Origin of the sequence: Pseudomonas sp. G(2018) (genome assembly GCF_005502415.1) — a bacterium.
Taxonomy (GTDB): domain Bacteria; phylum Pseudomonadota; class Gammaproteobacteria; order Pseudomonadales; family Pseudomonadaceae; genus Aquipseudomonas.
Genome location: NZ_SCOO01000045.1, coordinates 1 through 42,893 on the forward strand (window position 1 = coordinate 1; position 42,893 = coordinate 42,893).

Here is a 42,893-nt window from a genome sequence, read left to right on the forward strand (position 1 = left end):
GGATGGAGCAGTCTGGTAGCTCGTCGGGCTCATAACCCGAAGGTCGTCGGTTCAAATCCGGCTCCCGCAACCAAACATCAAAAAAGGCTACTCGAAAGAGTGGCCTTTTTTGTGCGCGTTTGTTTTTCAACCCGCCTGCCCTCTTCCCTGTTGCACGAATGAGAATTCGTTCAGATTCCGAAACTTAAAACCACGCCTGCGACCGTTTGCCGCGTTTTTACGTTTATTTGACCAGGTTCAGGATTAACGGTTGACACCCAGGCGTATCTCTATAGAATGCCGCCACACAGACGCGGGATGGAGCAGTCTGGTAGCTCGTCGGGCTCATAACCCGAAGGTCGTCGGTTCAAATCCGGCTCCCGCAACCAAACATCAAAAAAGGCTACTCGAAAGAGTGGCCTTTTTTGTATCTGTTGAAAAAGTCCTTTCGCAACAATGATCTGTCACTGTGTGGTGAGCCGTTGGGGGTCACCAATGCGCCGAGTCCGGGCTATGCTCATTCGCAGACCCAGCCCTCTCCGACTGAGGAGGCGCCGTCGCGAACACTCAGCGGCAGGCGTTACAATTTGTGATTATTTTTTTCTGCAGGGATTGGTAACTTGGCTGGATACCCCCATCCTGTCGCGCACAATCCAAGAGGTGATTGATGCGCGCCAACTCGTCTGACTCACAAGACTCCGTCACAGCAACACAACCGATCAAGGCTGAGCGGCTGCGTTTGCTTGAACGCGTCAGCAAATACCGTCAGCCCATCGGCTTGGCGGTCACACTGCTGTTGTTTGCGATCGCGCTGATTGCCTGTCGACATTTGCTGAGCGAACTCGATCTGGACGCGCTGCACGATTCGATTCTCGAGGTGCCCAAACCGGCCTTACTCGGCGCGGTGGGTGCCACCGTGGCAGGTTTCATCATTTTGCTGGGTTACGAATGGTCGGCCAGTCGTTACGCCGGCGTGAACCTGGCTCCGCGAACCCTGGCCCTGGGCGGCTTCACCGCTTTCGCCATCGGTAATGCCATCGGCCTTTCAATGCTCTCGGGCGGTTCGGTTCGCTACCGTCTCTATGCACGTCACGGTCTGGGGGCCACCGAAGTCGCCCACATGACGTTGTTCGCCAGCCTATCCCTCGGCTGTGCCCTGCCGCCGCTCGCCGCACTGGCGACCTTCAGCAACCTGCCCGACGCCTCTGTCGCTCTGGGGCTTTCCGAGTCCTTGCTGGGCACCATCGCTGCGGTAGTACTGGTGTTGTTTGCCGTGCTGGCGATCGGCATTTACCGTCAACGTCTGCCGGAACAACCTTATGCCGACAATCTGTTGGTAAAGGTCGGCCGCCGCACCTTGCGCCTGCCGGGCCGGCGCCTGACCTTCCTGCAACTGGTGATTACCGCCCTCGACGTGGCCGCCGCCGCCACCGTGCTTTACCTGTTGTTGCCGGAAGCACCGCCCTTCGGTGCATTCCTGCTGGTGTATCTGCTGGCGCTGGCCGCCGGCGTGCTCAGCCATGTGCCGGGTGGTGTCGGGGTATTTGAAGCGATTCTACTGGCCGCGTTCTCCGACAAGCTCGGCGCCGCACCGCTGGCCGCCGCCCTGTTGCTCTATCGCCTGATCTATGTCGTCCTGCCGATGCTGGTGGCTTGCCTGCTGCTGCTGATCAACGAGGGTCAGCGGCTGTTCCAGACACGCCAGACCTTGCGTGCCGCGTCGGGTCTGGCCGCACCTATACTCGCGGTACTGGTGTTCCTGTCCGGCGTGGTGCTGCTGTTCTCCGGAGCCACCCCGGAAATCGACACCCGCCTGGAACATATCGGTTTCCTGATCCCCCATCGCCTGGTCGATGCCTCGCACTTGGGTGCCAGCCTGATCGGCGTGCTGTGCCTGCTGTTGGCCCAAGGCTTGCGCCGCAGGTTGTCGGCGGCTTGGATGCTGACCACTATTCTGTTGCTGGTCGGTGCCCTGCTCTCCTTGCTCAAGGGTTTCGACTGGGAAGAAGCCAGCCTGATGGTCCTGACCGCCAGCCTGCTCGGGGTTTTCCGCCGGTCGTTCTATCGCCCCAGCCGCCTGACCGAGCTGCCGTTTTCGCCGCTGTACCTGGTGGCCAGCCTGTGTGTACTGGGTGCGTCGATGTGGCTGCTGTTGTTCGCCTACCAGGACGTTCCCTACAGCCATCAGCTCTGGTGGCAGTTCACCCTCGACGCCGATGCGCCCCGTGGCTTGCGTTCGCTGCTGGGTGCCGCGGTGCTGCTGTTGGTGGTGTCCCTGACCTGGTTGCTGCGCACGGCGCGTCCGGTGATCCACCTGCCGACACCCGAAGAACTGGAGCGTGCGAGCAAGATCCTCATGGCCTCAGCCCAACCGGATGGCGGCCTGGCCCTGACCGGTGACAAGGCGCTGCTGTTTCATCCCAACGACGAGGCGTTCCTGATGTACGCCCGTCGTGGCCGCAGCCTCGTGGCGCTGTATGACCCGATCGGTCCGGGCCAGCAACGAGCAGAAATGATCTGGCAATTCCGTGACCTGTGCGACATCCACCATGCCCGCCCCGTGTTTTATCAAGTTCGCGCGGAGAACCTGCCGTATTACATGGACATCGGCCTGACCGCGATCAAGCTCGGTGAAGAAGCGCGGGTCGATCTCAAGCGTTTTGATCTCGAAGCCAAGGGCAAAGAGATGAAGGATCTGCGCTACACCTGGAACCGCGGCACCCGCGATGGCCTGTCACTGGAGATCTTCGAGCCGGGCCAGGCGCCGATGGATGAGCTCAAGGTCATTTCCGACGCCTGGCTGACCGGCAAGAACGTGCGCGAGAAAGGCTTCTCCCTCGGCCGCTTCAGTGATGACTACCTCAAGCATTTCCGCATTGCGGTGATCCGTTTCGAAGGGCGCCCGGTGGCGTTCGCCAACCTGCTCGAGACCTACGGCCATGACCTGGCCAGTCTCGACCTGATGCGCGCGCACCCGGACGCTCCCAAGCTGACCATGGAGTTCATGATGGTCGGCCTGATCCAACACTATAAGAGTCACGGATACGCGCGCTTCAGCCTGGGCATGGTGCCGTTGTCGGGGTTGCAACCCCGTCGCGGCGCACCATTGACCCAGCGCCTGGGCTCGATGGTATTCCGCCGTGGTGAGCAGCTCTACAACTTCCAAGGCTTGCGCCGCTTCAAAGACAAATTCCAGCCTGACTGGGAACCCCGTTATATGGCCGTGCCCGCCGGACTCGATCCGCTGGTAGCCCTGGCCGACACTGCCGCCCTGATCGCGGGCGGCTTGACTGGATTGGTGAAACGCTGATGATTCAACGCTCCTTGCGCTATGTACTGGGCACGCTGGTTGTGCTGGCCCTGATTCTCGGTGGTAGCTACTGGTATCTGAAACGCCCGGCTCCGGAACCGACCCTCGAACAACTGACGCCTGCCGACGGTGCTGCAATGACCCGCGTCATCCCTGGCAGCACCCCGCGCGCCCAGGTGCTGGTGGCGGTCAACGAAGACCAGAAACTCAGCGACAAACAACTGCTGACCCTCAGTCGCAGCGGTTCGGCACAGATCGTTCAGGTGATCCTGCCCAAGGACTGCCTGCTGCAAAGCCGGGCGCTGCAAGCGGGCCTCAGAGAACTCAAGGGCCCGGCGACCCTGGTCAGCGGTATCGGCCCCGGCGCCGTTCTGGCCTGGCGCTGGTTGTCCGAGCAGAAAGACGACAAGTCTCAGGCTGTCTCGGTGGATCTGGCCCTGGAAAAACCCGGCTGCACGCACTTGCTGCCGAAAAGCGCCGCCCACGGCCACTGGCTGGTGGCGTGGAACGACAACCCGGATGACACTAGCGCCGGTTTCGTGCGCGACCAACCCAATGCCGAAACCAGCATCAGCGACTACGACATCAACCTGCCGCAAGTGCTGAACAACGAACTGCGCAAAATCCTCGTCGGCGGCGACAAAGCCGCGGGTGGCCTGCAGATTCCGGTGGTCGAAGTCCCAGCGGGCCAGGCAAAAGACACCGTGACCCTGTTCCTGTCCGGTGATGGCGGCTGGCGTGACCTGGACCGCGATGTCGCGGGCGAAATGGCCAAGATCGGCTATCCGGTGGTCGGCATCGACACCTTGCGCTACTACTGGCAGCACAAGAGCCCCGAGCAAAGCGCACTGGACATCACCGAACTGATGCAGCACTACCGGCAGAAATGGGGCACCAAGCGCTTCATCCTGACGGGTTACTCATTCGGCGCCGACGTTCTGCCGGCCATCTACAACCGCCTGCCCGAGTCCGAGCAGCAACGCGTCGACGCCATCATCCTGCTGGCCTTCGCCCGCACCGGCAGCTTCGAAATCGAAGTCGAAGGCTGGCTCGGCAATGCCGGCAAGGAAGCCGCCACCGGCCCGGAAATGGCCAAGCTGCCACCCGCCAAGGTGGTGTGCATCTTCGGCGAAGAAGAAATCGACGAAAGTGGCTGCACCGACAAGACCGCCGTGGGAGAAACCATCAAATTGCCTGGCGGACACCATTTCGACGAAAACTACCCGAAACTGGCCCAGCGGTTGGTGGATGTGATCGAGAAGCGTCAGACCAAGGTGGCTGAAGAGTGATTTGAGTCACTGACGCAAAAAAGCCCCCACAGCCATTGGTTGCGGGGGCTTTTGATGACGCAGGACTACATCTCCACCTGCGTCCCCAGCTCAATCACCCGATTCAGCGGCAGATTGAAGAAGCGCAGGTTGCCGTTGGCGTTCTGCAACATGAAGGCGAACAGCGCCTCGCGCCAGCGGGACATACCTTCGAGTTTGGAGGCGATGACCGTTTCGCGGCTGAGGAAGTACGTGGTGCGCATCGGGCTGAAATCCAGTTCATCGAGGTGACAAAGTTTCAGCGCCTGCGGCACATCCGGCTCATCGGTGAAGCCAAAATGCAGAATCACCCGGAAGAAACCCTCGCCGTGGGATTCGACCTCGAAGCGCCGGTTCGGCGGCACCCGCGGGATGTCTTCGTATACCACCGTCAGCAGCACCACTTGCTCATGCAGCACCTGGTTGTGCAACAAGTTGTGCAGCAGCGCGTGAGGCACAGCGTCCGGTCGCGCGGTAAGGAACACCGCCGTGCCCTGCACGCGATGCGGCGGTTGCACGGCAATACTGCTGATGAAAATCGGCAGTGGCAGCCCACCCTCGTCAATCCTTTCCACCAGCAACTGCTTGCCACGTTTCCAGGTGGTCATCAGCACGAACAAGGCGAAACCGGCAATCACCGGAAATGCCCCGCCCTGGATGATTTTCGGCACGTTGGCGGCAAAGTACAGACCATCGACCAACAGGAAGCCGAGCAACAACGGCACCGCGAAAACAGGCGGCCACTTCCACAACAGCAGGATCACGGCCGACACCAGAATGGTGGTCATCAGCATCGTGCCCGTCACCGCTACGCCATAGGCCGAAGCCAGGGCACCGGAGGATTCGAAACCGATCACAAGCAGAATCACGCCGACCATCAGTGCCCAGTTCACCGCACCGATGTAGATCTGGCCTTGCTCGGCGCTGGAGGTGTGCTGGATGTGCATGCGTGGAATGTAACCGAGCTGGATGGCCTGTCGGGTCAGGGAGAACGCACCGGAAATCACCGCCTGGGAGGCAATCACCGTGGCCAGGGTGGACAAGCCGACCAGCGGAATCAACGCCCAGCTGGGCGCCAACAGATAGAACGGGTTGCGCGCAGCCTCAGGATCGCCAAGCAGCAGCGCGCCCTGGCCGAAGTAGTTCAGCACCAGCGCCGGCAGCACCAGGATGAACCAGGCACGGGCGATCGGCTTGCGGCCGAAGTGGCCCATGTCGGCGTACAGCGCTTCGGCACCGGTCAATGCCAGGACCACCGCACCAAGGATCGCCACGCCCATGCCCGGGTGCACGATGAAGAAGCGCACGCCCCATACCGGATTCACCGCTTGCAACACTTCCGGGTGCTGGAGGATGCCATGGACACCCAGCGCTCCCAGCACCACGAACCAGGTGACCATGATGGGGCCAAACAGAATGCCGATGCGCGCGGTGCCGTGGCGCTGAATCAGAAATAGCGCGACCAGCACCACCGAAGACAGCGGCACGACCCAGTGGTCGATACCCTCGAATGCCAGCCCCAGGCCTTCAATGGCCGACAGCACGGAAATCGCCGGGGTGATCATGCTGTCGCCATAGAACAGTGCCGCGCCGATCAGCCCGCAGACCACCAGCAGGCTACGCAACTTGGCGTGCCCCGCCGCCGCCCGCCGCGCCAGCGCGGTCAAGGCCATGATCCCGCCTTCGCCCTGGTTGTCGGCGCGCAGCACAAACATCATGTACTTGATTGAAACGACCCAGATCAGCGACCAGAAGATCAGCGCCAGAATCCCCAACACGCCGTCATGATTGACCGGCACGCCATAGTCGCCGGAGAACACTTCTTTGAGGGTGTACAGCGGGCTCGTGCCGATGTCGCCATAAACCACCCCGACCGCCGCGACCAGCATGCCGATCGGCTTCGCCGCCGAATGCCCGGCGCCCGCCGCGTGACTACTTGCCTGACCCATCCAACACTCCTGATTCCCAGACCGGCTTCTTCGAACGAAGCACTATGCTTTGTAGTGCAGCATGCGCCGCTTTACTTGTTGTTACAGACGTTTTCTTGACTGTAAAAAATCGGTAAAGCTCAACGGCGCGAAGCATAGCGCAGCACTCGTCGCATTTCCCTCCATAAAGCTGGTCAAGAGCGCCCGCCATCGCTAGAATTGCGCACTTTTTGATCAGAGGCACGCCAAGTGTCCGTTTGTCGCCTTGCCGTTGTCGGCTGGAGGCGTCACAAATACCGAGGTTAGACATGTCCACCACTCCTGCGCCGGCCAATCCAAAGGTTGGCTTCGTATCCCTGGGTTGCCCGAAAGCATTGGTCGACTCCGAGCGCATCCTTACCCAGCTGCGCATGGAAGGCTATGACGTCGTGTCCACTTATCAGGACGCCGATGTCGTGGTGGTCAACACCTGCGGCTTCATCGACTCGGCCAAGGCGGAATCCCTGGAAGTGATCGGCGAGGCCATCAAGGAAAACGGCAAGGTCATCGTGACCGGCTGCATGGGCGTCGAAGAAGGCAATATCCGTAACGTGCATCCGAGCGTGCTGGCCGTCACCGGCCCGCAACAGTACGAGCAAGTGGTCAATGCCGTGCACGAAGTGGTGCCACCGAAGCAGGATCACAACCCGCTGATCGACCTGGTGCCGCCGCAAGGGATCAAACTGACCCCGCGTCACTACGCCTACCTGAAGATTTCCGAAGGCTGCAACCACAGCTGCAGCTTCTGCATCATCCCGTCGATGCGCGGCAAATTGGTCAGCCGTCCGGTGGGTGATGTACTCGACGAGGCCCAGCGCCTGGTCAAATCCGGCGTCAAGGAGCTGCTGGTGATCTCCCAGGACACCAGCGCCTACGGCGTAGACGTGAAATACCGCACCGGTTTCTGGAACGGCGCACCGGTGAAAACCCGCATGACCGAACTCTGCGAAGCCCTGAGTACCCTGGGCGTCTGGGTTCGCCTGCACTACGTTTACCCGTATCCGCACGTCGACGAGCTGATCCCGCTGATGGCCGCCGGCAAGATCCTGCCGTACCTGGACATCCCGTTCCAGCACGCCAGCCCGAAAGTGCTGAAGTCGATGAAACGCCCGGCGTTCGAAGACAAGACCCTGGCGCGCATCAAGAACTGGCGCGAAATCTGCCCGGACCTGATCATCCGTTCGACCTTCATCGTCGGCTTCCCCGGCGAAACCGAAGAGGACTTCCAGTACCTGCTGAACTGGTTGACCGAAGCCCAGCTCGACCGCGTCGGCTGCTTCCAGTACTCACCGGTCGAAGGCGCTCCTGCCAACGATCTGGATCTGGACGTGGTGCCGGATGACGTCAAGCAAGACCGTTGGGAGCGCTTCATGGCGCACCAGCAGGCCATCAGCTCGGCGCGCCTGCAAATGCGCATCGGCCGGGAAATCGAAGTACTGGTCGATGAAGTCGACGAGCAAGGCGCGGTCGGCCGCTGCTTCTTCGATGCCCCGGAAATCGACGGCAACGTGTTCATCGATAACGGCAGCAACCTCAAGCCGGGCGACAAAGTCTGGTGCAAGGTGACCGACGCCGACGAATACGACCTCTGGGCCGAACAGATCTAGTGGGAGCGAGCCAGCTCGCGAAAACGGCAGCACATTCGACATCAATGTTGACTGGTCCGACGCTATCGCGAGCTGGCTCTCTCCCCCATGAGTTGCCCTGAATTCAAAGCCCCGCTCTTTTTTACGAGATGCGGGGCTTTTTTACGGCTATCGTTTTGTGTGGAATGGATTCTTCTCTCTAACAACACAAGGGGCAGCCGGGCATGCGCCAACATTCGGTTATCCACACACCGAAACTGAGTGACTACGAGGAACTGACACAGGTCTGGGAAGCATCGGTGCGCGCCACCCATGACTTTCTGCCGGACAGCTACATCGAACTGCTTAAGAATCTGGTGCTGACCCGCTACCTCGATGCGGTGATGCTGATCTGCACCAAAGATTCGCATCAGCGCATCACCGGCTTCGCCGGCGTCGCGGCGGGCAAGATCGAAATGCTCTTCATCGACCCGGCGCATCGCGGCCAGGGCCTGGGCAAGCAGTTGTTGCGCTATGCAATGGAACACTTGAATGCCGATGAACTGGACGTCAACGAACAGAATCCGCAAGCCTTGGGCTTTTATTTCAAGCAGGGGTTCGAGGTGATCGGCCGCTCGGAAGTCGATGGCATGGGGCAACCGTATCCGTTGTTGCATATGCGTTTTCGCCAGGCGCATCAGCTGTCGCGCAATGGCTGACACACCACGAAGTAAATGTGGGAGCTGGCTTGCTCGCGAAAGCGGTGTGTCAGTCAGCATGAATGTTGAATGTTAATGCGCTTTCGCGAGCAAGTCGAATCGTCGCACCGCCGCTCCCACAATAAGCCCCTGTGGCAAAATGGTTCCGGGCTTAACCGGCGCCAGGCAGGTACAATGCCCACCCCTTTTTTGTTACGGCCCTGTCATGACTGACCCGATTCGACTTTCCAAACGCCTCATCGAACTCGTCGGTTGCTCCCGTCGGGAGGCTGAGTTGTTCATCGAGGGTGGCTGGGTCACCGTCGACGGCGAAGTCATCGACGAGCCGCAGTTCAAGGTCGGCACCCAGAAAGTCGAACTCGACAAGGACGCCAAGGCGACCGCACCGGAACCGGTGACCATCCTGCTCAACGTGCCCGCCGGCATGGACGCGGACAGCGCCATGGCAACCCTCACCGCCGAGACCTTGAGCGAAGAACACCGCTACGGCAAACGCCCGCTCAAGGGCCACTTCCAGCGCCTGACCGCCAGCACCGACCTGCAAGCCAATGCCAGTGGTTTGCTGGTGTTCACCCAAGACTGGAAGATCCTGCGCAAGCTCACGGCCGATGCGAGCAAGATCGAGCAGGAATACGTGGTCGAGGTCGAAGGCGACATGGCCGAGCACGGCCTGAACCGTTTGCAGCACGGCCTGACCTACAAGGGCAAGGAACTGCCGCCGGTCAAAGCCAGCTGGCAGAACGAAAACCGCCTGCGCTTTGCCATGAAAAATCCGCAACCGGGCGTGATCGCCCTGTTCTGCCAGGCTGTCGGCCTGAAGGTCGTGGCCATCCGCCGCATTCGCATCGGCGGCGTGTCCATCGGCAAAGTGCCTCTGGGGCAATGGCGCTACCTGTCCGGCAAAGAGAAGTTCTAAGGCTTTTCACGCCGCCACACATTCCGGCGTCGCGCCTGGTCGCGACGCCCACAGCTGAATATCAGGACTGCACACATGATTCATAACGACGTATTGCGCAGCGTGCGCTACATGCTCGACATCAGCGACAAGAAAGTCATCGAGATCATCAAGCTCGGCGGCATGGACGTTGGCCTGCAAGACCTGGTGACGTACCTCGACAAGAAAGAAGAAGACGAGGAAGGTTTCGTACGCTGCCCGGACGAAGTCATGGCGCACTTCCTCGACGGCCTGGTGATCTTCAAGCGTGGCAAGGACGAAAGCCGTCCACCACAGCCGATCGAAGTGCCGGTGACCAACAACATCATCCTGAAAAAACTGCGCGTGGCCTTCGAACTGAAGGAAGACGACATGCATGCGATCCTCAAGGCCGCCGAGTTCCCGGTGTCCAAGCCTGAGCTGAGTGCCCTGTTCCGCAAGTTCGGCCACACCAACTATCGCCCGTGCGGCGACCAGTTGCTGCGCAACTTCCTCAAGGGGCTTACTCTTCGAGTAAGAGCGTAAAGCAGTTGCAAGCTACAAGCCGCAAGCAGACCGTGTCCCGCTTGTAGCTTGTAGCTTGTAGCTTGTAGCTTGCAGCTGGGCCGAATGGCCCCCCATTCCGCGCAAAAATAGTGGCTCCGCTTCCGGCGACTGACGACTAGGGTGTAAAGACCCTCAGCCCTCAGGATTCGCCATGCATCCCTACTTTTCCCTGCAAGGCCGCACCGCCCTGGTGACCGGCGGCACCCGCGGTATCGGCAAAATGATCGCCAAGGCCTATGTCGAGGCGGGCGCCACCGTGTACGTCTGCGCCCGCGATGCCGAAGCCTGCCAGCAAACGGCTGACGAACTCCGTGCATTCGGACGTTGCCATGGTGTGGCGGCCAATCTGGCCACCGAAGAAGGTGTACTGCAATTGGCCACCCGCCTGGGCGAACAGCTCACCCATCTCGACATTCTGGTCAATAACGCCGGGACCACCTGGGGCGCGCCATTGGAGAGCTATCCGATCAAGGGCTGGGAAAAGGTCATGCAGCTCAATGTGACGTCGGTATTCAACTGTATCCAGCAATTCCTGCCGCTACTGCGCAAGGCCGGTTCACCGGCGAATCCGGCGCGGGTCATCAACATCGGGTCAGTGGCGGGCATTTCATCCTTCGGTGAACAAGCCTATGCCTACGGACCGAGCAAAGCGGCCCTGCATCAACTATCGCGGATTCTGGCGCGAGAACTGGTGACCCAGCACATCAACGTCAACGTGATCGCGCCGGGGCGTTTTCCGAGCAAGATGACGCAACACATCGGCAATGATGAACAGGCCTTGGCAGAAGATACGGCGTTGATACCGATGAAGCGCTGGGGGCGGGAAGAAGAGATGGCAGCGCTGGCGATCAGTCTGGCGAGTACGGCCGGGGCTTATATGACCGGCAATATCATTCCGCTGGATGGTGGGTTCAGTCTCTAGATCGGCGGCGCGGCCTTCGCGGGCAAGCCACGCTCCCACAGGGTTCTCGAGCGCACACAAAATTTGTGTCCAACGTAAAACCTGTGGGAGCGTGGCTTGCCCGCGATGACGGACTGACAGGCAACACCGATCTCGCGGCCGCTCGGGTTATCATGCCGCCCTAATCCCGCCTCGACCGCAAACCATGACCTACAGCGTCTCCCCTATCGGCTTTGTGCACTCCTGTTTCAAGGAGAAGTTCGCCATCCCGCGCCAACCGCAACTGGCCCCGGCCGCGCGCGGTGTTCTGGAACTGGTGCCGCCATTCGATCAGGGCGATGCGGTGCAAGGCCTGGAACAGGTGAGCCATGTCTGGCTGCTGTTCCTGTTTCATCAGGCGCTGGAAGAAAAGCCACGACTGAAAGTCCGCCCGCCTCGCCTCGGCGGTAATAAATCCATGGGCGTATTCGCCACCCGCGCCACCCACCGCCCCAACGGCATTGGCCAGTCGGTGGTCAAACTGGACAAAGTTGAAGCCAATCGCTTGTGGATTTCCGGCATCGACCTACTGGATGGCACGCCGATTCTCGACATCAAGCCCTACGTGCCTTACGCCGATATCATCGATACCGCCTCCAACAGCATCGCCAGCGCCGCGCCACACCTGATTCCCGTGCAGTGGACGGACAGCGCCCTGGAACAGGCTCACAGGCACGCACAACGCCTTGCAGAGCCGCTGATTGAGTTGATTGAGCAATGTTTGGCGCAGGATCCACGCCCGGCGTACCAGACGCCCGCGCCGGAACGGGAATATGGCGCGCAATTCTGGGATCTGGATGTACGCTGGCATTATCCGACACCGGAGATGATCCGGGTGCTCGAAGTCATTCCCGCAAAGGTTTGAACGCCATAAACGACTGTGGGAGCGAGCCTGCTCGCGAAAGGGGTGTGTCAGTCAACATCAAGGCTGACCGGTACATCCTATTCGCGAGCAGGCTCGCTCCCACAGGTAAGGCAAAGCAGTTGAGCGGTGTTCTTACTTCTCGACGAACGCACGCTCGATCAGGTAATCACCCGGCTCGCGCATCCGCGGCGAGACTTTCAGGCCGAAGCTGTTCAGCACTTCGCTGGTCTCGTCGAGCATGCTCGGGCTGCCGCACAGCATGGCGCGGTCGTCCTGCGGGTTGATCGGTGGCAGACCGATGTCGCTGAACAGCTTGCCGCTGCGCATCAGGTCGGTCAGGCGACCTTCGTTCTCGAACGGCTCACGGGTCACGGTCGGGTAGTAGATCAACTTGTCACGCAAGGCTTCGCCGAAGAATTCGTTCTGCGGCAGGTGCTCGGTGATGAACTCGCGGTAGGCGACTTCGTTGACGTAACGCACGCCGTGGCACAGGATCACTTTTTCGAAACGCTCATAGGTTTCCGGATCCTGGATGACGCTCATGAACGGTGCCAGACCGGTACCGGTGCTGAGCAGGTACAAATGTTTGCCAGGCTTCAAGTCGTCCAGCACCAGCGTGCCGGTAGGCTTCTTGCTGATGATGATCTCGTCGCCTTCCTTCAGATGCTGCAACTGGGAAGTCAGCGGACCATCAGGCACTTTGATGCTGAAGAACTCGAGATGCTCTTCCCAGTTCGGGCTGGCAATCGAGTAAGCGCGCATAAGCGGGCGGCCATTGGGTTGTTGCAGGCCGATCATCACGAACTGACCGTTCTCGAAGCGCAGGCCCGGATCTCGGGTGCACTTGAAGCTGAACAGAGTGTCGTTCCAGTGATGAACACTGAGGACACGCTCGTGGTTCATGTTGCTCATGTACGGGGACTCCTGGAGATTGTCGGCGCATGCTCCGCACGCTGTGAGCGGCGCGCAATTGCATCGCATTCTAATAGCAGAGTCAATATCTGTTAAATGGATTATTAAGATAAGGGTTATCGGTTATATCGATATGCGATTTACTCTCCGTCAACTTCAAGTATTTGTCGCCGTCGCCCAGCAGGAAAGCGTGTCCCGTGCCGCGGGCCTGCTCAACCTGTCGCAATCGGCGGCGAGCACCTCGATCACCGAACTGGAGCGCCAGTCCAGCTGCCAGCTGTTCGACCGCGCCGGCAAACGGCTGAGCCTCAACGCCCTCGGCAAACAGTTGCTGCCGCAAGCGGTGGCGATGCTCGACCAGGCCAAGGAAATCGAAGACTTGCTCAACGGCAAGTCCGGCTTCGGCTCATTGGCAGTGGGCGCGACCCTGACCATCGGCAATTACCTGGCCACCCTGTTGATCGGCGGTTTCATGCAGCGCCACCCGGAAAGCCAAGTGAAGCTCCATGTACAGAACACCGCCAATATTGTGCAACAGGTTGCCCACTACGAAATTGACCTGGGTCTGATCGAAGGCGATTGCAGCCACCCGGACATCGAAGTGCAGAGCTGGGTCGAAGATGAACTGGTGGTGTTTTGCGCGCCGCAGCATCCGCTGGCGCAACGCGGCACCGCGACCATGGACGAACTGAGCCATGAAGCCTGGATTCTGCGCGAACAAGGCTCGGGGACACGGCTGACATTCGATCAGGCCATGCGTCATCACCATCGCGCGCTGAACATTCGCCTGGAGCTGGAGCACACCGAAGCGATCAAGCGCGCGGTGGAGTCCGGTCTGGGGATTGGCTGTATCTCGCGGCTGGCGCTGCGGGACGCGTTCCGTCGCGGCAGCCTGGTGCCGGTAGAGACACCGGATCTGGACCTGGCCCGCCAGTTCTACTTCATCTGGCACAAGCAAAAGTACCAGACGTCGGCGATGCGCGAATTCCTCGACCTGTGCCGCGCTTTCACCGCCGGGGTTCAGCGCAGCGACGAGATCGTGCTACCGACGATCGCTTAAAGAAGAATCACGGCCCACACCAGCGCGATCATGGTCAACGCCACCAGTTGCGCGGCGCTGCCCATGTCCTTGGCGTTCTTCGACAGCGGGTGCCGCTCAAGGGAAATGCGGTCGATCGCCGCTTCCACTGCCGAGTTGAGCAATTCGACAATCAAGGCCAGCAGGCAGACTGCAATCAGCAGCGCCTGCTCGACGCGACTGACGTTCAGGAAGAACGACAGGGGAATCAGGATGACGTTGAGCAAAACCAGCTGCCGGAAAGCCGCTTCGCCGGTGAAAGCTGCGCGCAGGCCATCGAAGGAATAGCCCGAGGCATTGAGGATGCGTTTCAGGCCGGTCTGGCCTTTGAAAGGGGACATAGAGTAGGCAACTGACCAAAAATGGAGTGGGAAAGCTAGATTAACCAAAGTCAAAAAAGCGTGAAGATGCCAACCCTTAGTGGCTTGAAATTGACTCAAGTTGTTGCAGGAGCAACGCAGCCTGGGTTCGGGTTCGCACGTTCAGTTTACGGAAAATCGCCGTCACGTGGGCCTTGATGGTCGCTTCAGAAACGCCCAGCTCATAAGCAATCTGCTTGTTCAGCAAACCTTCGCAGACCATGGTCAACACCCGGAACTGCTGCGGTGTCAGACTGGCAAGGCCTTCACTGGCCGCTTTAGCCTCATCGGAAACGCTGACCGCTTCGAACGCTTGCGGTGGCCAGTACACGTCACCCTCGAGTACGGCACGCACGGCTTTCTGGATCACGCCAAGGTCGCTGGACTTGGGAATAAAGCCACTGGCACCGAACTCACGGGACTTGACCATCACCGAGGCTTCTTCCTGGGCCGAAACCATCACGACCGGAATCTGCGGGCATTGACCACGCAACAGCACCAGTCCGGAAAAACCGTACGCCCCCGGCATATTCAGATCCAGTAGCACCAGATCCCAGTCGGCCTTTTCAGTCAGGCGGGTTTCCAGTTCGGCAATACTTGCCACTTCCACCAAACGGACATCCGGGCCTAGCCCGAGGGTCAACGCTTGATGCAAGGCGGAGCGAAAAAGCGGGTGGTCATCGGCTATCAGGATTTCGTATGTGGCCATTTTTCAAATGATCCTGTTTTTTATGGGGTACCCGACGCATTCGGATAGCGCCAAAACAACTCGAGGCACAGCCAGGCAGCTGCACCAACAGGGCACGTTCAACGCCAATCACGTAAAAAAGCGGCGTATCAAACTTCGGCCGCGCCCTAATCGGCGCCAAGCATGCCCAGCGAAGTCGGGGTGGTCAAGCTGGATGGCCAGTACAGTCTTTTGCAGTATGGGCGACAATCAGCCCATGACAGGCGCGGTGTTCTGCACAAATGGCAGCAACTCGGCATGTGCCGGTGTTTCCACGTTCATTTCAAGCTGCCGCTTGGCATCGAGGTAATGCTGGCTGAATACATCGAAATAAGCGTCCAGCGCCGACGCCGCCTGCGTATCGCCCGCCAGATCAAGGCACAACGCCGCGACCTCAGCGGTACACAGATGTTCGCTGCGGGTAGATCGACGCAATTGATAGCGCGAGAGTTTTTCGGGCAACAGGCTAAGGATCGGCAACCCATCGAAATAAGGACTTTTGCGGAAAATCTTCCGGGCTTCGGTCCAGGTCGCGTCCAACAGAATGAACAGCGGTCGCCTGGCGCTATCCACCGCTACACTGTGGGTCACGCGTTCGGGCTCGACATACTCACCCGGAAACACCAGATAAGGCTGCCATTGCGGATCGGACAACAGCGCCAGCAACTGCTGATCGACGTCGGTCCGTGACCAGATGAACGCGTGGTTATCGCGCACCACGTCAGCGATCAGCCAGCCGGTGTTGCTGGGTTTGAACACTTCCTTGCTGGTCATGATCAGGCACACCCCCGAGCGGGTATCGACCCGTGGGCGCCAGGCGCACAGGCAATGGCTCTCGATCACACGGCAGGCTCGGCAACGGGTTGCGCGCCAGCCTCGGGCCTGAATCGGCTTGATGCCTTCATCTTCGCGCTGATCGCGCAGGCGGGCGACGGCGTTGGGGGCATAGTTCATCGCGGGCAACACCGGCAGACAGAGGAACTCGACACAAATAGCACTCGGGGGCAATAAAGACCGGCAGTTTACCAGAGCCACCGGCGCAAGCCTGTACCGTCCAGACGGGCTCCCCTATAATTCGCCGCCACTGAACGCACAGTCACGTGGCTGGTCGAACCACCAGTCACTGAACCAGGAGAGTTTCATGCTGCGCCTTATCGTTCCCACCGCTGCCATTCTGCTGGCGTCGTCCTTCAACGCTCAGGCTGCATCCTTGAGTGAGCAGAATCTGAACAGAGAGCTGCGCAACGTCGCCGCACAAAGCAGCGTCGGCACGCCACGGGCGATCAACGAAGACATTCTTGACCAGGGCTACACCGTCGAAGGCAATACGCTGATCAACCACTTGAGCGTGCAAAGCAGCCATGCCAACAAGATGCGGGCTGATCCGAAGGCAGTGTACTTCCAGCTTGGCGCCTCCGTGTGCAGAAACGAGGGTTACCGCAAGCTGATGAAGAAGGGTGCGATCATGCGTTACGACTTCACCGAGGTGAAGACCAATCGCGCGGTTGGCTCGGCAAGCTTCCAGGAATCGGATTGCCCGAAAGCCGCACCGGTGAAGAAGTAGTAACTATTTGGACTTGGCGCGCCGCTGTTCATCCTCGGCGCGCAGATCTGCCAACAATGCCTGTAAGTAACGCGAACGCCGCTCCGCCCCCTCCAGTCGTCGGCAGCACTCTTCCTCGAGACTCAAATGATTAGTCTCGGCCGATGACTTCAGTAATCGATACAGTTGCGTATCGATCTCTATTTCCAGAATGACTCTGGCCATCAATCCCGCCTCCTTGCACCTCGCTCTTGTTGAGCGATAAATCCTTCTACCGCCAGTACCGTGCGCCCTGCCGTTGACGCGAAGTTGTCGTGTGTCACCTGTAACTTAGTAAATCAGAGTGTAGGACATGCAGTTCGCCGTCAGACGAGCGGTGAAAGCACTTTGCAAATCGTCAATAAGCGGTTGCCAGGAAAGATTTTGCGGCGCAATGATCAAAGCAGCGCAAATCACCACAAGGGTCTAGATTTCAGGGTATCCACATTCACTTGTTCAGGGCAGGAAAGGGGCCGCCCGTTACATATTGCGTTGTGCGAACGTTTCTTTCATCCAAGGGAAAAACAGAGCCTGTATGGATGACCCGATGACCATTCGGGTCAAGTGGATCGCCCAGGCATGGGCTTGGGCAGACAGCGACACAGGAGTGTCGTGGCCTCGACGCTTGTTTTGTCGAGGCCGAGGGTTCTGTGCAGAAGGAGAAGTTGAATGCCTTACCAACCGAATGACCTCCTGAGCCGTCATTTCGAAGAAAGCGGCCACGACCTCATCAGCAAGGTCGAAGAGCAACTCAACCTGGTTTCACCCAACAGCCCGAATATCCCGATTTACCGCGACATGATCCTGACCGTGCTGCGCATGGCCCAGGAAGACCACAACCGCTGGAATGCCAAGATCACCTTGCAAGCCCTGCGTGAACTGGAACACGCGTTCCGTGTGCTGGAGCAGTTCAAGGGCCGACGCAAAGTCACGGTGTTCGGCTCAGCCCGCACCCCGATAGAACACCCGCTGTACGCAATGGCCCGGGAGCTGGGCGCCGCGCTGGCACGCTCGGACATGATGGTGATCACCGGTGCCGGTGGCGGCATCATGGCTGCGGCTCACGAAGGTGCCGGCCTGGCACACAGCCTGGGCTTCAACATCACTCTGCCCTTCGAACAACACGCCAATCCCACCGTCAACGGCACAACCAACCTGCTGCCGTTCCACTTTTTCTTCACCCGCAAGCTGTTCTTCGTCAAGGAGGCCGACGCACTGGTGCTGTGCCCTGGCGGTTTCGGCACTCTGGATGAAGCGCTGGAAGTGCTGACACTGATCCAGACCGGTAAAAGCCCGCTGGTACCGGTGGTGTTGCTGGACTCACCGGGCGGCAAGTTCTGGCAAGGGGCACTGGACTTCATTCGCGAACAACTGGAGGAAAATCGCTACATTTTGCCCACGGACATGAAACTGGTGAAACTGGTCTACAGTGCCGAGGACGCTGTAGAACACATCAACAAGTTCTACAGCAACTTCCATTCCAGTCGCTGGCTCAAGCATCAGTTCCTGATCCGCATGAACCACAAACTGAGTGACCGGGCACTCGAACACATGCAAGAGTCGTTTGCGGATCTGTGCCTGAGTGATCATTTCCACCAGCATGCCTACAGCGGCGAAGAACACGACGAAGCGCAGTTCAGCCATCTGGCTCGATTGGCCTTCGCCTTCAACGCCCGTGACCATGGCCGGTTGCGAGAGTTGGTGGACTACATCAACCTGCCGGAAAACTGGGCGCAATCCCAGCCTCAGGCACAACAGCGCACATGGGAGTCTTCCAAGGTTACGTGAGGCACAAAAAAAACGGCCCGCTATCGAAATAGCGAGCCGTTTCAGTTAATCGTCCATTCCTCGGCCACTGAACAAGCGGCTGATCATTTCCATGGAATACCCCCGATAGGCCAGGAATCTGCCTTGTTTGGCACGTTCCCGCGCGTCTATCGGTAAGTGCCCGGAGAACTTGCGTCGCCAGGTGTCTTCCAGTTGTTCCTGCCAGTTAATACCGCACTCACGCAAGGCAAGTTCGATATCGCCACGTTGCAGGCCGCGCTGGCTCAACTCTTCACGAATGCGCAAAGGGCCATAGCCGGAACGGGCACGGTAGGAAACGAAGCTTTCGAGGTAACGGGATTCGGAGAGCAAGCCCTCTTCCGCCAATCGGTCGAGTGCTGTTTCGATCATTTCAGGGAGCGCGCCGCGCTGACGCAATTTACGCGTCAGCTCGACTCGACCGTGCTCGCGCCGCGCGAGCAGGTCCATGGCGGTTCGCCGCACCGCGACGAGTGTATCGAGTACGGCGGTCGTCATTGGAGCAATCAGATGTCAGCGTCAGCCAGATCGTCTTCGGTCTCTTTGACTGCAGAAGCCTTGGAGTCCGCGATCACTGCCGGAGACAGCAACTTGTCACGCAGTTGCTTCTCGAGCGTTGCTGCGATTTCCGGGTTATCCGCCAGGAACTTGGCCGAGTTGGCCTTGCCCTGACCGATCTTGGTGCCGTTGTAGGCATACCAGGCACCGGATTTTTCAACGAAGCCGTGTAGAACGCCCAGGTCGATCATCTCGCCATTGAGGTAGATGCCCTTGCCGTAAAGAATCTGGAACTCGGCCTGACGGAACGGCGAAGCCACTTTGTTCTTCACAACCTTGACGCGGGTTTCGCTACCAACGACTTCATCACCTTCTTTCACCGCGCCAGTACGGCGGATGTCCAGACGAACCGATGCGTAGAACTTCAGCGCGTTACCACCGGTGGTGGTTTCCGGGCTGCCGAACATCACACCGATCTTCATACGGATCTGGTTGATGAAGATCACCAGGCAGTTGGCGTTCTTGATGTTGCCGGTGATTTTACGCAGCGCTTGGGACATCAGTCGGGCTTGCAGGCCCACGTGCATGTCACCCATTTCGCCTTCGATTTCAGCCTTTGGCACCAGCGCCGCCACGGAGTCGACGATGATCACGTCAACCGCGTTGGAACGCACCAGCATGTCGGTGATTTCCAGGGCCTGTTCGCCGGTGTCCGGCTGAGAAACCAGCAGGTCGTCGACGTTGACACCCAGCTTGCCGGCGTACTCAGGATCGAGGGCGTGTTCGGCATCGACGAATGCGCAGGTCGCGCCGGCTTTTTGAGCCTGGGCGATCACGGACAATGTCAGTGTGGTTTTACCGGAAGATTCAGGACCATAGATTTCAACAATACGGCCTTTTGGCAGACCGCCAATGCCCAGTGCGATGTCCAGACCCAGAGAGCCAGTGGAGATGGCCGGGATCGCCTGACGGTCCTGATCGCCCATACGCATTACGGCACCCTTGCCGAATTGACGTTCGATCTGACCCAGGGCCGCAGCCAAGGCTTTCTTCTTGTTGTCGTCCATTAAAGTCCTCACGTAATCAATAAGGCCTGACGGCCAACACCTGTATAAGTAGCCAGTATTATTCCACAGCGCTTGAGGATCGCCTACCCCTGATTTGAGATTTCTGCCGCGGTATGGCGCAGCAGCCCCTCTAGCGCGGCCTTCACCGTTTGTCGGCGGACTTCGTCGCGGTCACCGGGAAAGTGCTGTAACTCGCTGAACACCCGCTCACCCACGCCCCAGGCCAGCCATACCGTGCCTACGGGTTTGCTCGGCGAGCCACCGTCCGGCCCGGCCACGCCACTGACCGCCACGGAAAAAAATGCACGACTTTTTTCCTGGGCGCCCCTGGCCATCGCCTCGACCACTTCGCGACTGACCGCCCCCACCGTGGTAAACAATTCCACCGGGACACCCAATTGCAGGTTCTTCTGCAGATTGGAGTAAGTCACATAACCTGCCTCGAACCACGCCGAGCTGCCGGGGATACGGGTAATGGCTTCGGCGATCCCGCCACCGGTACAAGACTCGGCCGTGGAGACATGGGCGTTGAGCATCTGTAATTGCCTGCCAAGGTCAGCGGCCAGCTGGGTGATTACTTTCACGGGCATCTCCTGTTGGGGCGGAATGACACCTACCGTACACGAGCGCATCGCGCTTGCAAGTTACAGGGTCGAACAAGATGTTAGCGGATGATCGTCCTGACATAGGCCTGACAGGCCTGCAAGGCAATCAATCCACGGTCGCCGTCATGGGTGATGGCGACAATTCGTTGAGCATGCGCCGGGTCAAGTCGGGCGCGTACGGTGCCATGATCCATGCCGCCGGCGCTGGAGGTATCTGACACTGCACCTGCACCGGCATCGAGGAGGACTGACAGCCGCACATCAGCAGTGGCAAGACGATCGCGCAGGCGATCCTGATCACGTTGAACATCGCTCAGCACTCGGTAATGGGTTTGTTCGCTGGCCGAAAGCCGCTGCTCGAGGGCCAGGCGCCTGTCCTGTTCGGCTTGTTGCCGCATCGCTGCGACCAGGGTCAGTTGATTCAGCGTTTCACCGTGCAATCTCGCCTGCTCTGCCAGTTGCTGGCCATAACGCCAATCCTGAATGCGCTAGGCCAGGCCACCGGCCAAAATGACCAGTAACACAACTGCACCGATAATTCGGTAAGGCGTCGCAATCAAACCGAAGGCTGACATAACACCGCCCTCGCCCTCGCCCAGAGTTGCAAGCGGTCCTGCAGCCCGTTCAGTCCACCATTGATGCGACGGGTGATGCTGTTGAACTCGCCACGATCGGCCAGTTCATTGAGGCCGTTTTGCTCCCAGAACCAGGCTGCGGATTCAGCGCCCCACTGCGGTTGTTCCAGCAGTTCTGGCTGGGCAAGCAGACGTTCGTCGCCGAACAGCCCGAGGCTGCATTGACGATAGTTATTGCGCCCCGTGATTTGGATCAGGCCACGACCGCGATAGCGTTGCCCGTCGCCGTCGGGTTCCGGCGTGTTGCCCAGGCGCCCGGCGAGCGCCCCGGTGTCGTATTTGCTCAAGTATTGATCGCTGCCCAGTTCACGTACGTAGTGCAACTGCCCCGACTCATGGCCGACCTGCGCGAGAAAGGCGGCAATACGCGTGGGCGTATTGATGTTGTGGTGAGCCATGGCGTCGTCGAGGACGGAAATGAAAACGCCCGCTTGGGGGCGGGCGTTGGGGAAAATCTTGAGTAGCTGTTGCTCAGTGAGAGGCATCGCTCGGTCCGGTGAGTAAAGGTTGAGATTCACAAGTTGGGGATTGTTCGGCAAACACCTGCGCAATATTTCTTGCGGCTGACAAACCCGGCTGAGTACGAGGTTACCGTCACGACGCGCGAGCGTGGCCCGTGCAATTGTTGCGTCGTGTTATGTCACCGAACCCAGGCAAGTTGCCGCGATTTTGCAGCGATAGCTGTCTTTTCGATCGCCACTGGCTGTGACCTTGTCGATTGACCAGCGCCCACGCATGAAGTCGGGCCAGGTATCGTCCAGCACCACGATCCCTTCGGCTGAAAGACCGGGATTGCCTGGACAATCAATGTTCACCTTGAGTGCTTCGCGCATCATCCGGCGCACTTCGCCTTCACAGGTTGCCAAGGCCTCCTGCGCATTCTGGCAGCGACGACGCAGGGTCTTGAACGGTGCGATGCCGCTTTCGACACTGCGTTCCTTGCCTGCCGCCGCGTCCCACCAACTGATTTTGCAACCCTGATACTTCGCCCGGGCGGTTTCATCGAGGGTAGCGGCGATGAAGGCGTGGTCATCCGGGTGATTGTTCGTCGTCACCGACAGTTGAATGTTCGGCAGGACCTTGCCCGACAGCGATTTGGCCTGACCACGCCGCGCCAGCACATACAGCTCGTTGATCGGCTTGGCCACCGCGTCGTGAATCCAGGCCAGACGCGTCAGAAAGCCCATGTCGGTTTCGTTGGACTGATCGATGTGTTCAATCTTGATCATGGCCAGATCGGGCGCGACACGAGGAGAGAATCCATGGCGGGACGTCAGCAGACGAAACAACGCGCCGAGGGTCGTCGGGCCGTGGCTGACGGATCGACGTAACTTGAAACCCGTTTCGTCCGCCACACTGAACGGTGCTGCGGTGGCCACCAGTGTCAACGTCAGGGGAAACAGTTTGGGCGTGCGGCGGCTGATCACGAACTGGCCTCTATCCACCAGCCCCGACTCCAGATAACCAACCCGCAAGCCGATTTTTCCACCCAGATCCGGCAGCCCCTCCAATCCGTGCAGATCGATCGTCAGCGTCAACTGATCGGACTCGATCCCCGCCGCATCGATGTGCTGCCAACTGAGTAATCGTTCATTGAGCAGGGCCGCATTGGCCCCATATATTTCCACTGCCGGGGTAAATCCCAGAGCCATAGAGCCTCCTCAGTCCCAGGCCGATATCGGTCGGGTCGCAATGGGTCGGGAATCGATTTCCGGCAGGACCATCCAGACGCCTGCGGGCAATATGACTGCGTGTTCGGCCAGCGTCGGATTGAGGCGCCAAAAGGCTTCTTCTACTGCATCGTCACTTCGACCCAGCTGCCGAAACAGCAGCAGGTTCACCGAATCGCCGGCAACACTTCTGACTCTACGCATGGGTGAACTCCGCCAACTCGATCGTCCAATCAATCACCATCGCCGTGCCGTCATCGATAACCAGGCTCTGGTTCTCCGTTAAGTTGTTGATGCGCCACAAGCCCCAGTTACGACCAATGCCGTCGACCAGCGGCAAAGGCTCGCGCAATGCCTGCAAGGCGCGCAACTCATCCAGGCGATCCATCGCCTGATTGATGTGTGGGGTTCAGACGTTGTCTGTTGAGTGATTGATGGAAGGCAGGCATTCCAAAAAGCCCGACTCGCATCAGGCTTTTCAGTAATGCGGTCCTTCGCCTTCGCCCAAACGCGAGAAGTGAAGTCGACCTTTCGGCGCTACTGGCGCGGTACGGGTCCGTTCAAATTGTTCCTCCGACCGCGGCCCCTGCCCGCCGGATAACTGCTTCTGGTGCTTTACGCTGCACACCCGGGTCAGTTGCCAACCCTCTGAACCGTTGAGGCCGGTTCATCGCTGCCTTTTTTGGTGGAACTAAAGAGCTTCGTTTCAAACCGCTTTGTTGAGCGGCTTGAGACAAAGAATATGCATGGATGCATATACAGTCAATGCACAAATGCATTTATTTATGCGATGCACATGCATCAACGCATGAAACGTCCGCACACACAGGCGCTGGCGACTTTTGACAGGCGAAAAAAAACCCGCGTGATGGCGGGTTTTATCTGACAGTTGTGAGGTTAGCGGGCGTACATGCCCCACCAAAAGACGTGACCGAGGATGACGATTTGCTCTTCCTGCATTTCCTGGAAGCTGTAGTCCTCGTCCGGATGTTCATCACGGTTGAAGCTGCGTAGACGAATACCGGTAGGCAGACGATAAAGCTGTTTCACCCGTAACTGGCCATTGTGGTTGATTGCATAGAGGTCGCCATCGATGATGTCGCCAATCCCGCATTTGCCGGCATTGACCCCGACCGTGGCACCGTCACGCAACACCGGCAACATGCTGTTGCCACGCACGGTCACGCATTTGGCCTGGTCGAACTGCACGCCGTTATGGCGCAGGCTGCGCTTGCCAAAGCGCAGGCTAGAGCGCTCGCTCTCTTCGATGACGAATCTTCCCGATCCCGCAGCCAATTCAACCTCGCGAAGAAAGGGGACCGACACCTCATCATCATCGACGGGCGTATCGTCGTCCCACAGACTTATGTCCTTGAGTTCCGAATGCAATTGATCGCGTCCGCCACCGGCCGCCGGCGCGACTTCCGCGCGGCCGCGCAACTGGTCGGTGCTCACGGCGAAGTACTCGGCGATCTTCGAAATGTGTTTATCCGAAGGATCGACGATCTTCCCGCTGAGGATCCGCGAGAGAGTGGATTGAGGCACGCCGGTGCGACGGTGAAGCTCCGTGGGGGAGATCCCGTGCTGATCGAGCAGCGCTCTTAAGACGGTAGAAACATTGCGTTTTTGCATAACGCGCATAGTGCTTGTTCTTTTCGAAGAAGACAAATGCAGATTTGCATTAGCAGTGCATAAACAAGCAGGAATGGACCACGCGGCGTTCATGCCTGCGTCCGGCAGACCGCCCATGTTAATCTTGCGCCCATCGCGGAAAAGCCGGGCCGATGCCCCACCTTTGCCCCACACCTTTCAACGAGTTTTCCGACCCCTAATGAATAAAGCCGTTTCCGACCTGTCCTCACACACGCCAATGATGCAGCAGTACTGGCGCCTGAAGAACCAGCACCCAGATCAGTTGATGTTCTACCGCATGGGCGACTTCTACGAGATCTTCTATGAGGACGCGAAGAAGGCCGCCAAGTTGCTGGACATCACCCTGACTGCCCGTGGGCAGTCGGCCGGTCAGGCGATTCCGATGTGCGGGATTCCTTACCACGCCGCCGAAGGTTACCTGGCGAAACTGGTGAAGCTCGGCGAATCGGTGGTGATCTGTGAACAGGTTGGCGACCCAGCCACCAGCAAAGGGCCGGTGGAACGCCAGGTGGTGCGGATCATCACGCCGGGGACGGTGAGTGACGAGGCGCTGCTGGATGAGCGTCGCGACAACCTGATCGCGGCCGTGCTGGGTGATGAGCGCCTGTTCGGCCTGGCGGTGCTGGACATCACCAGCGGCAACTTCAGCGTGCTGGAAATCAAGGGCTGGGAAAACCTGCTGGCGGAACTGGAGCGGGTCAATCCGGTGGAATTGCTGATCCCGGATGACTGGCCGAAGGATCTGCCGGCGGAGAAGCGTCGTGGGGTTCGTCGCCGTGCACCGTGGGATTTCGAGCGCGATTCGGCGCTGAAAAGTCTGTGCCAACAATTTTCCACCCAGGACCTGAAAGGTTTCGGTTGCGAGAACCTGACCCTGGCCATCGGCGCTGCCGGTTGCCTGCTGGCTTACGCGAAAGAAACCCAGCGCACCGCCCTGCCACACTTGCGCAGCCTGCGCCATGAACGCCTGGACGACACCGTGGTGCTGGACGGTGCGAGCCGTCGCAACCTGGAACTGGATACCAACCTGGCCGGGGGTCGTGACAACACGCTGCAATCGGTGGTAGACCGTTGCCAGACCGCCATGGGCAGCCGATTGCTGACCCGTTGGCTGAACCGTCCTCTGCGTGACCTGACGGTTTTGCTGGCCCGCCAGACGTCGATCACCTGCCTGCTCGACGCCTACCGTTTCGAAAAGCTGCAACCGCAACTCAAGGAAATCGGCGACATCGAGCGGATTCTCGCGCGGATCGGCCTGCGCAACGCCCGTCCTCGGGATCTCGCCCGCCTGCGCGATGCCCTCGGTGCCCTGCCTGAGCTGCAAGTGGCGATGACCGAGCTTGAAGCCCCGCACCTGCAACAACTGGCGACCATCACCAGCACCTACCCGGAACTGGCCGCGCTACTGGAAAAAGCCATCATCGACAACCCGCCGGCGGTCATCCGCGACGGCGGCGTGTTGAAGACCGGTTACGACAGCGAACTTGACGAGTTGCAGTCGCTCAGCGAAAACGCCGGGCAGTTCCTGATCGACCTCGAAGCCCGAGAAAAGGCACGCACCGGTCTGTCACACTTGAAGGTCGGTTACAACCGCATCCATGGTTACTTCATCGAGCTGCCGAGCAAGCAAGCCGAATCAGCGCCCGCCGATTACATCCGCCGTCAGACCCTCAAGGGCGCCGAGCGTTTTATCACGCCGGAACTCAAGGCCTTCGAAGACAAGGCGCTGTCGGCCAAGAGTCGCGCCCTGGCCCGGGAGAAGATGCTTTACGAAGCGCTGCTCGAAGACCTGATCGCACAATTGCCGCCGCTGCAGGACACCGCCGGGGCATTGGCCGAGCTGGACGTGCTCAGCAACCTGGCCGAGCGCGCGCTGAACCTCGACTTGAACTGCCCACGTTTCGTTAGCGAGCCGTGCATGCGCATTAGTCAGGGTCGCCACCCGGTGGTCGAGCAAGTACTGACCACGCCGTTCGTGGCCAATGACCTGAGCCTTGATGACAACACGCGCATGCTCGTAATCACTGGTCCCAACATGGGCGGTAAATCCACCTACATGCGTCAGACCGCGCTGATCGTACTGCTGGCCCATATCGGCAGCTTCGTCCCGGCGGCCAGCTGTGAATTGTCTCTGGTCGACCGGATCTTCACCCGGATCGGCTCCAGCGATGACCTGGCAGGCGGGCGCTCGACCTTCATGGTCGAAATGAGCGAAACAGCCAACATCCTGCACAACGCCACCGAGCGTAGCCTGGTGCTGATGGACGAGGTCGGACGGGGCACCAGTACTTTCGACGGCTTGTCCCTGGCCTGGGCAGCAGCGGAGCGACTGGCGCACTTGCGAGCCTACACGCTGTTCGCCACCCACTACTTCGAGCTGACGGTCCTGCCGGAAGCCCAACCCCTGGTGGCCAACGTGCACCTCAATGCCACTGAGCACAACGAACGCATCGTCTTCCTGCACCACGTGCTGCCCGGGCCTGCCAGCCAGAGCTACGGCCTGGCGGTGGCGCAGTTGGCCGGTGTGCCAAGTGAAGTGATCGTGCGCGCCCGCGAGCATTTGAGCCGGCTGGAAGACACCGCCCTGCCCCATGAAGCGCCCAAACCGACCAAAGGCAAACCGGCCGCTCCACAGCAAAGCGATATGTTTGCCAGCCTGCCACACCCGGTACTGGATGAACTGGCCAAGCTGGACCTGGACGACATGACGCCGCGTCGTGCGCTCGAAATGCTCTATACACTAAAGACACGGATCTAACGCATAGGCTTGCAAGCTGTTAGAATCTCGCGCGGTTTGGGATGCTGCAGGCTTTTAGCCTGGCCTGCAGACTATCGCTCCCGAACCTTGCGACCCCTACGTGAAGGGGCGCAGCAAGCCGCGCCTGAGGAGAAAATTAGAAATGACCTTCGTCGTCACCGACAACTGCATCAAGTGCAAGTACACCGACTGCGTAGAAGTCTGTCCGGTGGACTGCTTTTACGAAGGCCCGAACTTCCTGGTGATTCACCCGGATGAGTGCATCGACTGCGCACTGTGCGAACCTGAATGCCCTGCCGTGGCCATCTTCTCCGAAGATGAAGTCCCTGACGGCATGCAGAACTTCATCGCATTGAACCTGGAGTTGGCCGAGGTCTGGCCGAACATCACCGAAAGGAAAGATGCGCTGCCCAATGCAAAAGAGTTCGATCGCGAGATAAGCAAATCTGTAGGCAGCAGCAAGCTGGAACTCCTCGAACGCTGATTACCCACGCGTTCCCGAAAAAGGCCCCACAAGGGCCTTTTTGCTTTTCTACGGGCAAAAAAAGGGGCGGTTTGACCCGCCCACATTTTTTCCCTATTCCCTGTGGTCCTTTTCATCGTCCTGATGAATCGCTTCCTGCGATGTCCTTTCCCCTCGTCCTTGAAGGGCGTGTCTGTCCGTCGACACAACCCGAATACTAGAGTGTTCGTAGCCAAGAGCAATCGGCTCCAGACGCTGAAATCGCCTGTCATATGCTGTTAACCAACTAAAATAAGCATATGAATCAGTCAGATAAAACCACTGCAGCCGAAATATGGCGGACTGCCACTGTGTAAAAATAACGAACACTTACGAAAGAGTAAGCTAAGACTTACAACGCAAAACAACAATCCCGAGGTAACGACACTGACGAGCGTGAGCCGGCGTCCAGACAACAAAAAGCCCCGAACTAGTCGGGGCTTTTTGTTGCGTGTTACACGAGCCTGTTACTGAAACAACGACTCGCTCGACAGACCGTTTTTCTCCAGGATCTCCCGAAGACGCTTCAGGCCTTCAACCTGAATCTGTCTGACCCGTTCCCGGGTCAGGCCGATTTCCAGGCCTACGTCTTCGAGGGTACTGCTCTCATGGCCGCGCAAACCGAAGCGGCGTACAACCACCTCACGTTGCTTGTCGGTCAACTCCGAGAGCCACTGATCGATGCTCTGGGACAGGTCGTCATCCTGCAACAGTTCGCATGGATCGGTAGGGCGATCGTCGGTAAGGGTATCCAGCAGGGTCTTATCCGAATCCGGACCTAGCGAGACATCGACCGAAGAAACCCGCTCGTTCAGGCCCAGCATGCGCTTGACCTCTCCCACCGGTTTTTCCAGCAGGTTTGCAATTTCTTCGGGTGAGGGTTCGTGGTCGAGTTTTTGCGTCAACTCCCGTGCGGCCCGCAGGTAAACGTTGAGCTCCTTGACCACATGGATCGGCAACCGGATGGTCCGGGTCTGATTCATGATCGCGCGCTCGATGGTCTGACGAATCCACCAGGTTGCGTAGGTCGAAAAGCGGAAGCCGCGCTCGGGGTCGAACTTCTCCACCGCCCGGATCAAGCCGAGGTTGCCCTCTTCGATCAGATCGAGCAGCGACAAGCCACGATTGACGTAACGCCGGGCGATTTTCACCACCAATCGCAGGTTACTTTCAATCATGCGTTTGCGCCCGGCCGGATCACCACTTTGCGACAGGCGCGCAAAATGAACTTCTTCTTCGGGGGACAATAGAGGGGAAAAGCCGATTTCATTGAGGTACAGCTGCGTAGCATCGAGTGCCCGCGTGTAGTCGATGTACTTGTGTTGCTTTAACGAAGCGGAGTGTCTGGATTTGGCACGAACGGAAGGTGGAGCCGCCCCTTCATCATTCGACATCGAATCCGAATCGATGCCGGTCTCCATCAGGAGAACCTCATCGTCGATGTCAAACTCCGGCACTTCTTTACTGAGAGCCATTGTTATAGTCCTTTGGTGAGTTCGACCTCAAGCTCAAGCGGCGCCTTTATCCTTGGCAACGCTGGAGCCTGTCCCCTCTACGTGACGGAACAGGCTGGTAGCAATCAACGACGTGGCAGGAATTGCAGCGGATCTACAGGTTTACCTTGGCGGCGAATCTCAAAATGCAGTTTCACCCGGTCTGTACCCGTTGACCCCATTTCGGCAATTGTCTGTCCGACCTTGACCTGCTGCCCCTCCCGAACCAACAGCCTGCGGTTATGTCCGTAGGCACTGACGTAGGTTTCACTGTGTTTGATGATGACTAATTCGCCGTAGCCCCTTAAGCCACTCCCGGCGTATACCACCGTCCCGTCAGACGCAGCTAAAACAGGCTGTCCCAAATCTCCGGCGATATCAATTCCTTTATTCAAACTACCGTTTGAAGAGAATTTGCCAATCAAAATGCCATTAGATGGCCATCCCCAGCCGGTCGGGGCCGGACCCGGGGGAGGCAGTGGAGCGGGTGCCGGCTTGTTGGCGACGGACGGTACAACCACCGGCGTGGTCGTAGTGGCACCGTCGACCGGACGACGGAACACCGTGGTTTTACTCGAGGACGACGGCGTGGAATTGGACGAACTGACCACCGCTGTCGGCGTTGAACCACTGCGGCCATCGAAGCGAATCGTCTGCCCCGGACGGATCGTGTAGGGCGCAGGAATGTTGTTGCGTGCCGCGAGGGCCTTGTAGTCCCAACCGTAGCGAAAGGCGATCGAGAACAAAGTGTCTTTGGGGCGCACGACGTACTGCCCCGTCGTCACTGCCGGACGCTGGGCGACGGCATTGTTGCGATCGACGACGCGAACATCGCTGGATTTGTTGCTGGAACAACCGACCAGCAAGGTGCTCATGACAAGGCCAGTCACCAGGCGCTGAAAGCTCGTTTTACCCATACGCTGCGCAATGACTGTGAGACTCACCCGCCGCTCCCTTTGTGGTGGCTGAAAATGTGATTTGCCGCGTTCCGGCATGAAATGTCGCAAGTATAACGGGCCGTGCACTCTTTACCCTTAATGTAGCGAAATGGCCTCGCGCACACGTTTGCTGCCTGACAAAACAACCCGTTTAACCAATCGACGCCGCTGTAAGACAAAGGCCATCGAAGAGAATTCAGCGCGTTGAAATAAATGCTCAGGCCAGTGGCCCATTGAGCAGCGGGACGAAACGAACCGACCCGAGAACACGCCTGGAAAACCCATGCTCCTCGCGAATGATCAACATCAATTGTTGTACTTCACCGGACCCGACCGGGATCACCAGGCGCCCACCGGGTGCCAATTGATCGAGCAACGCCTGAGGTACATCGGTCGCGACCGCCGTCACGATAATGCCGTTGTACGGTGCCAGCGCCGGCCATCCCTCCCAACCATCGCCCCAGCGAAACACCACGTTGCGCAGGTTCAACTCGACCAGGCGTTCCTTGGCCCGGTCTTGCAACACCTTGATGCGCTCGACGGAAAACACTCGCTCAACCAGCTGCGACAGCACCGCAGTCTGGTAGCCCGATCCTGTACCGATCTCCATCACCTTGTCCAAAGGCCCCGCCTCCAGCAGCAACTCGCTCATGCGAGCCACCATATAAGGCTGGGAGATGGTCTGGTTATGCCCGATCGGCAGCGCAGTGTCCTCATAGGCACGGTGCGCCAGCGCTTCATCGACGAACAGGTGACGTGGTGTACGACGGATGACTTCCAGCACCCTGGCGTTGGACACCCCTTCTTCATATAAGCGCTGAATGAGGCGCTCGCGCGTCCGTTGCGAAGTCATGCCGATACCGCGACGCAGCATATCGTCTTGCTCACGAGACATTAGCGCAACTCCTCCAGCCAGCCATCGAGACTTCTGAAGGCATCATTGAAGGTGCGATCCAGTTGCAGTGGAGTGATGGAAACATAACCCTGCATCACCGCGTGGAAATCGGTTCCCGGGCCGCCGTCTTCAGCGTCCCCCGCGGCGGCAATCCAGTATCCGGACTTGCCACGCGGATCGACCACTTTCATCGGTGCGGCTGCGCGGGCGCGATGGCCCAGGCGAGTCAACTGGATCCCGCGGATGTGTTCCAGCGGCAAATTGGGAATGTTTACGTTCAGTACCGTACGCGGTGGCAGTTCGAGATCCGCATGGGCCTCGACCAGTTTGCGCGCAAAGTAAGCAGCCGTGGGAAGGTTATCGACCTGCCGGGAGACCAACGAAAAGGCAAATGCGGGACGCGTCAGGAAGCGTCCTTCAAGCGCCGCCGCCACGGTGCCGGAATACAGGACATCGTCCCCCAGGTTGGCGCCCAGGTTGATCCCGGAAACCACCATGTCCGCTTCGCGTTCCAGCAGGCCGTTGAGGCCCAGGTGCACACAATCGGTCGGGGTGCCGTTGACGCTGATAAAGCCATTGGCCAGCGTCTGCGGGTGCAACGGACGGTCGAGCGTCAGCGAACTGCTGGCGCCGCTTTTGTCCTGGTCCGGGGCGATAACCACGCATTCGGTGTAATCCGCCAGCGCAGCATAAAGCGCGGCGAGACCGGGTGCGGTTACCCCATCGTCGTTAGAAATCAGAATACGCATGGGCTGTCCGTCTGCCCCACCGGCACCAGATCAACAAGCTCGCGCACCAATACGGTAGCGAAGCATCCGGCCGGCAGGACGAATTCCAGTTGCAGAATGTCAGGCTCGGGATAATGCCACGTCAACCCGGCAATGGGCAGCCGCAGGATGCGACGTTCGTGGCTCATACCGGCGTTAATCAACCAATCGCGAAGGTCTGCTTCGCGCGCGGCGATTGCCTGCTCCAACTCATGGACAACGCCCGTGGCCGGCGAGTCACCTTCGCCCCACTGCGGACCCGTCGGGTGCAGATCGAGAATCGCCAGGCGCGGATCGCTGCACTCGGCCTCACCGGCCGGGAAAAAGCTGCGGCTATCGGTGAACGCCAGCAGATCACCGACCTGGGCACGCTGCCAGCTGCCATCGGCAACCCGCGCAGCCAACACCTGATTGAACAGAAAACTGCGGGCGGTCGAGAGCAGGCGTGAACGCACATTGCGCTGCTCGGGCAGGGCCTTGCGTGCGGCCCAGGCCCTGGCGTCGACCACGTTACCGCCGTCATGCCCGAAGCGCTGGGCGCCGAAATAGTTGGGGATGCCTTGTTTGGCGATCAGTTGCAGACGTTCTTCGATGGCCGCTTTGTCGCCAGCGAACTGCGTCAGGCGCAAGGTGAAGCCATTGGCTGAATGCGCGCCGCGTTGCAGCTTGCGCTTGTGCCGGCTGGTCTTGAGGATTTTCAGTGTGTCGTTTTCTGCCGCCGACAGGTCCGGATCAGCCTTGCCCGGCAGCTGCACGCTGAACCACTGACGTGTCAGCGCCTGACGATCCTTGAGCCCGGCATAACTGACGGTGCGCAGCGGGACGCCAGCGGCCTTCGCAATCCGCCGTGCAGCTTCTTCGGTATTCAGACCACGTTTTTCCACCCAGATCCACAGGTGTTCGCCGTCGCCGCTCAAAGGAATATCCAGGACTTCGTCGACCTGGAAATCTTCCGCAATGGCTTTCAATACCGCAGTGCCGAGGGCGTCACCATAGGCCCGCGGGCCGAGCAATTGCGCTTCGTTCATGCGCGCAGCAACAAGGCAACGGAGTGTACGGCAATACCTTCTTCGCGACCGACAAAGCCGAGCTTTTCGGTGGTGGTAGCTTTTACGTTCACTTGATCCAACTCAACTTGAAGATCCGCGGCAATCAGCGCACGCATCGATTCGATATGCGGGGCCATTTTCGGCGCCTGGGCGACGATGGTGTTATCGACGTTGCCGACCTTCCAGCCCTTGGCGTGGATCAGTGCGACGACATGACGCAACAGCACACGGCTGTCGGCGCCTTTGAATTTCGGGTCGGTGTCCGGGAAGTGCTTGCCGATATCACCCAGCGCGGCAGCGCCGAGCAAGGCATCGCTCAAGGCGTGCAGCAGGACGTCACCGTCGGAGTGAGCGAGCAGCCCGAAGCCGTGTGCAATACGCACGCCGCCCAGAGTAATGAAATCGCCTTCAGCGAAACGGTGCACATCATAGCCGTGGCCAATACGCATAAAAAAACGCCCCGATTTTTGTCAGGGCGTGATTCTACCTGCTATTGGTCAGCTAGTGTCCTGTCTCACACCAAAGCATGCGCGTGATGCCGCAAGTGATCATCGATGAAACTGGCGATGAAGAAATAGCTGTGGTCGTAGCCGGGTTGCAGGCGCAACGTCAGCGGGTGACCTGCCAGTTTGGTCGCCTGCTGCAAGGCTTCAGGCTTGAGCTGCGTGGCGAGGAAATCGTCGCGGTCGCCCTGGTCGACCAGCAACGGCAGCTTTTCGTCGGCCTCGGCAATCAATGCACAGGCATCCCATTCACGCCACTTCGAGCGGTCCTCGCCCAAATACCGGGAAAAGGCTTTTTGTCCCCAGGGGCAGTCCATCGGATTGTTGATCGGCGAGAACGCCGACACCGACAGATAACGCCCCGGATTGCGCAAGGCACAGACCAACGCACCATGGCCGCCCATGGAATGGCCGCTGATGCCGCGCTTATCCGACGCCGGAAAATGGGCTTCGACCAATGCCGGCAACTCCTGCACGACATAGTCATGCATCCGATAGTGGCGCGACCAGGGTTCCTGGGTAGCATTCAGGTAAAACCCGGCGCCGAGGCCAAAGTCCCAGGCACCGTCCGGATCACCCGGCACATCGGCACCGCGCGGGCTGGTGTCCGGCGCGACGATGATCAGCCCCAATTCGGCGGCCATGCGCATCGCGCCGGCCTTCTGCATGAAGTTTTCATCAGTGCAGGTCAGACCGGACAACCAGTACAGCACCGGCAGCTTGCCACCCTGCTCTGCTTGCGGCGGCAGGTACACCGCAAACACCATGTCACAGCCGAGTACTTCTGAGCGATGGCGATAACGCTTGTGCCAACCGCCAAAACTTTTCTGGCAGGAAATATTCTCCAGGCTCATGGCGGACCTCAGAAATGGATGACGGAACGGATGCTTTTCCCTTCATGCATCAGGTCGAACGCCTTGTTGATATCTTCCAGTCCCATGGTGTGGGTGATGAACGTATCCAGCGGGATTTCGCCGGCTTCAGCCATTTCCACGTAGCTTGGCAACTCGGTACGGCCGCGCACGCCGCCGAACGCCGAACCGCGCCAGACGCGACCGGTGACCAACTGGAACGGACGGGTGGAAATTTCCTGGCCGGCGCCGGCCACACCGATGATCACCGACTCGCCCCAACCCTTGTGGCAGCACTCAAGCGCGGCACGCATCAACTGCACGTTGCCGATGCACTCGAAGGAAAAGTCGACGCCGCCATCGGTCATGTCGACGATGACTTCCTGGATTGGACGGTCGAAGTCTTTCGGGTTTACGCAATCGGTTGCACCCAGCTGCCTGGCAATCTCGAATTTGGCCGGGTTGATGTCGATGGCAATGATGCGCGCTGCCTTCGCTTTGACGGCGCCAATGACTGCCGACAGACCGATACCGCCGAGGCCGAAAATGGCCACGGTATCACCGGGTTTCACCTTGGCAGTGTTGAGTACGGCACCGATGCCGGTGGTGACACCGCAGCCCAGCAGACAGACTTTTTCCAGCGGCGCTTCCTTGGCAATTTTGGCCACGGAAATTTCTGGCAGCACGGTGTACTCGGAGAACGTCGAAGTACCCATGTAGTGGAAAATCGTTTCGCCCTTGTAGGAAAAACGCGAAGTGCCGTCCGGCATCAACCCCTTGCCTTGGGTCGCGCGAATGGCCTGGCACAGGTTGGTTTTGCCCGACAGGCAGAATTTGCACTGACGGCATTCCGGGGTATACAGCGGAATCACGTGGTCGCCCACCGCGACGGACGTCACGCCCTCGCCGATCGCCTCGACAATCGCACCACCTTCGTGACCGAGGATCGACGGGAAGATGCCTTCCGGGTCAGCACCGGACAGGGTGTAGGCATCGGTATGGCAGACTCCGGAAGCCACCACGCGCAGCAACACTTCACCGGCCTTGGGCATGGCGACATCGACTTCAACGATCTCCAGAGGTTTCTTGGCCTCGAAGGCAACGGCGGCGCGTGACTTGATCATGGTGATTCTCCAGTGAATAAAATCGAGACAAGGAGTGTAATACAGCGCCTTACGGTGAATAATCCGGACAAAAGCAAAACATTATTGCTACACAGGGATAATCCTAGATGTCGGAAAACCGCTGGGAAGGTATCGACGAATTCGTGGCCGTCGCCGAATGCAGTCAGTTCACGGCGGCAGCCGAGCGCCTGGGGGTTTCTTCCTCGCACATCAGTCGACAAATTGTACGCCTCGAAGAGCGCCTGCAAACCCGCCTGCTTTATCGCAGTACCCGCCGGGTCACCCTGACCGAGGCCGGGCAAACCTTCCTGCAACATTGCCAACGCTTGCAGGATGGCCGCGAAGAAGCGCTACGAGCGGTGGGCGACCTGACCAGCGAACCCAAGGGTATGCTGCGCATGACCTGTGCCGTTGCTTACGGCGAACGCTTCATCGTGCCGCTAGTGACGCGTTTCATGGGGCTTTATCCACAACTGCGGATCGATATTGAACTGAGTAATCGCCAACTCGACCTGGTGCATGAAGGCCTTGACCTGGCGATCCGTCTGGGGCGTTTGCAGGATTCGCGACTGGTTGCTACCCGCCTGGCACCCCGACGCATGTTCCTGTGCGCATCACCCTCCTACTTGGAACGTTATGGACGCCCACACAGCTTGTCGGAATTGAGCCGTCATAACTGCCTTATCGGCAGTTCGGATCTGTGGCAACTGGAACAGAACGGGCGGGAATTTTCGCAACGGGTCCAGGGAAACTGGCGCTGCAACAGCGGGCAAGCGGTGCTGGACGCAGCGCTACAGGGTGTCGGGCTGTGCCAGTTGCCGGACTATTACGTGCTCGAACATCTGAAAAGCGGCGCGCTGATTTCGCTGCTGGAAGCGCATCAACCACCGAATACGGCCGTTTGGGCGCTGTATCCACAGCAGCGGCATTTGTCGCCGAAGGTGCGCAAGCTAGTGGATTATTTGAAGGAAGGGCTGGCGGAAAGGCCGGAGTATCGGGTTTAAGGTCAAAAGATCGCAGCCTTCGGCAGCTCCTACATTTGAATGCGGTCTACTGTAGGAGCTGCCGCAGGCTGCGATCTTTTAGCGGCGGTTAGCCCAACGCTGCCTCAACCATTCAAGATCCTCGGGGCGAGTAACCTTCAGGTTGTCAGCTCGACCTTCAATCAAGCGTGGAGCCATACCAGCCCACTCCATGGCAGACGCTTCATCGGTGATCACGACGTCTGCCACCAGGCTGTCGGCCAACGCCCGATGCAACGCACCGAGGCGAAACATCTGCGGCGTGTAGGCCTGCCAGATCACACTGCGGTCCACGGTTTCGACGACACGACCGCGTTTGTCGACCCGTTTGAGCGTGTCCCGTGCCGGGACCGCCAGCAGCCCACCCACCGGATCATCCGCCAACTCAGCCAGCAATTTATCCAGATCGTCGCGACTGAGGTTCGGTCGCGCGGCATCGTGTACCAATACCCAATCTTCATCGCCGGCACCTTGCGCGTGCAAATGCAGCAATGCATTGAGTACCGATCCGGAACGCTCGGCGCCGCCTTCGACCCGGGTAATCCGTGGGTCGCTGGCACAGGCCAAGTTCGGCCAGTAAGGGTCATCAACAGCAAGACTGACCACCACGCCTTTGAGGCAAGGATGATCAAGGAAACAGCCAAGGCTGTGTTCGAGAATAGTGCGCCCGCCCAGTTGCAAGTATTGCTTGGGACGGTCCGCGGCCATTCGGGCTCCGACGCCCGCGGCAGGAATCACGGCCCAAAAGGCCGGCAAATCGAGGTTCATTGGGCCAACTGGTAAAGGGTTTCACCGTCCTTGACCATGCCCAACTCATGGCGAGCCCGTTCTTCAACGGTCTCCATGCCCTTTTTCAACTCACTGACTTCAGCGTCCATCACCCGATTGCGCTCCAGCAATGTCTGGTTCTCAGCCTGCTGATCCGCGATCTGCTGAGTCAGCTCGGCCACTTGCGCCAGACTGCCATTACCCACCCACAGGCGGTACTGCAGGCCAGCCAGCAGCAGGAGCAAGACGAGGAACAACCAATTGGGACTGCGCATCGAATATCAGGTATCCAGTGAAAAAAGACAGCCATACCAAAACATGAAGCTACTGATAGCACGAAGCCTGGAAGAACCAGGCTTGTGCTTACAAGGCATCAGATTAGTGGCAAAAACGTCGCCTCAGCGATTTTTTCGACACAATCCGGTGTCTTTCTTATCAGCTAACGATCAACCGCGGAATTCGCCGCGACCGTTGTACTTGGCTTTGCCGTTCAACTGCTCTTCGATACGCAGCAGTTGGTTGTACTTGGAAACGCGGTCGGAGCGGCACAGCGAACCGGTCTTGATCTGGCCAGCCGAGGTGCCCACAGCCAGGTCGGCAATGGTCGAATCTTCGGTTTCGCCGGAGCGGTGCGAGATCACGGCGGTGTAACCGGCAGCCTTGGCCATCTGGATGGCTTCCAGGGTTTCGGTCAGGGTGCCGATCTGGTTGAACTTGATCAGGATCGAGTTGGCGATCTTTTTGTCGATGCCTTCTTTCAGGATCTTGGTGTTGGTTACGAACAGGTCGTCACCTACCAGCTGGGTCTTCTCACCGATCTTGTCGGTGAGGATTTTCCAGCCAGCCCAGTCGGATTCGTCCAGACCATCTTCGATGGAGATGATCGGGTAACGCTCAGTCAGACCTTTGAGGTAATCGGCGAAACCTTCAGCGGTGAACACCTGACCTTCGCCGGACAGGTTGTACTTGCCGTCTTCGTAGAATTCGCTGGCTGCGCAGTCCAGTGCCAGGGTCACGTCGGTGCCCAGCTTGTAACCGGCGTTGGCCACGGCTTCGGAGATCACTTTCAGTGCATCTTCGTTGGACGCCAGGTTTGGCGCAAAACCGCCTTCGTCACCCACGGCAGTGCTCAGGCCACGGGCCTTCAGTACGGCTTTGAGGTGATGGAAAATCTCGGTGCCCATGCGCAGGCCTTCCGAGAAAGACTTGGCGCCAACCGGCTGAACCATGAATTCCTGGATGTCGACGTTGTTATCGGCGTGCTCGCCACCGTTGATGATGTTCATCATCGGAACCGGCATCGAGTAAACACCCGGGGTACCGTTCAGGTTGGCGATGTGCGCGTACAGCGGCAGGTCCTGGTCCTGTGCTGCTGCCTTGGCCGCGGCCAGGGAAACGGCGAGGATGGCATTGGCGCCCAGGGAACCTTTGTTTTCAGTACCGTCCAGCTTGATCATCGCCAGATCGAGCGCCTTCTGGTCGCTTGGATCTGTACCTTTCAACAGGTCGCGGATCGGACCGTTGATGTTGGCAACGGCTTTGAGTACACCCTTACCCAGGTAACGGCTCTTGTCGCCATCACGCAGCTCGAGCGCTTCACGCGAGCCAGTGGAAGCACCGGACGGCGCGCAGGCACTGCCGATGATGCCGTTATCGAGAAGCACGTCCGCTTCCACGGTGGGATTGCCACGGGAGTCGAGAACTTCACGACCTTTGATGTCGACGATTTTAGCCATTGTTGTAAACACTCCAAAGTTGACGAAAACGACGCAGCTAGAGGAAATCTTGTATCGCCGGCAAGTGAGTTGCAGCGGGCAGACTTGCGGACGATAAGGCTCAAGCCCGAGGGCCTGAGCGTTTAATCGTGCGGTACTTTACCGGAGAAATGAGGATTACGCGGTTTCTACCGTCGGAAAACTCTTCACCAGTTCGTCCAGAGCTTTGAGCTGGGCCAGGAATGGCTCCAGTTTGTCCAGACGCAAGGCGCAGGGGCCGTCGCATTTGGCGTTGTCCGGGTCCGGATGGGCTTCGAGGAACAGGCCGGCCAGGGACTGGCTCATGCCGGCTTTCGCCAGATCGAGGACCTGGGCGCGACGACCGCCAGCGGAATCAGCGCGACCGCCCGGCATTTGCAGGGCGTGGGTCACGTCGAAGAACACCGGGTATTCGAACTGCTTCATGATGCCAAAGCCGAGCATGTCGACGACCAGGTTGTTGTATCCGAAGCTCGAACCACGTTCGCAGAGGATCAACTGATCGTTACCCGCTTCCACGCACTTGTTCAGGATGTGTTTCATTTCCTGAGGCGCGAGGAACTGGGCTTTCTTGATGTTGATCACCGCACCGGTCTTCGCCATCGCGACCACCAGGTCGGTCTGGCGCGACAGGAAGGCCGGCAGCTGAATGATGTCGCAGACTTCAGCGACGACCGCGGCCTGGTCAGGCTCGTGAACGTCGGTGATGATCGGCACGCCGAAAGCTTGCTTGATGTCCTGGAAAATCCGCATGCCCTCTTCCAGGCCAGGACCACGGTAAGAGGTCACGGAGGAACGGTTGGCCTTGTCGAAGCTGGCCTTGAACACGTAAGGGATACCCAGTTTCTGGGTAACCTTCACGTACTCTTCGCAGACCTGCATCGCCATGTCGCGGCTTTCCAGCACGTTCATGCCACCGAACAGCACCATTGGCTTGTCGTTGGCAATCTCGATATCGCCTACACGGATGATCTTCTGCGCCATAAGGTTCAAGCCTTCTTCTGGTGTTGAGCCAAAGCTGCTTTAACGAAACCGCTGAACAACGGATGACCGTCGCGTGGCGTCGAGGTGAACTCCGGGTGGAACTGGCAAGCCACGAACCATGGGTGATCCGCCGCTTCTACCACTTCGACCAGCGCGCCATCACCGGAACGACCGGAGATTTTCAGGCCGGCTTCCATGATTTGCGGCAGCAGGTTGTTGTTCACTTCGTAACGATGACGGTGACGCTCGACAATGACGTCCTTGCCGTAGCAATCGTGCACCTTGGAGCCGGCTTCGAGCAGGCATTCCTGAGCGCCAAGGCGCATGGTGCCGCCCAGGTCGGACGCTTCGGTACGGATTTCGACGGCGCCGGTGGCATCTTCCCACTCGGTGATCAGACCCACGACCGGGTGACCGCTTGCACGATCGAACTCGGTGGAGTTGGCGTCTTTCCAGCCCATGACGTTACGAGCGAACTCGATCACGGCCACTTGCATGCCCAGGCAGATACCCAAGTATGGAACCTTGTTTTCGCGAGCGTATTGAACGGCGGTGATCTTGCCTTCCACGCCACGCAGACCGAAGCCGCCAGGAACCAGGATCGCGTCGACGCCTTCCAGCAACGCGGTGCCCTGGTTCTCGATGTCTTCGGAATCGATGTAGCGCAGGTTGACCTTGGTACGGTTGCTGATGCCGGCGTGACTCATCGCTTCGATCAGCGACTTGTAGGCGTCCAGCAGTTCCATGTACTTGCCGACCATGGCGATGGTGACTTCGTGCTCAGGGTTGAGCTTGGCATCGACGACCTTTTCCCATTCGGACAGATCGGCACCGCCACATTGCAGGCCGAAACGCTCGACGACGAAATCGTCCAGACCCTGGGCGTGCAGGATGCCCGGAATCTTGTAGATGGTGTCGGCGTCTTCCAGGCCGATGACCGCACGCTCTTCAACGTTGGTGAATTGCGCGATCTTGCGACGGGAAGAGATGTCGATCGGGTGATCGGAACGGCACACCAGCACGTCGGGTTGCAGGCCGATGGAGCGCAGCTCCTTGACCGAGTGCTGGGTTGGCTTGGTTTTGGTTTCGCCCGCGGTGGCGATGTACGGCACCAGTGTCAGGTGCATCAGCATCGCGCGCTTGGCGCCGACTTCGAAACGCAGCTGGCGGATGGCTTCGAGGAACGGCTGCGATTCGATGTCACCCACGGTGCCACCGATCTCGACCATGGCCACGTCGGCATCGCCGGCGCCCTTGATGATGCGGCGCTTGATTTCGTCGGTGATGTGCGGGATCACCTGAATGGTGGCGCCCAGGTAATCGCCACGGCGCTCTTTGCGCAGCACGTGCTCGTAGACACGGCCGGTGGTGAAGTTATTGTTCTGGGTCATGGTCGTGCGGATGAACCGCTCGTAGTGGCCCAGGTCCAGGTCGGTCTCGGCGCCGTCGTGGGTGACGAACACTTCACCGTGCTGGAACGGGCTCATGGTGCCCGGGTCGACGTTGATGTACGGATCCAGCTTCAGCATGGTGACCTTAAGTCCCCGCGCCTCCAGGATGGCCGCCAATGATGCCGATGCAATGCCTTTCCCCAATGAAGAAACAACACCGCCCGTGACGAATATGTAGCGCGTCATGAAAAACCCTAGAAGTCTGCGTTAAAGCGGTCCGAGCCGCCGGGGAAAGCGAAGGAAGGCCGAAGCCCCCGATCACCTGCATTAATCACAGTGCACCTTTCAAAAAAACCGCCGCGTTGGGACAGACCGGAAGATGAAACACCGGTACGTTGCTCGCTACACATTTTTTGGAATCGCCCAGCAAAGACTGCTTGGTAATCGGCAACTCCTGCAATTCAGGCGAATCCACAGAAGTTGTATCAAGAAGGGAGCGTAGTCTACCGGAAAGCCCCTTTCAGCTCAAACCTTGATCTTCGCCCATTGGCCGCCAATGCAAATTCCAGCCACCCGCCGCACTGCCATCCAGCCCGGGCAGGCTCGCCACCGCCAGCAATTGCCCGCCCTTGAACAACAGCGGCAATCTGCCGCGCACGAACGGCGGCACCCCGCGTTCGTTGAGCAAACGTTTCAAGTCGCGATGCCCTCGACCCGGCAACTCCATCACCTCTCCTCCTTCACGATAGCGGATCTGCAAAGGACCATCGGGGATTTGCCCGGTGAGTGTGAGTACGCCATTACCAGGCAACGCCAACGGCAGCGAGGGCTCGGGCCATGCGGCAACCGGGGGCGAACCGCGCAACCAGCTACCGGACAACCACCAGATCCGTCCACCCGCCCGATGCAATTCGCCCTCCTCCAGCCGCCAGATCGGCCGGGCATCGCCGGAGGCATCGCGTAAATCTTCCCAACCCGACCAATGGTCGCTGTCCGGCAGTCGAGTCAGCGATTCAAGCCAGTGACTCAGTGCATTGCGTTGACGCGCGGCGGAAAGATTTTTTAGTGAGGTCAGTTCCAGCGACGGCAAACCCAGCCAATCGAATTCACTGACAGTGCACGCCTGGCTCAGGTCGATCTGTGCCAGTTCATCAAGCAGCCCCTGCGCCTCACTCAAATGCGCAGCGCTGCGAGCCATGGTTGCCATCGCTTGCGGCCAGCGCGAGGTCAACACCGGGAACACCTGGTGACGCAGGTAATTGCGCGAGAATTGTCGATCCTGGTTGGAAGGATCCTCGATCCAGATCAACTGATGTTCAGTCGCATAGGCCTCCAACTCAGCACGCGTAACATCAAGCATGGGTCGCAGG

Annotated in this window: 42 protein-coding genes, 1 tRNA gene and 2 pseudogenes; 15 read left to right on the forward strand and 30 right to left on the reverse strand. The window is 59.0% G+C overall.

Annotation, left to right across the window (positions count from 1 at the left end):
- Window positions 1-291: 291 nt before the first annotated feature.
- From FFS64_RS28000 to FFS64_RS28010, 3 genes are all read left to right on the forward strand, one after another.
- Window positions 292-368, forward strand: a tRNA-Met gene (locus FFS64_RS28000).
- A gap of 278 nt (window positions 369-646) precedes the next feature.
- Window positions 647-3,289: a bifunctional lysylphosphatidylglycerol flippase/synthetase MprF gene (mprF, locus tag FFS64_RS28005; RefSeq protein WP_137808009.1), complete on the forward strand. Its 2,643-nt coding sequence runs from the start codon at window positions 647-649 to the stop codon at window positions 3,287-3,289.
- Entirely contained in the window at window positions 3,289-4,578 is a 1,290-nt protein-coding gene (locus FFS64_RS28010; RefSeq protein ID WP_137808010.1) for a virulence factor family protein, read from the forward strand. Before mprF ends, FFS64_RS28010 begins: the two co-directional genes overlap by 1 nt.
- 65 nt (window positions 4,579-4,643) lie before the next feature.
- On the opposite strand, the gene FFS64_RS28015 is transcribed toward FFS64_RS28010, so the two are convergent.
- Together FFS64_RS28015 and FFS64_RS28020 are read right to left on the reverse strand one after the other, a co-directional pair.
- Window positions 4,644-6,545, reverse strand: a complete 1,902-nt coding sequence (locus tag FFS64_RS28015) for a potassium transporter Kup (RefSeq protein ID WP_137808011.1) — start codon at window positions 6,543-6,545, stop codon at window positions 4,644-4,646.
- The gene (locus tag FFS64_RS28020; protein ID WP_137808012.1) at window positions 6,529-6,834 is read right to left on the reverse strand and encodes a hypothetical protein; all 306 of its coding nucleotides are present in this window, start codon (window positions 6,832-6,834) and stop codon (window positions 6,529-6,531) included. The genes FFS64_RS28015 and FFS64_RS28020 overlap by 17 nt, the downstream gene beginning before the upstream one ends.
- Between FFS64_RS28020 and rimO the strand changes: the two genes are divergently transcribed.
- The 6 genes from rimO (at window position 6,833) to tsaA (ending at window position 12,132) form a co-directional block, all read left to right on the forward strand.
- Window positions 6,833-8,170 (forward strand): 30S ribosomal protein S12 methylthiotransferase RimO, encoded by a 1,338-nt coding sequence (gene rimO, locus FFS64_RS28025; RefSeq protein ID WP_095197031.1) that lies wholly within the window; start codon window positions 6,833-6,835, stop codon window positions 8,168-8,170. The genes FFS64_RS28020 and rimO overlap by 2 nt on opposite strands.
- A gap of 203 nt (window positions 8,171-8,373) precedes the next feature.
- Window positions 8,374-8,847: a GNAT family N-acetyltransferase gene (locus tag FFS64_RS28030; protein ID WP_137808013.1), complete on the forward strand. Its 474-nt coding sequence runs from the start codon at window positions 8,374-8,376 to the stop codon at window positions 8,845-8,847.
- A gap of 205 nt (window positions 8,848-9,052) precedes the next feature.
- On the forward strand, window positions 9,053-9,763 hold the full coding sequence (locus FFS64_RS28035; protein WP_137808014.1) for an rRNA pseudouridine synthase: 711 nt from the start codon (window positions 9,053-9,055) through the stop codon (window positions 9,761-9,763).
- Between the two features lie 75 nt (window positions 9,764-9,838).
- Complete coding sequence (locus FFS64_RS28040; RefSeq protein ID WP_137808015.1) at window positions 9,839-10,306, forward strand: DUF1456 family protein; 468 nt, start codon at window positions 9,839-9,841, stop codon at window positions 10,304-10,306.
- A gap of 172 nt (window positions 10,307-10,478) precedes the next feature.
- Window positions 10,479-11,249 carry an SDR family oxidoreductase gene (locus FFS64_RS28045; RefSeq protein ID WP_137808016.1) on the forward strand — a complete coding sequence of 257 codons (771 nt, stop codon included), beginning with the start codon at window positions 10,479-10,481 and terminating at the stop codon, window positions 11,247-11,249.
- A gap of 184 nt (window positions 11,250-11,433) precedes the next feature.
- Window positions 11,434-12,132 (forward strand): tRNA (N6-threonylcarbamoyladenosine(37)-N6)-methyltransferase TrmO, encoded by a 699-nt coding sequence (tsaA, locus tag FFS64_RS28050; protein WP_137808017.1) that lies wholly within the window; start codon window positions 11,434-11,436, stop codon window positions 12,130-12,132.
- Window positions 12,133-12,264: 132 nt separating this feature from the next.
- Here the strand turns inward: tsaA and fpr are convergent, their stop codons facing one another.
- Window positions 12,265-13,044, reverse strand: a complete 780-nt coding sequence (gene fpr / locus FFS64_RS28055) for a ferredoxin-NADP reductase (RefSeq protein ID WP_003443014.1) — start codon at window positions 13,042-13,044, stop codon at window positions 12,265-12,267.
- Between the two features lie 133 nt (window positions 13,045-13,177).
- Between fpr and FFS64_RS28060 the strand changes: the two genes are divergently transcribed.
- Window positions 13,178-14,104: a LysR family transcriptional regulator gene (locus tag FFS64_RS28060; RefSeq protein WP_095197037.1), complete on the forward strand. Its 927-nt coding sequence runs from the start codon at window positions 13,178-13,180 to the stop codon at window positions 14,102-14,104.
- Here FFS64_RS28060 and FFS64_RS28065 read toward each other — a convergent pair.
- The 3 genes from FFS64_RS28065 to FFS64_RS28075 form a co-directional block, all read right to left on the reverse strand.
- Window positions 14,101-14,463 carry a diacylglycerol kinase gene (locus FFS64_RS28065; protein ID WP_095197038.1) on the reverse strand — a complete coding sequence of 121 codons (363 nt, stop codon included), beginning with the start codon at window positions 14,461-14,463 and terminating at the stop codon, window positions 14,101-14,103. The two genes, FFS64_RS28060 and FFS64_RS28065, sit on opposite strands and share 4 nt — an antisense overlap.
- Window positions 14,464-14,539: 76 nt before the next feature.
- Complete coding sequence (gene erdR / locus FFS64_RS28070) at window positions 14,540-15,190, reverse strand: response regulator transcription factor ErdR (protein ID WP_137808018.1); 651 nt, start codon at window positions 15,188-15,190, stop codon at window positions 14,540-14,542.
- A 228-nt stretch (window positions 15,191-15,418) separates the two neighbouring features.
- Window positions 15,419-16,162: a tRNA-uridine aminocarboxypropyltransferase gene (locus FFS64_RS28075; RefSeq protein WP_137808019.1), complete on the reverse strand. Its 744-nt coding sequence runs from the start codon at window positions 16,160-16,162 to the stop codon at window positions 15,419-15,421.
- Window positions 16,163-16,349: 187 nt separating this feature from the next.
- On the opposite strand from FFS64_RS28075, the gene FFS64_RS28080 reads away from it, so the two are divergent.
- A complete protein-coding gene (locus FFS64_RS28080; protein ID WP_137808020.1) occupies window positions 16,350-16,772 on the forward strand; it encodes a PA3611 family quorum-sensing-regulated virulence factor in 423 nt (140 codons plus the stop codon).
- Window positions 16,773-16,775: 3 nt separating this feature from the next.
- On the opposite strand, the gene FFS64_RS28085 is transcribed toward FFS64_RS28080, so the two are convergent.
- A complete protein-coding gene (locus FFS64_RS28085; protein WP_095197042.1) occupies window positions 16,776-16,976 on the reverse strand; it encodes a hypothetical protein in 201 nt (66 codons plus the stop codon).
- 483 nt (window positions 16,977-17,459) lie between these two features.
- Between FFS64_RS28085 and FFS64_RS28090 the strand changes: the two genes are divergently transcribed.
- Window positions 17,460-18,578, forward strand: a complete 1,119-nt coding sequence (locus tag FFS64_RS28090) for a TIGR00730 family Rossman fold protein (RefSeq protein WP_137808021.1) — start codon at window positions 17,460-17,462, stop codon at window positions 18,576-18,578.
- A 45-nt stretch (window positions 18,579-18,623) separates the two neighbouring features.
- Here FFS64_RS28090 and recX read toward each other — a convergent pair whose 3' ends face one another.
- From recX to FFS64_RS28135, 9 genes and pseudogenes are all read right to left on the reverse strand, one after another.
- On the reverse strand, window positions 18,624-19,094 hold the full coding sequence (gene recX / locus FFS64_RS28095; protein WP_137808022.1) for a recombination regulator RecX: 471 nt from the start codon (window positions 19,092-19,094) through the stop codon (window positions 18,624-18,626).
- An 8-nt stretch (window positions 19,095-19,102) separates the two neighbouring features.
- Complete coding sequence (recA, locus tag FFS64_RS28100; protein WP_095197045.1) at window positions 19,103-20,161, reverse strand: recombinase RecA; 1,059 nt, start codon at window positions 20,159-20,161, stop codon at window positions 19,103-19,105.
- Window positions 20,162-20,244: 83 nt separating this feature from the next.
- Window positions 20,245-20,745 (reverse strand): CinA family protein, encoded by a 501-nt coding sequence (locus tag FFS64_RS28105; RefSeq protein ID WP_095197046.1) that lies wholly within the window; start codon window positions 20,743-20,745, stop codon window positions 20,245-20,247.
- A gap of 80 nt (window positions 20,746-20,825) precedes the next feature.
- Window positions 20,826-21,341: pseudogene (locus tag FFS64_RS28110) on the reverse strand (lysis protein).
- Entirely contained in the window at window positions 21,323-21,886 is a 564-nt protein-coding gene (locus tag FFS64_RS28115) for a glycoside hydrolase family 19 protein (RefSeq protein WP_137808023.1), read from the reverse strand. Before FFS64_RS28115 ends, FFS64_RS28110 begins: the two are co-directional and overlap by 19 nt.
- A 150-nt stretch (window positions 21,887-22,036) precedes the next feature.
- Window positions 22,037-23,053, reverse strand: coding sequence for a phage late control D family protein (locus FFS64_RS28120; RefSeq protein ID WP_137808024.1), 1,017 nt, complete (start codon window positions 23,051-23,053; stop codon window positions 22,037-22,039).
- 9 nt (window positions 23,054-23,062) lie between these two features.
- A complete protein-coding gene (locus FFS64_RS28125) occupies window positions 23,063-23,275 on the reverse strand; it encodes a tail protein X (RefSeq protein WP_137808025.1) in 213 nt (70 codons plus the stop codon).
- Window positions 23,268-23,465 (reverse strand): annotated as a pseudogene (locus FFS64_RS28130) (phage tail protein); the annotation flags it as partial. The gene FFS64_RS28125 and the pseudogene FFS64_RS28130, both read right to left, overlap by 8 nt.
- A 503-nt stretch (window positions 23,466-23,968) precedes the next feature.
- Entirely contained in the window at window positions 23,969-24,703 is a 735-nt protein-coding gene (locus FFS64_RS28135) for an XRE family transcriptional regulator (protein ID WP_137808038.1), read from the reverse strand.
- Window positions 24,704-24,902: 199 nt separating this feature from the next.
- Between FFS64_RS28135 and mutS the strand changes: the two genes are divergently transcribed.
- Together mutS and fdxA are read left to right on the forward strand one after the other, a co-directional pair.
- Window positions 24,903-27,482, forward strand: coding sequence for a DNA mismatch repair protein MutS (mutS, locus tag FFS64_RS28140; protein WP_137808026.1), 2,580 nt, complete (start codon window positions 24,903-24,905; stop codon window positions 27,480-27,482).
- Window positions 27,483-27,624: 142 nt separating this feature from the next.
- Window positions 27,625-27,966, forward strand: a complete 342-nt coding sequence (gene fdxA, locus FFS64_RS28145; protein WP_137808027.1) for a ferredoxin FdxA — start codon at window positions 27,625-27,627, stop codon at window positions 27,964-27,966.
- Between the two features lie 485 nt (window positions 27,967-28,451).
- On the opposite strand, the gene rpoS is transcribed toward fdxA, so the two are convergent.
- The 8 genes from rpoS to FFS64_RS28185 all read right to left on the reverse strand — a co-directional run bounded on the left by rpoS (window position 28,452) and on the right by FFS64_RS28185 (window position 35,604).
- Window positions 28,452-29,459 (reverse strand): RNA polymerase sigma factor RpoS, encoded by a 1,008-nt coding sequence (gene rpoS / locus FFS64_RS28150; protein ID WP_095197068.1) that lies wholly within the window; start codon window positions 29,457-29,459, stop codon window positions 28,452-28,454.
- A 104-nt stretch (window positions 29,460-29,563) separates the two neighbouring features.
- Window positions 29,564-30,421 carry a peptidoglycan DD-metalloendopeptidase family protein gene (locus tag FFS64_RS28155; protein WP_137808028.1) on the reverse strand — a complete coding sequence of 286 codons (858 nt, stop codon included), beginning with the start codon at window positions 30,419-30,421 and terminating at the stop codon, window positions 29,564-29,566.
- Window positions 30,422-30,632: 211 nt separating this feature from the next.
- Window positions 30,633-31,268: a protein-L-isoaspartate(D-aspartate) O-methyltransferase gene (locus tag FFS64_RS28160; protein WP_171017153.1), complete on the reverse strand. Its 636-nt coding sequence runs from the start codon at window positions 31,266-31,268 to the stop codon at window positions 30,633-30,635.
- A gap of 41 nt (window positions 31,269-31,309) precedes the next feature.
- Complete coding sequence (gene surE, locus FFS64_RS28165; protein ID WP_137808030.1) at window positions 31,310-32,059, reverse strand: 5'/3'-nucleotidase SurE; 750 nt, start codon at window positions 32,057-32,059, stop codon at window positions 31,310-31,312.
- Window positions 32,047-33,105, reverse strand: coding sequence for a tRNA pseudouridine(13) synthase TruD (gene truD, locus FFS64_RS28170; RefSeq protein ID WP_137808031.1), 1,059 nt, complete (start codon window positions 33,103-33,105; stop codon window positions 32,047-32,049). The genes surE and truD overlap by 13 nt, the downstream gene beginning before the upstream one ends.
- Complete coding sequence (ispF, locus tag FFS64_RS28175; RefSeq protein WP_137808032.1) at window positions 33,102-33,575, reverse strand: 2-C-methyl-D-erythritol 2,4-cyclodiphosphate synthase; 474 nt, start codon at window positions 33,573-33,575, stop codon at window positions 33,102-33,104. Before ispF ends, truD begins: the two co-directional genes overlap by 4 nt.
- A 65-nt stretch (window positions 33,576-33,640) precedes the next feature.
- The gene (gene fghA / locus FFS64_RS28180) at window positions 33,641-34,483 is read right to left on the reverse strand and encodes an S-formylglutathione hydrolase (protein WP_137808033.1); all 843 of its coding nucleotides are present in this window, start codon (window positions 34,481-34,483) and stop codon (window positions 33,641-33,643) included.
- Between the two features lie 8 nt (window positions 34,484-34,491).
- Window positions 34,492-35,604 (reverse strand): S-(hydroxymethyl)glutathione dehydrogenase/class III alcohol dehydrogenase, encoded by a 1,113-nt coding sequence (locus FFS64_RS28185; RefSeq protein ID WP_137808034.1) that lies wholly within the window; start codon window positions 35,602-35,604, stop codon window positions 34,492-34,494.
- 107 nt (window positions 35,605-35,711) lie between these two features.
- On the opposite strand from FFS64_RS28185, the gene FFS64_RS28190 reads away from it, so the two are divergent.
- Window positions 35,712-36,608: a LysR substrate-binding domain-containing protein gene (locus FFS64_RS28190; RefSeq protein ID WP_137808035.1), complete on the forward strand. Its 897-nt coding sequence runs from the start codon at window positions 35,712-35,714 to the stop codon at window positions 36,606-36,608.
- 78 nt (window positions 36,609-36,686) lie between these two features.
- On the opposite strand, the gene ispD is transcribed toward FFS64_RS28190, so the two are convergent.
- The 6 genes from ispD to tilS form a co-directional block, all read right to left on the reverse strand.
- Complete coding sequence (ispD, locus tag FFS64_RS28195) at window positions 36,687-37,394, reverse strand: 2-C-methyl-D-erythritol 4-phosphate cytidylyltransferase (RefSeq protein ID WP_137808036.1); 708 nt, start codon at window positions 37,392-37,394, stop codon at window positions 36,687-36,689.
- Complete coding sequence (gene ftsB, locus FFS64_RS28200; RefSeq protein WP_008057335.1) at window positions 37,391-37,669, reverse strand: cell division protein FtsB; 279 nt, start codon at window positions 37,667-37,669, stop codon at window positions 37,391-37,393. The genes ispD and ftsB overlap by 4 nt, the downstream gene beginning before the upstream one ends.
- A gap of 171 nt (window positions 37,670-37,840) precedes the next feature.
- On the reverse strand, window positions 37,841-39,130 hold the full coding sequence (gene eno, locus FFS64_RS28205; RefSeq protein WP_095197077.1) for a phosphopyruvate hydratase: 1,290 nt from the start codon (window positions 39,128-39,130) through the stop codon (window positions 37,841-37,843).
- A gap of 156 nt (window positions 39,131-39,286) precedes the next feature.
- Window positions 39,287-40,132 carry a 3-deoxy-8-phosphooctulonate synthase gene (gene kdsA, locus FFS64_RS28210; RefSeq protein ID WP_008019782.1) on the reverse strand — a complete coding sequence of 282 codons (846 nt, stop codon included), beginning with the start codon at window positions 40,130-40,132 and terminating at the stop codon, window positions 39,287-39,289.
- A gap of 5 nt (window positions 40,133-40,137) precedes the next feature.
- Complete coding sequence (locus FFS64_RS28215; protein WP_137808037.1) at window positions 40,138-41,769, reverse strand: CTP synthase; 1,632 nt, start codon at window positions 41,767-41,769, stop codon at window positions 40,138-40,140.
- 274 nt (window positions 41,770-42,043) lie between these two features.
- Window positions 42,044-42,893 (reverse strand): tRNA lysidine(34) synthetase TilS (tilS, locus tag FFS64_RS28220; RefSeq protein ID WP_171017152.1); only part of this gene is annotated, 850 nt, incomplete at its 5' end.

What these genes read in the sequence shown, in the direction of transcription:
- mprF (WP_137808009.1), top strand. Translation starts at nt 647, where the DNA reads ATGCGCGCCAACTCGTCTGACTCACAAGACTCCGTCACAGCAACACAA.
- FFS64_RS28010 (WP_137808010.1), top strand. Translation starts at nt 3,289, where the DNA reads ATGATTCAACGCTCCTTGCGCTATGTACTGGGCACGCTGGTTGTGCTG.
- FFS64_RS28015 (WP_137808011.1), bottom strand. Translation starts at nt 6,545, where the DNA reads ATGGGTCAGGCAAGTAGTCACGCGGCGGGCGCCGGGCATTCGGCGGCG.
- rimO (WP_095197031.1), top strand. Translation starts at nt 6,833, where the DNA reads ATGTCCACCACTCCTGCGCCGGCCAATCCAAAGGTTGGCTTCGTATCC.
- FFS64_RS28020 (WP_137808012.1), bottom strand. Translation starts at nt 6,834, where the DNA reads ATGTCTAACCTCGGTATTTGTGACGCCTCCAGCCGACAACGGCAAGGC.
- FFS64_RS28030 (WP_137808013.1), top strand. Translation starts at nt 8,374, where the DNA reads ATGCGCCAACATTCGGTTATCCACACACCGAAACTGAGTGACTACGAG.
- FFS64_RS28035 (WP_137808014.1), top strand. Translation starts at nt 9,053, where the DNA reads ATGACTGACCCGATTCGACTTTCCAAACGCCTCATCGAACTCGTCGGT.
- FFS64_RS28040 (WP_137808015.1), top strand. Translation starts at nt 9,839, where the DNA reads ATGATTCATAACGACGTATTGCGCAGCGTGCGCTACATGCTCGACATC.
- FFS64_RS28045 (WP_137808016.1), top strand. Translation starts at nt 10,479, where the DNA reads ATGCATCCCTACTTTTCCCTGCAAGGCCGCACCGCCCTGGTGACCGGC.
- tsaA (WP_137808017.1), top strand. Translation starts at nt 11,434, where the DNA reads ATGACCTACAGCGTCTCCCCTATCGGCTTTGTGCACTCCTGTTTCAAG.
- fpr (WP_003443014.1), bottom strand. Translation starts at nt 13,044, where the DNA reads ATGAGCAACATGAACCACGAGCGTGTCCTCAGTGTTCATCACTGGAAC.
- FFS64_RS28060 (WP_095197037.1), top strand. Translation starts at nt 13,178, where the DNA reads ATGCGATTTACTCTCCGTCAACTTCAAGTATTTGTCGCCGTCGCCCAG.
- FFS64_RS28065 (WP_095197038.1), bottom strand. Translation starts at nt 14,463, where the DNA reads ATGTCCCCTTTCAAAGGCCAGACCGGCCTGAAACGCATCCTCAATGCC.
- erdR (WP_137808018.1), bottom strand. Translation starts at nt 15,190, where the DNA reads ATGGCCACATACGAAATCCTGATAGCCGATGACCACCCGCTTTTTCGC.
- FFS64_RS28075 (WP_137808019.1), bottom strand. Translation starts at nt 16,162, where the DNA reads ATGAACTATGCCCCCAACGCCGTCGCCCGCCTGCGCGATCAGCGCGAA.
- FFS64_RS28080 (WP_137808020.1), top strand. Translation starts at nt 16,350, where the DNA reads ATGCTGCGCCTTATCGTTCCCACCGCTGCCATTCTGCTGGCGTCGTCC.
- FFS64_RS28085 (WP_095197042.1), bottom strand. Translation starts at nt 16,976, where the DNA reads ATGGCCAGAGTCATTCTGGAAATAGAGATCGATACGCAACTGTATCGA.
- FFS64_RS28090 (WP_137808021.1), top strand. Translation starts at nt 17,460, where the DNA reads ATGCCTTACCAACCGAATGACCTCCTGAGCCGTCATTTCGAAGAAAGC.
- recX (WP_137808022.1), bottom strand. Translation starts at nt 19,094, where the DNA reads ATGACGACCGCCGTACTCGATACACTCGTCGCGGTGCGGCGAACCGCC.
- recA (WP_095197045.1), bottom strand. Translation starts at nt 20,161, where the DNA reads ATGGACGACAACAAGAAGAAAGCCTTGGCTGCGGCCCTGGGTCAGATC.
- FFS64_RS28115 (WP_137808023.1), bottom strand. Translation starts at nt 21,886, where the DNA reads ATGCCTCTCACTGAGCAACAGCTACTCAAGATTTTCCCCAACGCCCGC.
- FFS64_RS28120 (WP_137808024.1), bottom strand. Translation starts at nt 23,053, where the DNA reads ATGGCTCTGGGATTTACCCCGGCAGTGGAAATATATGGGGCCAATGCG.
- FFS64_RS28125 (WP_137808025.1), bottom strand. Translation starts at nt 23,275, where the DNA reads ATGCGTAGAGTCAGAAGTGTTGCCGGCGATTCGGTGAACCTGCTGCTG.
- FFS64_RS28135 (WP_137808038.1), bottom strand. Translation starts at nt 24,703, where the DNA reads ATGCAAAAACGCAATGTTTCTACCGTCTTAAGAGCGCTGCTCGATCAG.
- mutS (WP_137808026.1), top strand. Translation starts at nt 24,903, where the DNA reads ATGAATAAAGCCGTTTCCGACCTGTCCTCACACACGCCAATGATGCAG.
- fdxA (WP_137808027.1), top strand. Translation starts at nt 27,625, where the DNA reads ATGACCTTCGTCGTCACCGACAACTGCATCAAGTGCAAGTACACCGAC.
- rpoS (WP_095197068.1), bottom strand. Translation starts at nt 29,459, where the DNA reads ATGGCTCTCAGTAAAGAAGTGCCGGAGTTTGACATCGACGATGAGGTT.
- FFS64_RS28160 (WP_171017153.1), bottom strand. Translation starts at nt 31,268, where the DNA reads ATGACTTCGCAACGGACGCGCGAGCGCCTCATTCAGCGCTTATATGAA.
- surE (WP_137808030.1), bottom strand. Translation starts at nt 32,059, where the DNA reads ATGCGTATTCTGATTTCTAACGACGATGGGGTAACCGCACCCGGTCTC.
- truD (WP_137808031.1), bottom strand. Translation starts at nt 33,105, where the DNA reads ATGAACGAAGCGCAATTGCTCGGCCCGCGGGCCTATGGTGACGCCCTC.
- ispF (WP_137808032.1), bottom strand. Translation starts at nt 33,575, where the DNA reads ATGCGTATTGGCCACGGCTATGATGTGCACCGTTTCGCTGAAGGCGAT.
- fghA (WP_137808033.1), bottom strand. Translation starts at nt 34,483, where the DNA reads ATGAGCCTGGAGAATATTTCCTGCCAGAAAAGTTTTGGCGGTTGGCAC.
- FFS64_RS28185 (WP_137808034.1), bottom strand. Translation starts at nt 35,604, where the DNA reads ATGATCAAGTCACGCGCCGCCGTTGCCTTCGAGGCCAAGAAACCTCTG.
- FFS64_RS28190 (WP_137808035.1), top strand. Translation starts at nt 35,712, where the DNA reads ATGTCGGAAAACCGCTGGGAAGGTATCGACGAATTCGTGGCCGTCGCC.
- ispD (WP_137808036.1), bottom strand. Translation starts at nt 37,394, where the DNA reads ATGAACCTCGATTTGCCGGCCTTTTGGGCCGTGATTCCTGCCGCGGGC.
- ftsB (WP_008057335.1), bottom strand. Translation starts at nt 37,669, where the DNA reads ATGCGCAGTCCCAATTGGTTGTTCCTCGTCTTGCTCCTGCTGCTGGCT.
- eno (WP_095197077.1), bottom strand. Translation starts at nt 39,130, where the DNA reads ATGGCTAAAATCGTCGACATCAAAGGTCGTGAAGTTCTCGACTCCCGT.
- kdsA (WP_008019782.1), bottom strand. Translation starts at nt 40,132, where the DNA reads ATGGCGCAGAAGATCATCCGTGTAGGCGATATCGAGATTGCCAACGAC.
- FFS64_RS28215 (WP_137808037.1), bottom strand. Translation starts at nt 41,769, where the DNA reads ATGACGCGCTACATATTCGTCACGGGCGGTGTTGTTTCTTCATTGGGG.